The organism is Streptosporangium sp. G12 (assembly GCF_052983175.1).
The window spans coordinates 630,814-687,293 of record NZ_JBRIQO010000001.1 but is presented as its reverse complement, the minus strand read 5'-3'; the positions used below and the strand labels follow the sequence as shown (position 1 = coordinate 687,293).

50 protein-coding genes (2 of these 50 only partly in view) are annotated in these 56,480 nt (G+C 72.5%); 30 read left to right on the top strand and 20 right to left on the bottom strand.

The genetic code is table 11. The features are described 5' to 3' along the window. From ACVCAG_RS02895 to ACVCAG_RS02880, 4 genes are all read left to right on the top strand, one after another. A protein-coding gene (locus ACVCAG_RS02895; protein ID WP_440081834.1) for a hypothetical protein crosses the window boundary here: on the top strand, window positions 1-873 show its 3' portion. 234 nt of this gene lie to the left of the window's left edge; the window shows 873 of its 1,107 coding nt (coding positions 235-1,107); its start codon lies off the left edge, out of view; the stop codon is at window positions 871-873. Between the two features lie 26 nt (window positions 874-899). Further along, window positions 900-1,844 carry an ROK family glucokinase gene (locus ACVCAG_RS02890; protein WP_440081836.1) on the top strand — a complete coding sequence of 315 codons (945 nt, stop codon included), beginning with the start codon at window positions 900-902 and terminating at the stop codon, window positions 1,842-1,844. A 191-nt stretch (window positions 1,845-2,035) separates the two neighbouring features. Further along, the gene (locus ACVCAG_RS02885) at window positions 2,036-2,908 is read left to right on the top strand and encodes an endonuclease/exonuclease/phosphatase family protein (RefSeq protein ID WP_440081838.1); all 873 of its coding nucleotides are present in this window, start codon (window positions 2,036-2,038) and stop codon (window positions 2,906-2,908) included. A gap of 99 nt (window positions 2,909-3,007) precedes the next feature. After that, window positions 3,008-4,135 carry a hypothetical protein gene (locus tag ACVCAG_RS02880; protein ID WP_440081839.1) on the top strand — a complete coding sequence of 376 codons (1,128 nt, stop codon included), beginning with the start codon at window positions 3,008-3,010 and terminating at the stop codon, window positions 4,133-4,135. Window positions 4,136-4,261: 126 nt separating this feature from the next. Here the strand turns inward: ACVCAG_RS02880 and ACVCAG_RS02875 are convergent, their stop codons facing one another. Both ACVCAG_RS02875 and ACVCAG_RS02870 read right to left on the bottom strand, forming a co-directional pair. After that, a complete protein-coding gene (locus tag ACVCAG_RS02875; protein WP_447189420.1) occupies window positions 4,262-4,738 on the bottom strand; it encodes a hypothetical protein in 477 nt (158 codons plus the stop codon). 66 nt (window positions 4,739-4,804) lie between these two features. Further along, the gene (locus tag ACVCAG_RS02870) at window positions 4,805-5,569 is read right to left on the bottom strand and encodes an alpha/beta fold hydrolase (protein WP_440081843.1); all 765 of its coding nucleotides are present in this window, start codon (window positions 5,567-5,569) and stop codon (window positions 4,805-4,807) included. Between the two features lie 149 nt (window positions 5,570-5,718). Here ACVCAG_RS02870 and ACVCAG_RS02865 point away from each other — a divergent pair, with 149 nt between their 5' ends. Beyond that, window positions 5,719-6,486: a 1-acyl-sn-glycerol-3-phosphate acyltransferase gene (locus ACVCAG_RS02865; RefSeq protein WP_440081844.1), complete on the top strand. Its 768-nt coding sequence runs from the start codon at window positions 5,719-5,721 to the stop codon at window positions 6,484-6,486. 7 nt (window positions 6,487-6,493) lie between these two features. Here the strand turns inward: ACVCAG_RS02865 and ACVCAG_RS02860 are convergent, their stop codons facing one another. Next, window positions 6,494-7,501 carry a substrate-binding domain-containing protein gene (locus tag ACVCAG_RS02860; protein ID WP_440081846.1) on the bottom strand — a complete coding sequence of 336 codons (1,008 nt, stop codon included), beginning with the start codon at window positions 7,499-7,501 and terminating at the stop codon, window positions 6,494-6,496. Window positions 7,502-7,748: 247 nt separating this feature from the next. Between ACVCAG_RS02860 and ACVCAG_RS02855 the strand changes: the two genes are divergently transcribed. Next, entirely contained in the window at window positions 7,749-9,791 is a 2,043-nt protein-coding gene (locus tag ACVCAG_RS02855) for a bifunctional aldolase/short-chain dehydrogenase (RefSeq protein ID WP_440081848.1), read from the top strand. A 108-nt stretch (window positions 9,792-9,899) separates the two neighbouring features. Then, the gene (locus ACVCAG_RS02850; protein WP_440081850.1) at window positions 9,900-11,567 is read left to right on the top strand and encodes an FGGY-family carbohydrate kinase; all 1,668 of its coding nucleotides are present in this window, start codon (window positions 9,900-9,902) and stop codon (window positions 11,565-11,567) included. Window positions 11,568-11,648: 81 nt separating this feature from the next. Here ACVCAG_RS02850 and mmuM read toward each other — a convergent pair whose 3' ends face one another. From mmuM to ACVCAG_RS02835, 3 genes are all read right to left on the bottom strand, one after another. Further along, the gene (gene mmuM / locus ACVCAG_RS02845) at window positions 11,649-12,521 is read right to left on the bottom strand and encodes a homocysteine S-methyltransferase (protein ID WP_440081852.1); all 873 of its coding nucleotides are present in this window, start codon (window positions 12,519-12,521) and stop codon (window positions 11,649-11,651) included. 475 nt (window positions 12,522-12,996) lie between these two features. Continuing rightward, a complete protein-coding gene (locus tag ACVCAG_RS02840) occupies window positions 12,997-15,342 on the bottom strand; it encodes a VIT domain-containing protein (protein WP_440081854.1) in 2,346 nt (781 codons plus the stop codon). After that, on the bottom strand, window positions 15,339-16,178 hold the full coding sequence (locus tag ACVCAG_RS02835) for a MerR family transcriptional regulator (protein WP_440081856.1): 840 nt from the start codon (window positions 16,176-16,178) through the stop codon (window positions 15,339-15,341). The genes ACVCAG_RS02840 and ACVCAG_RS02835 overlap by 4 nt, the downstream gene beginning before the upstream one ends. Window positions 16,179-16,302: 124 nt before the next feature. On the opposite strand from ACVCAG_RS02835, the gene ACVCAG_RS02830 reads away from it, so the two are divergent. Continuing rightward, on the top strand, window positions 16,303-16,770 hold the full coding sequence (locus ACVCAG_RS02830; RefSeq protein ID WP_440081858.1) for a ferritin-like domain-containing protein: 468 nt from the start codon (window positions 16,303-16,305) through the stop codon (window positions 16,768-16,770). Window positions 16,771-16,888: 118 nt separating this feature from the next. On the opposite strand, the gene ACVCAG_RS02825 is transcribed toward ACVCAG_RS02830, so the two are convergent. After that, the gene (locus ACVCAG_RS02825; protein WP_440081861.1) at window positions 16,889-17,761 is read right to left on the bottom strand and encodes a methyltransferase domain-containing protein; all 873 of its coding nucleotides are present in this window, start codon (window positions 17,759-17,761) and stop codon (window positions 16,889-16,891) included. Between the two features lie 522 nt (window positions 17,762-18,283). On the opposite strand from ACVCAG_RS02825, the gene ACVCAG_RS02820 reads away from it, so the two are divergent. Both ACVCAG_RS02820 and ACVCAG_RS02815 read left to right on the top strand, forming a co-directional pair. Continuing rightward, window positions 18,284-18,706: a nuclear transport factor 2 family protein gene (locus ACVCAG_RS02820; protein ID WP_440081863.1), complete on the top strand. Its 423-nt coding sequence runs from the start codon at window positions 18,284-18,286 to the stop codon at window positions 18,704-18,706. 346 nt (window positions 18,707-19,052) lie between these two features. Then, complete coding sequence (locus ACVCAG_RS02815; RefSeq protein WP_440081865.1) at window positions 19,053-20,411, top strand: hypothetical protein; 1,359 nt, start codon at window positions 19,053-19,055, stop codon at window positions 20,409-20,411. A gap of 2 nt (window positions 20,412-20,413) precedes the next feature. On the opposite strand, the gene ACVCAG_RS02810 is transcribed toward ACVCAG_RS02815, so the two are convergent. The 6 genes from ACVCAG_RS02810 to ACVCAG_RS02785 all read right to left on the bottom strand — a co-directional run bounded on the left by ACVCAG_RS02810 (window position 20,414) and on the right by ACVCAG_RS02785 (window position 28,978). After that, entirely contained in the window at window positions 20,414-23,812 is a 3,399-nt protein-coding gene (locus ACVCAG_RS02810; RefSeq protein WP_440081866.1) for a P-loop NTPase fold protein, read from the bottom strand. A 221-nt stretch (window positions 23,813-24,033) separates the two neighbouring features. Continuing rightward, window positions 24,034-24,843 carry an ATP-binding cassette domain-containing protein gene (locus ACVCAG_RS02805; protein ID WP_440081868.1) on the bottom strand — a complete coding sequence of 270 codons (810 nt, stop codon included), beginning with the start codon at window positions 24,841-24,843 and terminating at the stop codon, window positions 24,034-24,036. 40 nt (window positions 24,844-24,883) lie between these two features. Continuing rightward, window positions 24,884-25,918: an ABC transporter substrate-binding protein gene (locus tag ACVCAG_RS02800; protein ID WP_440081870.1), complete on the bottom strand. Its 1,035-nt coding sequence runs from the start codon at window positions 25,916-25,918 to the stop codon at window positions 24,884-24,886. An 11-nt stretch (window positions 25,919-25,929) separates the two neighbouring features. Next, complete coding sequence (locus tag ACVCAG_RS02795; RefSeq protein WP_440081872.1) at window positions 25,930-26,769, bottom strand: ABC transporter permease subunit; 840 nt, start codon at window positions 26,767-26,769, stop codon at window positions 25,930-25,932. Then, entirely contained in the window at window positions 26,766-27,848 is a 1,083-nt protein-coding gene (locus tag ACVCAG_RS02790; protein ID WP_447189419.1) for an LLM class flavin-dependent oxidoreductase, read from the bottom strand. The genes ACVCAG_RS02795 and ACVCAG_RS02790 overlap by 4 nt, the downstream gene beginning before the upstream one ends. Before the next feature lie 221 nt (window positions 27,849-28,069). Continuing rightward, entirely contained in the window at window positions 28,070-28,978 is a 909-nt protein-coding gene (locus tag ACVCAG_RS02785) for a bifunctional helix-turn-helix transcriptional regulator/GNAT family N-acetyltransferase (RefSeq protein ID WP_447189418.1), read from the bottom strand. A 162-nt stretch (window positions 28,979-29,140) separates the two neighbouring features. On the opposite strand from ACVCAG_RS02785, the gene ACVCAG_RS02780 reads away from it, so the two are divergent. Then, the gene (locus ACVCAG_RS02780) at window positions 29,141-30,160 is read left to right on the top strand and encodes a beta-propeller fold lactonase family protein (protein ID WP_440081877.1); all 1,020 of its coding nucleotides are present in this window, start codon (window positions 29,141-29,143) and stop codon (window positions 30,158-30,160) included. A 288-nt stretch (window positions 30,161-30,448) separates the two neighbouring features. Continuing rightward, on the top strand, window positions 30,449-31,474 hold the full coding sequence (locus ACVCAG_RS02775; protein ID WP_440081879.1) for a 6-phosphofructokinase: 1,026 nt from the start codon (window positions 30,449-30,451) through the stop codon (window positions 31,472-31,474). A gap of 163 nt (window positions 31,475-31,637) precedes the next feature. Here the strand turns inward: ACVCAG_RS02775 and ACVCAG_RS02770 are convergent, their stop codons facing one another. Further along, window positions 31,638-32,495, bottom strand: a complete 858-nt coding sequence (locus ACVCAG_RS02770; protein ID WP_440081881.1) for an MHYT domain-containing protein — start codon at window positions 32,493-32,495, stop codon at window positions 31,638-31,640. A 77-nt stretch (window positions 32,496-32,572) separates the two neighbouring features. On the opposite strand from ACVCAG_RS02770, the gene macS reads away from it, so the two are divergent. The 3 genes from macS (at window position 32,573) to thiI (ending at window position 35,714) form a co-directional block, all read left to right on the top strand. Beyond that, entirely contained in the window at window positions 32,573-33,682 is a 1,110-nt protein-coding gene (macS, locus tag ACVCAG_RS02765) for a MacS family sensor histidine kinase (protein ID WP_440081883.1), read from the top strand. Window positions 33,683-33,734: 52 nt separating this feature from the next. Continuing rightward, on the top strand, window positions 33,735-34,364 hold the full coding sequence (locus tag ACVCAG_RS02760; protein WP_440065467.1) for a response regulator: 630 nt from the start codon (window positions 33,735-33,737) through the stop codon (window positions 34,362-34,364). A gap of 147 nt (window positions 34,365-34,511) precedes the next feature. After that, a complete protein-coding gene (gene thiI, locus ACVCAG_RS02755; protein ID WP_440081885.1) occupies window positions 34,512-35,714 on the top strand; it encodes a tRNA uracil 4-sulfurtransferase ThiI in 1,203 nt (400 codons plus the stop codon). 33 nt (window positions 35,715-35,747) lie between these two features. Here the strand turns inward: thiI and aroF are convergent, their stop codons facing one another. Then, complete coding sequence (gene aroF / locus ACVCAG_RS02750; RefSeq protein ID WP_440081887.1) at window positions 35,748-36,785, bottom strand: 3-deoxy-7-phosphoheptulonate synthase; 1,038 nt, start codon at window positions 36,783-36,785, stop codon at window positions 35,748-35,750. 328 nt (window positions 36,786-37,113) lie between these two features. Between aroF and ACVCAG_RS02745 the strand changes: the two genes are divergently transcribed. From ACVCAG_RS02745 to ACVCAG_RS02725, 5 genes are all read left to right on the top strand, one after another. Further along, window positions 37,114-37,779 carry a molybdopterin-dependent oxidoreductase gene (locus ACVCAG_RS02745; protein ID WP_440081889.1) on the top strand — a complete coding sequence of 222 codons (666 nt, stop codon included), beginning with the start codon at window positions 37,114-37,116 and terminating at the stop codon, window positions 37,777-37,779. 51 nt (window positions 37,780-37,830) lie between these two features. Continuing rightward, on the top strand, window positions 37,831-38,094 hold the full coding sequence (locus ACVCAG_RS02740) for a hypothetical protein (protein ID WP_440081891.1): 264 nt from the start codon (window positions 37,831-37,833) through the stop codon (window positions 38,092-38,094). Continuing rightward, window positions 38,057-38,251: a hypothetical protein gene (locus ACVCAG_RS02735; RefSeq protein WP_440081892.1), complete on the top strand. Its 195-nt coding sequence runs from the start codon at window positions 38,057-38,059 to the stop codon at window positions 38,249-38,251. The genes ACVCAG_RS02740 and ACVCAG_RS02735 overlap by 38 nt, the downstream gene beginning before the upstream one ends. Before the next feature lie 277 nt (window positions 38,252-38,528). After that, window positions 38,529-39,722, top strand: a complete 1,194-nt coding sequence (locus tag ACVCAG_RS02730; protein ID WP_440081894.1) for a histidine kinase — start codon at window positions 38,529-38,531, stop codon at window positions 39,720-39,722. A gap of 76 nt (window positions 39,723-39,798) precedes the next feature. Next, window positions 39,799-40,596, top strand: coding sequence for a LytR/AlgR family response regulator transcription factor (locus ACVCAG_RS02725; protein WP_362676553.1), 798 nt, complete (start codon window positions 39,799-39,801; stop codon window positions 40,594-40,596). Window positions 40,597-41,401: 805 nt separating this feature from the next. On the opposite strand, the gene ACVCAG_RS02720 is transcribed toward ACVCAG_RS02725, so the two are convergent. Further along, entirely contained in the window at window positions 41,402-42,241 is an 840-nt protein-coding gene (locus ACVCAG_RS02720) for a deoxyribonuclease IV (protein ID WP_440081896.1), read from the bottom strand. A gap of 205 nt (window positions 42,242-42,446) precedes the next feature. On the opposite strand from ACVCAG_RS02720, the gene uraD reads away from it, so the two are divergent. From uraD to alc, 9 genes are all read left to right on the top strand, one after another. Continuing rightward, a complete protein-coding gene (uraD, locus tag ACVCAG_RS02715; RefSeq protein WP_440081897.1) occupies window positions 42,447-43,052 on the top strand; it encodes a 2-oxo-4-hydroxy-4-carboxy-5-ureidoimidazoline decarboxylase in 606 nt (201 codons plus the stop codon). A 70-nt stretch (window positions 43,053-43,122) separates the two neighbouring features. Next, the gene (uraH, locus tag ACVCAG_RS02710; protein ID WP_440081898.1) at window positions 43,123-43,434 is read left to right on the top strand and encodes a hydroxyisourate hydrolase; all 312 of its coding nucleotides are present in this window, start codon (window positions 43,123-43,125) and stop codon (window positions 43,432-43,434) included. A gap of 1 nt (window position 43,435) precedes the next feature. Further along, entirely contained in the window at window positions 43,436-44,338 is a 903-nt protein-coding gene (gene pucL / locus ACVCAG_RS02705; RefSeq protein ID WP_440081899.1) for a factor-independent urate hydroxylase, read from the top strand. 5 nt (window positions 44,339-44,343) lie between these two features. Further along, the gene (locus ACVCAG_RS02700) at window positions 44,344-45,219 is read left to right on the top strand and encodes an FAD binding domain-containing protein (RefSeq protein ID WP_440065181.1); all 876 of its coding nucleotides are present in this window, start codon (window positions 44,344-44,346) and stop codon (window positions 45,217-45,219) included. Further along, a complete protein-coding gene (locus ACVCAG_RS02695) occupies window positions 45,219-45,692 on the top strand; it encodes a 2Fe-2S iron-sulfur cluster-binding protein (protein WP_440065180.1) in 474 nt (157 codons plus the stop codon). Before ACVCAG_RS02700 ends, ACVCAG_RS02695 begins: the two co-directional genes overlap by 1 nt. Before the next feature lie 40 nt (window positions 45,693-45,732). Continuing rightward, complete coding sequence (locus tag ACVCAG_RS02690) at window positions 45,733-47,103, top strand: 8-oxoguanine deaminase (RefSeq protein ID WP_440081901.1); 1,371 nt, start codon at window positions 45,733-45,735, stop codon at window positions 47,101-47,103. A 207-nt stretch (window positions 47,104-47,310) separates the two neighbouring features. Next, window positions 47,311-48,552, top strand: a complete 1,242-nt coding sequence (locus ACVCAG_RS02685) for a glycerate kinase (protein WP_440081902.1) — start codon at window positions 47,311-47,313, stop codon at window positions 48,550-48,552. Between the two features lie 23 nt (window positions 48,553-48,575). Beyond that, window positions 48,576-49,889, top strand: coding sequence for an allantoinase AllB (gene allB, locus ACVCAG_RS02680; protein ID WP_447189417.1), 1,314 nt, complete (start codon window positions 48,576-48,578; stop codon window positions 49,887-49,889). Window positions 49,890-49,961: 72 nt separating this feature from the next. Beyond that, the gene (alc, locus tag ACVCAG_RS02675) at window positions 49,962-50,927 is read left to right on the top strand and encodes an allantoicase (protein WP_447189416.1); all 966 of its coding nucleotides are present in this window, start codon (window positions 49,962-49,964) and stop codon (window positions 50,925-50,927) included. Window positions 50,928-50,944: 17 nt separating this feature from the next. Here alc and pknB read toward each other — a convergent pair whose 3' ends face one another. From pknB to thiO, 4 genes are all read right to left on the bottom strand, one after another. Beyond that, on the bottom strand, window positions 50,945-52,882 hold the full coding sequence (gene pknB, locus ACVCAG_RS02670) for a Stk1 family PASTA domain-containing Ser/Thr kinase (protein WP_447189415.1): 1,938 nt from the start codon (window positions 52,880-52,882) through the stop codon (window positions 50,945-50,947). Window positions 52,883-52,957: 75 nt separating this feature from the next. Then, window positions 52,958-53,773, bottom strand: coding sequence for a thiazole synthase (locus ACVCAG_RS02665; RefSeq protein ID WP_447189414.1), 816 nt, complete (start codon window positions 53,771-53,773; stop codon window positions 52,958-52,960). 24 nt (window positions 53,774-53,797) lie between these two features. After that, window positions 53,798-53,998 (bottom strand): sulfur carrier protein ThiS, encoded by a 201-nt coding sequence (thiS, locus tag ACVCAG_RS02660; protein WP_440065172.1) that lies wholly within the window; start codon window positions 53,996-53,998, stop codon window positions 53,798-53,800. Continuing rightward, the gene (thiO, locus tag ACVCAG_RS02655; protein WP_447189413.1) at window positions 53,995-55,263 is read right to left on the bottom strand and encodes a glycine oxidase ThiO; all 1,269 of its coding nucleotides are present in this window, start codon (window positions 55,261-55,263) and stop codon (window positions 53,995-53,997) included. Before thiO ends, thiS begins: the two co-directional genes overlap by 4 nt. 325 nt (window positions 55,264-55,588) lie before the next feature. On the opposite strand from thiO, the gene ACVCAG_RS02650 reads away from it, so the two are divergent. Further along, window positions 55,589-56,480, top strand: partial view of an FAD-dependent oxidoreductase gene (locus ACVCAG_RS02650; RefSeq protein WP_440081908.1) — the 5' portion only. It continues 287 nt past the right edge of the window; only the first 892 of its 1,179 coding nucleotides appear in the window; the start codon lies at window positions 55,589-55,591; the stop codon falls past the right edge of the window.

The following is a 56,480-nucleotide window of genomic DNA, read 5'->3' as shown; positions in this document are numbered from 1 at the left end:
TCCCCGAAGGGCGGGCGCACCGGATCGTCCGAGTCCGTCGAGTCCGTCGAGTCCGTCGAGTCCGTCGTGCGGGTCGAGGCCGTCGAGCGGCCGGAGAACGCCGGGACGCCCGCGCGGGGCGAGCGCGTCGAGAAGGTCGCGCGCCTGGAGGTGGTCGAGGTGGAGGCCGTGGCCGAGGCCGCGCCTTCCGAGCCGGCTCCGAGCTCCGAGCCGGACCCGGGCCCTGAGCAGGCCGAGGGTTCCGAGCAGACCTCGGGTCCGGCGCAGGCCGATCGCGACGCGCGCGCCGAGTGGTTCGAGGAACGCGCCAGGCGGGCCAGGCAGGAGGAGCGGGCCGGATGGACCCCGTGGGCCCGGCCCGGCGACCGCGCCGGGTCCGTGGAGCGCCAGAAGGACAGCGCGGCCGGAGAACGGGAACAGGAACGGGCACGGGACGAACGAGCGCGTGACGAGCGGTCCCAGGGCGGCAAGGACCCGCTGGGCGCCGCCGCCGAGGAGGCGTTCAAGCTCTTCGACACGCTGCAGCAGAAAGCGACCAGGGAACTGCGCAAGAACCTGATCAAGGGCACGATGAGCGGGGTCGGCGGCGCGTTCTCCGGTGGTGGCCGCAGAAGAGAGCGGGACGTGTGGGAGGAGGCGGTCTCGGAGCATGAGGAGTACATCTGCCGGGCCTGCCCCGTCTGCCGCGCGATGGCCGCGCAGCGCGAGTCGGGCGGTGGCGGTGCCGTCACCGACCATCTCATGCAGGCGGGCACCGAGCTGTTCGCCGCCTTCAAGTCGGCCGTCGACGGACTCGGCAAGCCCGCTCCCGCGCAGCGGGAACGGGAGCGCGAGCGAGGAGACACCCCCGTGGAGCACATCGACCTGGGGTGAGCCCAGGGGGAGAGGATGAATGGACAATGGCGCTGACCATCGGTGTGGACATTGGCGGTACGAAGGTCGCGGCGGGAGTCGTGGACGAGGACGGCCAGATCGTCGAGCATCTCTTGCGGCCCACCCCGGCGGAGAATCCGGACCAGGTCGCCCACACGATCGGTGACGCGATCCTGGAGCTCTCCAAGGGCCGGGAGATCGAGGCCGTCGGTCTCGGCGCGGCCGGGTTCGTCGACGAGACCAGGTCCATTGTCCGGTTCGCCCCCAACCTCGCCTGGCGCGAGGAGCCCCTGCAGAAGAAGGTCTCCGACATGGTCGGCCTTCCCGTCGTGGTGGAGAACGACGCCAACGCGATGGCGTGGGGCGAGGCCAGGTTCGGTGCCGGTCGCGGCGAGACCCACCTGGTGTGCGTGACCGTCGGTACCGGCATCGGCGGCGGCATCGTGTTCGACGGCTCCCTCTACCGGGGGCGCTGGGGCATGGGCGCCGAGCTCGGCCACATGCAGGCGGTCCCCGGCGGACGTCTGTGCGGGTGCGGCAACCTCGGCTGCTGGGAGCAGTACGCCAGCGGGAACGCCCTGGTCAGCGAGGCCAAGAGGATCGCCGAGGCCGAGCCGGACCAGGCCGTCAAACTCCTGGAGATCGCCGGAGGAACGCCCGACCAGATCGAGGGCCAGGAGGTCACCGAGGCCGCCCGGCAGGGCGACCCGGCCGCGCTGGCCGCGTTCTCCTCGATGGCCCGCTGGATCGGCCAGGGCCTGGCCGACCTCGCCGCCGTCCTCGACCCGGGCTGCTTCGTCCTCGGCGGCGGCGTCTCGCGTGCCGCCGACCTGTGGATCGACGAGACCCGCGAGTTCTACAACACCCATCTGAGCGGCCGGGGGCACCGCCCGCTGGCCGACATCCGCTGCGCCGAACTCGGCGCGGCGGCGGGTCTGGTGGGTGCCGCGGATCTCGCCCGCAGGCGCTGACCGCTTCCGGCGCGTACGGCCGCCCGCATGCCGATGGGGGCGGGCGGCCGGCACGCCCGGAGATGAGCGTGCCGGTCGGGGTGAACGGCCGGCACGCCCGGCGGTGAGCATGCCGATCGGAGCGGGTGGCTGGTACGCCCGGCGGCGCGCGGCTATCCTCGCGGCACGCGTCGCGAAGTGAGGTGGCCGTGGTGCTCAGGATCGCCAGCTACAACGTGCGCTCCATGAAGGATGACGTCCCGGCGCTGGGGCGGGTGGTCGCCGCGCTCCGCGCCGACGTGCTCTGCGTGCAGGAGGCGCCCCGGTTCCTGTGCTGGCGCCGCAGGCGAGGGCGGCTGGCCGCCTTCGGCGGGCTGGCCGTGGCCGCGGGCCGCCGCAGGGGCGGGGTCGCCGTACTGACCGGTCCCGGGGTGCGGTTGCTGCACGGGGAGGGTCATCTCCTGGAGTCCTTCTTCCCCCTGGAGCGGCGCGCCATCGCGATCGCCGTGGTGGAGGCGGACGGACGGCGGGTCGCCGTCGGCTCCATCCACCTGGACCTCGACGAGACCGCCCGCCGCCGCCACGCGGACGAGGCGGTGAGGCTCCTGCGGGAGGTGGCCGACCGGTTCGGCGCGCTGCCGGTGCTGGCGGGAGACATCAACGAGCAGTCCGGCCAGCCGAGCTGGCAACACCTCGCCGAACGGCTGACCGACTGCTATCCGGTCTCGCCGCGCGGCGACGGCTTCACCTTCCCCGCCAGGGGCCCGCACAAGCGGATCGACGCGATCTTCGCGGTCGAGGGTTTCTCCGTGGTCTCCTGCGGCGGGGTCGACGCCGACCCGGCCGATCTGGTGGCCGCCACCGACCACCTGCCGGTGGTCGCCGAGCTGGACCACCCGCGTCCCGAAGGCGAGGCGCCTCCGGACCTTGTCGCGGAACCCGTCGCGGACGCCGGTCCCGGTACGGCCCCGGTGAGATCCCCCGGCGCCGGCGACCACACGGGCCCCGCGCGAGGGGAGCCCGATCCGGGCCTCCCCGGGGAGGCGGGAGAGCCGGGGGAGACGGGAGGACCGGCGTCCCGGTGACCGTTCCGATGACCAAGGACAGGCCGTCTTTCCAGATCGCGCCGGTCAAGTGGGGAGACCGGCACACGGGGAGCGCGCGAGCCCCGTACCATTTGAAACATGACCCGTCGCCTTCCGCGGCGTGCGCTGGTTCTCTGCGCGGGAGGCCTGCTCCTGCTGTCTCCGCAAACGTTCCCAGCCCACGCCGATCCCGTCAGCCCGCCCGCGGCCGAGGCATGGCAGGCTCCGGTGAGCGCGGGCCTGAGCAGCGACGGATCGCTGTCCGACGTGGCGGGGGTCTCGGCCACGAGCGTGTGGGCGGTCGGCCAGCAGAGCGTCTGGGACGTCTGGCAGAGCCGCGGCGCGATCACCCACTGGGACGGTTCCTCCTGGAACGAGGTCGGCATCCGCAACGACCCGACCGGCGCCGGGCCCCTGCGTTCCGTCGCGGCGGCCTCGGCGACCGAGCTGTGGGCCGTCGGCGAGGGGCACGACGGCCTCCCCTATCTGGCGAGGGGGGACGGGGCGTCCTTCGACAGGGTCATCGTCGACAAGCTGCACTCGGGCGACTGGCTGGGCGGGGTGGCGGCCGTTCCCGGCCGGGTGGTCGCGGTCGGCCGCCGCGACAAGCTGCCCATGGTCGTCACCGGCACCGGCTCGAAGTGGAAGCTCACCCACCTTCCCGACCGGGGCACGCTGTACGGGGTGGCGCTGTCGGGCAAGAACGACGGGTGGGCGGTGGGCGACACCGGTGGCAAGCCGTTGATCATGAAGCAGTCCGGCGGGCGCTGGAAGACCTTCAAGGCCCCCGATATCGCCGGCGGCTATCTGCGTGACGTCCACCTCGACGGGCCCAAGCGGGCCCTCGCCGTCGGCGGCGTCTACCGGGAGGCCGGTGGGATCGTCCCGCTGGTCCTGTCGTGGAACGGCAAGAAGTGGTCTCGGGTGTCCCTCCCCGCCGGCGACGTCCGCCTGTACGGGGTGACGGGTGACCGCAAGGGTCACTTCTGGATCTCCGGGGTCGACCTGGAACGGCCCGGCGAGGCGTTCCTGCTCCGCTACGACGGACGCACGGTCAAGGCGCTGCGCGGTCCGGAGACCGCCGCCCCCCGGACGGTGCGGCTCCAGTCGGTGGCCTACCTGCCGGGCACCGGCACCGTGTGGACCGTCGGCCACGTGGTCGACGCCTCCGGCAAGTACACCGACGTGATCGAGCGCTTCGGCACCTCGGAGCGCGCCAAGCCGTAGCCGGGCGGCGACGGTCGTGCCCGGCGATCGTGGACGACCCGCTCGGGCGAGCGTGGCAGATGGCCCGCTCGGACGACCGCGGCCGAGGACCCGTTCGGGTGGGGTGGCCGTGGCCGGGCGCCCCGCTCAGATGACGGCGCCGTCGTCCCAGCCGGAGTCGTTGGGCGGGCCGTCGCCCATGCGGACCACCAGCGCCACGAAACCGCCGATGAACGCGGCGACCGCGGTGAAGAGCATCCACCCCTGCAGGTTCCAGTTGAGCGCGGCGCTCAGCAGCAGGTAGGCGGGACCGCCGAACAGTGCCAGCCATGCGATCTTGGTGGTGGCGTCGGTCTTGGGCAGTGGGGGCGGGGGCGGGGGCACGTAGTGCCCCTCTTCGTCCTCGCCGTCGGGCTGTTCCGTACTGGATTCGGTGTCGTCCGCGGGGTCGTCCTCCCGCAGGAGGTCCTCCTCGTCCGACTGTTTGATCACCCGTCGCGGAGGCTCGGCCGGAAGGTTCTCACTGTCCGGCCACGGCTGATTCGCCGAGTCACGCTCGGCGGTGTCGTTGAAGGACGCGACGATCTGACGCCAGACCTCGTCCTCATCGCTTTGAGGTGTCACCTAGCTGGGCCCGTTGTTCATCAGCCGATCACTTTCTCCCGGAGACCGCGCATCCCCCGCTCGCGATCAGTCTCTCTGCAAGGGTACAGACGCGTTCGCGGTGATGAACTCCAGGCTCCCCGCAAAGATCCGATCAGCGTCGTTGTCAAGCGTCGCGACGTGATAGCTGTCGGCGAGCTCCACCACATTCAGATTCCCCCCGGTCAGCCTCTCACGCAGAATACGCACACTCCCCGGTTTCACAACATGATCCTGCGGACTATGGAAAACCAGGACGGGCTGGGTGATCTTACCCAGCTCCGATCGGGTCAACGACCACAGCCGCAGGAGGGTGGCCGCGGCCTTGACCGGCGTACGCGTGTAGCCGAGTTCGGCCGCCCCCTCCTTCTTGATGTCCCCGGCGACGCCGGGCACCGACGCGACCACGAACCTGAGCAGGGGAGCCAGCCTGAGCAGTGGCACGTCGTTGACGATCGACGGGTTGACGACCACCAGTCCCTTGATCCCGTCACCGTGCACCTCGGCCAGCCGCAGCGCCATGCACCCGCCGAGCGACAGGCCCATGACGAAGACCTCGGCGCAGCTGCCGCGCAGGTCCGCCAGGGCCTTGTCCAGCTCGGCGTACCAGTCCTCCCAGCGGGTGCGCGCCATCTCCCGCCAGGTGGTGCCGTGGCCGGGCAGCCTCGGGAGCGCCACCGTCATGCCCGCCGCCGCCAGGTATTCACCCCAGGGGCGCAACGACTGTGGCGATCCGGTGAATCCGTGGCAGAGCAGGACGCCGATCTGTCCCCCCGCATGGTGGTACGCCTCCGCACCGGGCATGACTGGCATCGCGGCTCCTAGTAAGTTTCGCCCGATCGTCGCACGACTGGGACGTGTTTTGCGAGAGGTCGATTTGGGTGGTTCGGTGGGGTAGGTGACCGGGATCGGAAGTGGGAGGATAACTCCAGGTCCACGCCTGTCAACCGAAGGAGCATCGAGTGTTCTACTGGGTGGTGAAGGCCATCCTCTCGCCCTTCCTCCATCTGATTTTCCGTCCCTGGGTGGAGGGCGTGGGGAACGTGCCGAAGGAAGGGCCGGTGATCCTGGCCGGAAACCACCTGTCGTTCGCCGACCACTTCTTCGGGGCGCTGTTCCTGCGGCGCAAGGTGATCTCCCTCGGCAAGTCCGACTACTTCACCGGCCGCGGTCTCAAGGGAATGATGAGCAAGGCCTTCTTCAGCGGTGTCGGCACCGTCCCCATCGACCGCTCCGGAGGCAAGGCCAGCGAGGCGGCCCTGCGCACCGGCAGACGCATCCTCGACGAGGGGCACGTGCTCGCCATCTACCCGGAGGGGACCCGCTCCCACGACGGCCGCCTCTACAAGGGCAAGACCGGTGTGGCCCGCCTGGCGCTGGAGTCGCGCGTGCCGGTCATTCCGTGGGCGATGGTCAACACCTTCGAGATGATGCCCCCGGGCAGCGTCCTTCCCAAGCTGGGCATCCGCCCGGGGGTGAAGTTCGGCAAGCCGCTCGACTTCGCCCGCTACTACGGGATGGAGGAGGACCGCCTCGTCCTGCGCGCCGTCACCGACGAGATCATGTACGCGCTGATGGAGCTCTCGGGTCAGGAGTACGTCGACAAATACGCCGCGAGCGCCAAGGTCGAGGCCGCCCGCGCCGCCAAGGAGGCGAAGGAGGCGGCCAGGCAGGCCGCCAAGGAGGCGCGCCGGCGTCCTTCCCCGGGTGGAGACGGGACCACCGGCTGAGGCGGGCTCAGAGAGTCGACTCGCGGATGACCAGCTCGGGCTGGAACATGATCTGCTGATGGGCGTGCGACTCGGGGTTGTCGCACTCGTCCAGCAGCAGCTCGGTGGCGACCCGGCCGAGCCGGTGGGTCGGCTGCCGGACGGAGCTGAGCGAGACCGTCGACGCCGAGGCGAAGTCGATGTCGTCGTAGCCGATGAGGGAGATGTCCCGGGGGACCCGCACGCCCGCCTGGAGCAGCCCGCGCAGCATGCCCAGGGCGAGCAGGTCGTTCGCGCAGAACACGGCGTCGGGCAGACGCCCCCCGGCGATCATCTTCTCCGCCGCCTGCTGCCCCGACCTGGCGTTCATCGCGCCCATCGCGATCTCCTCCAGCGCCTCCCCGGGGTCGCGGCCCGCCGCGGCCAGCGCCCGCTCCGCGCCGATCAGGCGGTCGGCGCACTGGCGGATGGTGAGGGGGCCGGTGACGTAGGCGATCCGCTCGGCGCCGGTGGACAGCAGGTGGGAGACCGCCAGCGAGCCACCGGTGATGTCGTTGACCGCGACCGAGCACTGGTCGGCGCGTTCGGCGGGGTGGTCCACCAGCACCACGCTGATGCCGCGTTCCTTGAGCTGGTCGAGCTTGGCCAGGTTCTCCCCGGCGGGCGTGATGAGCACCCCGCGGACCCGCTGCTCGGCGAAGACGAGCAGGTTGCGCTCCTCCTTGAGCCGGTCGCCCGAGGAGTTGCCCAGGATCACCGCGTATCCGCGCTCGCTGGCCACCTCCTCGACCCCCGCCGCCACGTCGGTGAAGAAGGGGTTGCCGATGTCGATCACCGACAGGCCGACGGTGCGGCTGTGCCCGGCCCGGAGGCTGGAGGCGGAGCCGTGCCGGACGAACCCGAGGTCGCGGATGGCCTCCTCGACCCGGGTGCGGGTGGCCTCGGCGACCTTCTCCGGGCGGTTGAGCACGTTGGAGACCGTGCCGGGGGACACCCCGGCCCGTGTCGCGACTTCCTTTATGCTCACCGAACTCATGTGCATTGATTAAAACGTAACAACCGATGGTCCGCCAGTCGGCACCGGTACTTTCGGCCCACCTGACGGTTTCCGGCCCGCGATCCGACACGGGGGCGTTGACAGTGTCATGCGTGTCACATAGCTTTTTCACCGTCGTTAAAACGTTTTTAAAAAGATCTCACCTCGCCGCGCCCCGGGTCTCCCACGAAGGCCCCGCCGGGTGTCCGCGGGAGGTGACGGGTGAACGAGCGAGCGGAGAGGTGTCATGACGTCGCCGGTTGAGGAACTGCTGCAGCGGTCGCACGCGCTGGGGGCCGATCCGCGGAACACGAACTTCGCGGGGGGCAACACCTCGGCCAAGGGGACGGCGGCCGATCCCGTGACCGGGACCCCGGCCGAGGTGATGTGGGTCAAGGGTTCCGGGGGAGACCTGGGCACCCTGGCCGAGCGCGGCCTGGCGGTGCTGCGGCTGGACCGGCTGCGGGCGCTGGCGGGGGTGTACCCCGGGGTCGAGCGCGAGGACGAGATGGTCGCGGCGTTCGACTTCTGCGCCTTCGGCACGGGCGGCGCCGCGCCCTCGATCGACACCGCGATGCACGGCCTGGTGGACGCGGCACACGTGGACCACCTGCACCCCGACGCGGGGATCGCGATCGCCACCGCCGCCGACGGGGAGGCGCTGACGGCGCGGATCTTCGGGGACCGGGTGGTGTGGGTGCCCTGGCGGCGGCCCGGTTTCCAGCTGGGACTGGACATCGCGGCGATCAAGAAGGACAACCCCCGGGCGATCGGGTGCGTCCTGGGCGGGCACGGCATCACCGCCTGGGGCGACACCTCGGCCACCTGCGAGGCCAACTCGCTGGAGATCATCCGCACCGCGGAGGCGTACATCGCCGAGCACGGCAGGGCGGAGCCGTTCGGGCCGGTGCTCGCCGGGTACGAGCCGTTGGACGAGGAGGCGCGGGCCGCGCGGGCGGCGGCGCTGTTCCCCGTGGTGCGCGGGCTGGCCTCCACCGACGCCCCGCAGGTCGGCCACTACACCGCCACCGGCGAGGTGCTGGACTTCCTGTCGCGCGAGCGCCACCCCGAACTGGCCGCGCTGGGCACCTCGTGCCCCGACCACTTCCTGCGGACCAAGGTGGCCCCGCTGGTGGTGGACCTGCCCGCCGGCGCGCCGATCGAGGACGTGGTCGCCCGGCTGCGGGAACTGCACGCCGCCTACCGCGAGGAGTACGCGGCCTACTACCGGCGGCACGCAGTGGAGGGCTCGCCCGCGATGCGCGGTGCCGACCCGGCGATCGTGCTGGTGCCGGGGGTGGGCATGTTCTCCTTCGGCAAGGACAAGCAGACCGCGCGGGTGGCCGGGGAGTTCTACGTCAACGCCGTCAACGTGATGCGCGGCGCCGAGGCGCTCTCCTCGTACGCGCCGATCGAGGAGAGCGAGAAGTTCCGGATCGAGTACTGGGAACTGGAGGAGGCCAAGCTGCGCCGGATGCCGCCCGCCCGCCCGCTGGCGACGCGGGTGGCCGTGGTGACCGGCGGCGGCTCGGGCATCGGGGCGGCGACCGCGCGCCGGCTCGCCGCCGAGGGGGCGTGCGTGGTGGTGGCCGACCGCGACCTCGGCGCCGCGCGGAAGGTGGCCGCCGAGCTGGGCGCGAAGGCGTACCGGCCCGAGGACGTCGCGGTCGCGGTGGAGGTGGACGTCACCGACGAGGCACAGGTGGTCGCCGCGCTCCGGGCGGCGGTACTGGCGTTCGGCGGGGTGGACCTGATCGTCAACAACGCGGGCCTGTCGCTGTCGCGCTCGCTGCTGGAGACCACGACGGCAGACTGGGACCTGCAGCACGGCGTGATGGCCCGCGGGTCGTTCCTGGTCTCGCGGGAGAGCGCCCGGGTGATGATCGCCCAGGGGATGGGCGGGGAGATCGTGTACATCTCCTCCAAGAACGCGGTGTTCGCCGGACCGAACAACGTGGCCTACGGGGCGGCCAAGGCCGACCAGGCGCACCAGGTGCGGTTGCTGGCGGCCGAGCTCGGCGGGCACGGGATCCGCGTCAACGGCGTCAACCCCGACGGGGTGGTACGCGGGTCCGGCATCTTCGCCTCGGGGTGGGGGGCCAACCGGGCCGCGGTGTACGGGGTGGAGGAGGAGAAACTGGGCGAGTACTACGCGCAGCGCACCCTGCTCAAGCGCGAGGTGCTGCCCGAGCACGTCGCGGGGGCGGTCTTCCAGCTGACCCAGCTCACCCAGACCACCGGGCTGCACATCCCGGTCGACGCGGGCGTCGCGGCGGCCTTCCTGCGCTGACCGCCGGTCCTCGGTTCTCCTCGTCCGGCTCCCGTACCGCGAGGCGGACGGGGACGTTCCCGCTTCCTGATTTCTCATCCTGTTTCCCGCTTTCTGAGAGGGGCTCGCATGCAGTCGGCACCGGGGACCGGAGGGTTCGCGCGATCCGAACAGTCCGCGCCGTCGGCGCGGTCCGGGCAGCACGCGCAGACCGTGCCGGCCGGGCGGACCGGGCGGACCGGGCGGTACGCCGCGGTCGACCTCGGCGCGTCGAGCGGCCGGGTGGTCGTCGCCGAGATCGGGCCGGACACCCTGGAACTGCGCGAGGTGCACCGTTTCGCGAACGTGCCCGTCCGGGCCGGAGGCACGCTGTACTGGGACATCCTGCGGATCCACCGGGGAGTGCTGGACGGCCTGCGCGCGGCGGGCCCCGTCGACGGCATCGGGATCGACTCCTGGGCCGTCGACTACGGGCTCCTGGACGAGGACGGCGCGCTGCTCGGCAATCCTGTCCACTACCGTGACGCCCGCACCGAGAAGACGGCCAGCCGGGTCCCCTTCGAGGAGCTCTACGCCCGCACCGGCATCGCCCGCCAGCCGTTCAACACCATCCACCAGCTCGCCGCCGAGACCCGGCTGGCCTCGGCCTCGACGTTGCTGCTCATTCCCGACCTGATCGCGTACTGGCTGACCGGGGAGGTCGGCGCGGAACTGACCAACGCCTCCACCACCCAGCTGCTCGACGCCAGGACCCGCCGGTGGGACACCGTTCTGACGGGCGGCCTCGGCCCCGCGGCCAGGATCCTGCCGCCGATCCGGCGCCCCGGCGAGGTGATCGGCCCGCTGGCGCCGGAGGTCGCGGGCGAGCTCGGGCTCTCCCCGGACACCCGGGTCATCGCGGTCGGTTCCCACGACACCGCCTCCGCGGTGGCGGCGGTCCCCGCGGAGAGCGAGCGGTTCGCCTACATCTCCTGCGGCACCTGGTCGCTGGTCGGCGTCGAGCTGGACCAGCCCATGATCAGCGAGGAGGGGCGGCGGGCCAACTTCACCAACGAGGCGGGCATCGACGGCACCGTGCGCTACCTGCGTAACGTCACCGGGTTGTGGCTGCTGCAGGAGTGCATCCGCACCTGGGAGGCGGAGGCCGCCCCGGCGGAGACCCCGCCCGGCGCGGAGCCGTCCACCGGGTCGTTCACCGGGTCGCCCGAAGAGCCGGCCGGCGGGGCTTCGGCCGACGCCGGGGACTCGCCTGCCGGGGCGCCGGGAGGGCGGGTCGACCTGGAGGAACTGCTCGGGCAGGCCGCCGGGGAGGTGCCGTTCCGGTCGGTCGTGGACGCCGACGACCCGATCTTCCACGCGCCCGGCGACATGCCCGGACGCATCGCCGACTTCTGCCGCCGTACCGGCAGGCCCGTGCCGGAGACCCGCGCCCAGACCGTCCGATGCGTGATCGACTCCCTGGCGCTGGCCCACCGGGCGGCGATCGAGGACGCCCGGCGGCTCACCGGGCAGGCGGTGGACACGATCCACATCGTCGGGGGAGGCTCGCGCAACGCGCTGCTCTGCCGGCTCACCGCCGACGCCTGTGGCCTCCCCGTGGTCGCGGGGCCGGTCGAGGCCACCTCGACCGGCAACGTCCTGGTCCAGGCCAGAGCCGACGGGGTCGTCTCCGGCACCCTCGCCGACCTGCGCGCCCTGGTCCGGCGCACCCAGCACCTGGAGCGCTACGAGCCCCGCCCCGATGCCGGGATCCCGCCCGCGGACGCGCTCGGCGGGGCGGTTCCCGCCGGAGGGTGAGTGGATGTCCGCCGCAGGATCCCCGGAGGTGCGCGGCCGGGGGTCCTGGGCTCGCGGGACGCGCGGTGGCCGGTCAGGGCCTCACGGGGTGCCCGACCCCATGAGGTGGGTGCGGATCTGGCGGATGTGCTCCGGAGTGGTACGGCAGCAGCCGCCGACGAAGGCGGAGCCCGCGGCGGTCCACCCGGCCGCGGCCTCTCCGAACTCCACCGGGTCGGCCAGCCCGAGCCAGCGCCGGTTCGCGGAGTCCCAGACCTCGCCGGAGTTGGGATACACCATGGTGGGCTTGCCCTTGATCTGCGAGATCAGGCTGAGCACGTGGCGCGGTGCCGTGCAGTTGACGCCGATCGCGATCACCTGGGGGTTCCCGGTGAACAACCCGGCGGCCATCTTGAGCGGGGTGCCGTCGTTGATGTGCTCGCCGTCGCGGCAGGAGAAACTCACCCACGCCCGCATCTCCGGCGTCTCGGCGAGCAGCCGCCTCAGCGCCCTGGCCTCGGTGTAGGACGGGATGGTCTCGCAGGCCATCAGGTCGGCCTCGCTGTCGGCCAGGATGTGCCAGCGGTCGCGGTGCCAGTCGGTCAGGCCGTCCTCGTCGAGGTCGTAGTCGCCGGTGTACTCGGCGCCGTTGGACAGGTAGGCGCCGTACGGGCCGACGCTGGCGGCCACGGTGCCCGAACCGTGGGCGTCCCTGGCCTGGGCGGCCAGGTGCACGGAGAGCAGGATGAGGTCCTCGGCCTCGGCGGCGCTCAGACCGCGCCGTACGAACGCGGGGATGCTCGCCTGGTAACTCGCCGTTATCGCCACCTCGGCGCCCGCGGCGAAGTAGTCGAGATGCGCCTGCCGGATCACGGAGGGGTTCTCCAGCAGGATCTTCGCCGACCAGAGATCGTCTCGCAGGTCCGCGCCCAGCTCCTCCAAATGGGTGGCCAGGCCGCCGTCCAGAATCACCATCCCGCTACTTTATGTGGCGCGGCCCGAGTTGGAACCCCGCTCTTCCCGCCCTTGGTCCTGCTCTGTCCCATATCGGTCTCGTGGCATCTTCACCGCGCACGGTGATCCGCCGGTGATCCGCGCCCGCGTGAGGGCCGGATCCAGGGAGGGGCCTGCCGATGACCACTGCCGTGCCGTGCCGATGACCGCCGCCGCGCCGGGGACTCCATCTCGCCCCCGTGAAACGACGGGATACGGCTACGCGTCACCCCTCGCTGTCGTCCGAACCGGCTCGCCGCCCGGTAGATGTCTGTGAGGCTTCAGGACGGAGATCGTGAATGGACGACGGGTTCGACGGCGGGTCCGGGAAACCGGCCCGAAGCACGCTCTTCGCGGGTGTTCGTGCCCGGAGGTGGTCTCGTGACCGTTCGAACGGTCACGAGACCACCTCCGGGCCCTCAGGTCGCCACGGATTCCCGGCGCGGGATCGGGGAGGTCACCGCTTCCAGAACGGGCGTCGCCTTGCGGGGCCCGCCAGAGACTCCAGGACCTCCTCGGCCCGCCGCCACAGGGTGTCCACGTCCCCGCCGGCCTGCAGCTCCTCGGCCAGGGCCGCCAGCTCCGCGTGGCCGCCGAGGTAGACGGCGAGGGCCGCGAGGCGGCTGCCCAGGTCCTCCAGCAGGCGCAGCCGCTCGGCGGCGGGCAGGGAGGCCGCGGCGCGCAGCCGCCTCAGCTCCTCGGCGAGCTGCTCCCTCGGCGGCTCCTGCGGCGTGCCCTGCCTCGGGGGAGCCCCGGCCGGCGCGGGACGCAGCATCCGGGCGCGGTCGTCGAAGCCTCCGGCCGCCGCGTCCTGCGGCAGGCCGCCGACGGCCGGGCTCGCCGCGAACCTCGGCATGGAGCCGGGACGGGCCATCCCCGGAGGCGCCCCGGGGGACGGCGGCGGGCTCGGGGCCGCGCTCTCGAAGGCCATCGAGGTCATCATCATCGGCGCGGCGGCGACCGGGCTCTCCCAGCCGCTGGGCGGCTCCACCGGCTGGATCACCCGATGCGCCGGGCCGCCCTCGGCGACCACCTGCGTGTCGACCGCGACGAAGGCGGTGAACCGGCAGAGCACCCCGTATCTGAGCGAGGTCTCGACGATCTCGGCCTCCAGGGACCGGTCACCGGCCGCGTAGCGGTCCTCCAGGGCCCGCAGCCGCGCCCGCGCCCAGATCGCCCGTACGGCCGGATTGTCCACCGTCGACGCGGTGACCCTCCGCTCCCACGGCGAGCCGTCGGGGCCCAGGCCCCGTACGGTCAGCGCTCCGGCGGCCGTGCCGCGGTAGCGGCCGAGCACGGTGAGCGGGACGCCCGAGTAGATCGAACCGACGTGGCTGACCGTCTCGGTGACCAGGTCGAGCCCGTCGGCCTTGAGGGACAGGTCGGTGACCAGGGGGGCGCCGATCCGGCGGTGGATGTGCTCCATCGCCTCGTCCAGCCGGTCCTCGGACTCGACCAGCTCGCACCTGCCCCCGCCCAGCCCGGCCAGCCTGCCCAGGAAACCGGCGTTGACCGCCCTGTCGATGCCGACCGTGTGCACCCGCACCCCGGCCAGCCCGGCGCCGAGCCGCTCCAGGATCTGGTCCTCGTTGCCGACCTGCCCGTCGGTGACGAGCACCAGCACCCGGTCCCCGGCGGAGTCGGCGAGCAGCGCGGCGGCCCGCTCCAGCGGTGACAACATCTCGGTGCCGCCGCGCGCCTCCAGCCTGGCCAGGTGCTCCACGGCCCGGTAGCGGTTGCGGTCGGACGCCTCGGACAGTCCCTCGCCGAGCCCGTCCGGATACTCCACGACGGTATCGAAGGAGAGCACCGCGAACCGGTCGCCCGAGGTGAGCGTGTCGACGATGCGCGCGGCGGCGCGCCGGGCGGCCACCATCTTCCAGCCGGTCATGCTGCCCGAGCGGTCGAGCACCAGCACCACGTCCTTGGCCCCGGTCCCGGCGGGCGCCGGTTCGGGGACGACGGTCAGCGTGAACGTGCCCTCGCTCTCGTCGTCTCCGTCCGGGGCGAGCGCGAGGGAGGTGGAGGCGTCGAAGGCCAGGCGCAGGATGAAGTCGCGGTCCAGCCGCTCACCCGGCTGGAGGCGGATCACGGTGCCCTCCTCCCGCACCACGTGCAGGCTGGAACGGACCTCGCGCAGCTCCAGACCGGCGGGGTCGACGGAGACGGCGAGCGACAGCCGGACCGGGTTGGGGAAGCCGGGCAGCAGCACCGGCGGGGTGATGCGAGAGGCGTCGGGGACCGCGTCGGTGTCCGGGGCCCAGCCGTCGCCCGCGCGCTCGCCGTCCAGCGGGGTGCCCGGGACGTAGCGGGGGGCGACGACCAGCGGGAAGCGGAAGGTGGCCGCGCCGTCCTCGTACGGGAGCGGCTGGTTCAGCGTGAGGTGCACGGTGACCCGCTCGCCCGGCACGATGTTGCCGACCCTCATGGTGAAGACGTCCGGCCGGTCCTCCTCGGCGATCGCGGCCCGCTTTCCCTGGGAGATCGCCTGGTCGTAGTCGGCCCTGGCCTGGCCGCGCTCCTTGAGCACGCCCTCGACGACCCGGCCGTCGGCCTCCATCCTGAAGGCGGTCACGGCGGCCCGGTCGGGCAGCGGGAAGACGTACGTCGCCTCAAGGGCCACGTCGTGCGGGTTGCGGAAGCCCTGGACCACCTCGACCCCGGCGCTCAGGCCGGACACGGCGGCGGTCACGTCCACGCTCTCCAGCGGCAGGTTGCCGCGTTCGGTGGCGAGCGCCCCCATCCCGGCGTCGGGGACGGGCAGGCACTCCTCCGGCGGCAGTGTGGTGATCGAAGTGGTCATGCGTGCATTCCTTCCGGAGGTGTGAGGCCGCGTTCGCGAAGGAGCGACAGGAGTCCCTCCGAAGCGACGGCGATCTCGGCGAGGTCATCGGGTGAGGGGGCGTGTCCGCCCGTGTCGAGCACCAGCGTCACGCCGTTCGCGAGCCGTACGCCGTGGACGAGCACGGCTTCCGGGGTCGGCGGTGCCGGGGGAGTCCTGCCGGGCGGGTTCTGGGCCTGCGGGACCGCGGCGGGGAAGGTCTTGCCGGAGGGGGCTTTACCGGAGGGGGCTTTACCGGACAGGGCCGGAGCGGGCGGGACATGGCCGGAGGAAGCAGGAGGGGCCGGAGCGGGCGGGACTTCGCCGACCGGGGCCGGGGGCGGCTTCGGCGGAGCGGGGTCGGTGGTCGCCGGGGCGGTGGCTGCCAGGGCGGCGGACGGCCCGGCCCAGAAACGCGGGCGTGCCGCCCGGGGAGAACCGGTCCCTGCCGGAGGCGCGGGCGGGTGCCCGGGTGCGTGCTCCGGCCGGTGCTCCGGTGCGTTTTCCAGCGCGGGCTCGGGGAGCCGGGCGATCGACTCCAAAGTCTGGTCGGTGGCCCCCGCCAGCTCGGCCTGGATCTCGGCGATGGTCCGGCCGTCGGACTGGCGCCGCTTGACGGCGACGATCTGGAGCAGGTGACGCCTGCCGTACATGGCCACGCGGCCCCGGCGGGCCAGCGGGGGGTCGAGGAGGCCGATCGTCGAATACCAGCGGATGAGGCGCTCGTTGGGCATGTCCCTGACCCGCCCGTTGAGCTGGGCGGTGGGGGCCAGCGCCGCGGACGCCCGCTCGGCCAGTTCACCGATGGTCCATTCCATGTCTCTATGGTGACACTGTAATCATGACAGTGTCAACATGATGGCCGGAATAGGGAGGCAGATAGATGGGTACGGATATTTCGTAGCAAAGGGGAAACTAAGCTCGAAACAGGGGGGACACTTCATGTCCGCGATCACCAGCCCACTCACGCCAGAAGACAAGAAGACCATTGCCGTCGTGCTCCAGGGGGCTCTCGTCGACCTGCTCGACCTTTCGCTCTTGACCAAGCAGGCCCACTGGAACGTGATCGGCCACAACTTCCGGTCACTGCACCTGCAGCTCGACAAGATCGTCTCGTCGGCCAGGAAGCACGCGGACACCGTCGCCGAGCGCGCGGTGGCCCTCGGGTGCAACCCCGACGGCCGGGCCTCCACGCTCACGAGCACCAGCGAGGTGCCGCAACTGGAGTCGGGCTACATCAACGACGGCAAGGTCGTGGCCGCCATGACGGACATCCTCGGATCCATCATCCGCCGGATGCGTGAGCGCATCGAGGCCGCCGAGCAGCCCGACCTGGTCACCCAGGACCTCCTCATCGAGATCACGCAGGACCTCGAGAAGCACCACTGGATGATCGAGGCCCAGCGCTAGATCGTCTTTCGGGGCGCCCCGGCCCGTGAGGGCCGGGGCGCCTTCCGCATGAGTTCCGGCCAGATGGATGGACCCGGCCGCGCCGCAGGATCACTTCGGAGGGATCGAACACGTCCTTCTAACGCTGAAAGTGCCACAACAGCATCGACGGCGTTCCGGCGATGGCCGCGTGCGCCGCCTCGGGCGCCAGGTCGCACAGGGCCCACGGCCACACCTCCCACGGCTCCAGGACGTCGGTCCGCTCGCCGGGCTTCTCCGGCGGGTGCCGTGGCTCCTCGCAACGCCGTACCCGGAGCCCGGCCGCCAGCGCGGCTCGCAGGTAGTCACCGACCAGGTGGCGGTAGGTGGCCACCCTTCCCGGCCGGCCGTCGGGCAGCCGTACGGGCGGGACCACTCCCCGGGCCACGCCCTCGGGATGGATGTCGGTGATCACCAGGTGCCCACCGGGCCGCAACACCCGCGCGAACTCGGCCAGCACCGGGTCCAGGGCGGGCACATGTGTCAACGCCAGCGAGCAGACCACCAGGTCGACGGACTCGCCGGGCACCGGCAGCGATGACAGGTCACCCGGTTGGAACTCCGCCTGCGGCACCCGCCGGCGCGCCCGCTCCAGCATGTCGGGTGAGCTGTCCACGCCGCGCACCCGATGGCCGCGCCCTGCCAGATAGGCCGCGATCCTGCCGGTGCCGCACGCCGCGTCCAGCGCGTCGCCGGACGGCAGCGCGTCGACCAGTTCCCTGATGAAGGGCTCGTCGGCGTCGAACGCGGCGTTGGGGGTGTCATAGGTCTGCGACCAGATCCGGTAACCGTCCACGGTGTCCACGCGGGCCACCTCGACAGCGGCGCAGGCAAGGGAGTCGTCGTCGAGGAACTCGCGGATCTCGGTCAGGCGCGCCTCGACGAACGCGCGGTCGTGCTCGCCGGTGTAGGCCCGCATCAGGGCGATGCCCTCAAGTCCGAGCACGTACGCCAAAGGATGCTCGTAGATCACCGCGACACGCTAACGGCGGCTGCCGCGAGGAGGCCACCGGATTTCGAACCGGACGGGCACGCCCTGGATGCGCCAGGCTTCCAGGGCCTGAACTCCTCAGGAGCCGCCGTCCCGAGCACGTTCCGGAGCGCCGGGAGAGGATGATCGCGTCCCCGTGGCGCTACGGGGCGGGGACCTTCCTGTCGCCGTCCCCGAGCCAGACCAGGTCGGAGTGAGCGGTCCGAGGCGACTCCTGCAGGCCAGAGCGATGGTCTGTTCAGAGAAGCCTGCGTTCGATGCCGTCCGGGCGCACCAGCACGCCACCGGCGCGCTCCGCACCCACGCGACACCCGGGCCGAGTGGGAGGCGTTCGTCGGCGGCGTCAGGGACGGCGAGTTTGATTTCCCCGCCCGTTGACCGTACCGGCCGCCGAGTGGCACGGCCGGGCAGTGAGGCGATCCACCTTGCCCCCCGGCCTCTGCGGGTCCCGTCATACCTCGGTGGTAATCGACGGGCGGCGCCCGGAACCTGGAGGCTTGTGACATGAGTGATGAGACCCGTGACATCGTGGAAGAACTGCTGCGCCGGATGGCCGAGGGCGATCACGACCGTACGGCGGAGCTGTTCGCCGAGCCGGTCGACTGGCGGCTCGCCTGGCCCGCCGAGGGGCATCCGGCGGTGCCGTGGATTCGCCCCCGGTCCGGCCGGGCCGATGTGGCGGACCACTTCCGGTCGCTGGAGGCCCATCACGTGCCCGAACTGAACGGCACGTCGGTGACGCGGATCCTGGTCGACGGGGCGCACGCCGTCGTGCTCGGGGACATCGCGCAGACGGTGCGGGACGGCGGGGCCTCGTACACCTCACCGTTCGCGCTGCACCTCACCGTCGAGGACGGGCTCGTCACCCGCTTCCACATCTACGAGGACAGCCTCACGGTCGCGCGGGCCCTCAGCGCTCAAATGTGATCGCGAAGGGCCCCTTCCGTCGTAGTGTCGAGGAAAGGGCTCACGCTGCCCGCCGGGCACCACCCTCTTCCGAGATCCTTGGTTTTCCGGAGATTCGCCCTCCGGGTGACGCCCGGAACCGGATCCGCGCCCGGCCGCCCGGGGCGAGACTCCCGACGGCCGGACGAGGATCCGAACAAGGGCGTCGATACCGCACCGCACGCTGTTTTGACGGAAACTCTCATGTAAAAATTTGCTCGGCATTCCGCCTATAGGCTTCCGTTTCGTGCCGAAACGATCATCGACTCTCTGGGGGGCGGCGATCCTGGTCGCCTTGATTCCCGATATCCATTTCTGGATCAGGACGATGCTGTCCGGCACAGAGGGCGGCGGGGGTGTCTGGATCGCGTCCGCTCTTTGCGAGGGACGCCGGATCGACCTGTGGCTGGACGAGCTGCTCGACCCGGTCTGGGACCTCCCGCTCCTGTGGTTCGGATCCGTGCCGCTGATCGTCCTCGCCTGGGGAAGCCGGTCTCTGAGCGGGCGGGCCGGACGTCCCTGGATCGGCCGGATCCTGGGACGCCTCGCCGCCGTGGTGATGATCGTTCGCCATCTCCCGTCCCTGCTGCTGCTCGTGATCGACATATCCGCCGATCCCGGGTGCGGGGTCATCTGGGGACCGGGGCTGACGAACTGGGGTGTCACGAGGGATCTCTGCGGCCTGGTCGCCGCGATCCTGGTGCTCCTCGCGGTCCGTGCCTCCCGTACTCCGGGAAACGGCCTCACCCGTACGGCGATCGCGGTGCCGCTGGTGATCGTGGTGCTCCTCGGCGCGGTGGGCGACGTCGCGCGGGGGAAGGTGAGCGACGCGTCGGCGCTCGACTGCGCCGGATTCGGCGACGGCACCGTCTCGGGGCTGGATGAGAGCGAGAAGGAGTTCCTGTGCCGGGTCCGGGACGACTACCAGTGGGGCATACCGGAGCTCGAGGACATGCCCGACCGTGATCTTCTCGCGTACGGCCGCGGGCTGTGCGACCTGGCGGTGCGCCTCGGAGGAGGCGACGTCGACGCGCCCGCCGCGGCGGAGGCGATCGGCGAGCTGCACAGCCACTCGCTGGCGGGGGCGCTGAGCCTGCTGTGTCCCAAGGTGGCCGAGGTGCAGCGGGAGAAGGCGCTGCGGGCGCAGGAGGAGAGTGACGCCTACTTCGCGGCGGCGGAGCGGAGCTGTGCCGCCCATCCCCGGCACCGGCCGAGGATCACACCGGTACGGCAGGTCCGCGAGACCATGTGGACGGAGTTCTGGGAAATCCACGCCTGGGACGAGGAGAACGAGGGCGCCGAGGTCGAAGGCCGGGTGGCCGACCTGGTGGCGAGCGCACCCGGCGCGCTGGGCATCTGGGCGGCGGACGAGATCGGCCACGCGTGCGTGACGGGGGAGTCCTACCGGCGCCGACCGCCGGTGGAGACCCGGGGCTGGGAGCAGGTCGTCGAGGTCGGCTACCGGAGTGGCGACGGGGTCCTGTCCATCGTGGACGGGGAGGGTGAGCGGCTCCCCGACCTCGCGGCCGGAGGGCCGGGAGGCTACCGGGTCCGGGTCCACGTCCGGGGACGCAAGGCCGTACGGGAGAACGTCGACGTTCCCGACGGCACCGTCCAACTGCTGATCATGGTGTTTCCCGGAAAGGAGAAGGAGCCCAGGATCTACCGCGATTCCCTGTCGTCCTGAGCTCAGAGGAGATAGCGGGCCAGGTCGGCGACGGGGTGCGGTCCGGAGAGCAGGTCGCGCAGGGTGTCCAGGTGGGTGCCGCCCGAGGTGTGGTGGGCGGTGAGGCCGGTGTCGTGGACGGCCCGCTCCCAGCCGTCGTCGTCGTTCGCCGCCTCCTCCAGCCGCCGCAGCACGCTCGCCCCGTCCGCCTCCCCGGCCAGCAGCGTCAGCAGGTGCGGCCACTGGACGGCGAGCGCCGCGAGCTTGGCGACCTCGCCGTCCGAGGCGGGGGCCGCCCCGGCGAGGGCGCGGCGGTAGGTCAGGAACGAGTAGAAGCGGAACACGTTCACGTACCGCTTGATCTCGCGCGGGTTGAAGAACGTCAGGGCCGGGAGCACGAACTCGATCGCCCGGTAGGCGTTCTCGTCGCTGTAGAGGTCGTCGAAGACCCGGTCCGCGGCCTCGCGGGTCGCCGCGCAGAGGCCGCCGACGGCGTCGGAGCACTCGATGCCCAGGGCGTCCTGCGCCAGCCGCGCCGCCTCGTCGAGGGTCGTCGTGGTCGGGCGCAGCGCCCAGATGGCGTCCTGCAATCGGCTCACCTGGACCGGGTCCGGCGGTTCCGCCGCCCGTGATCCGGGGTCGGGCGTCTCCGCCGGCGTTCGCGGCCCGAATCCCTGCAGCTCCATCGTCGCCCGCAGCCCGAGCCCCGGTATCGCCACCGGTGTCCGCGATCCGGGTCTCCGCGGTTCCGCCGGTGCCCGCAGTCCCGGCACGGCCGCTCCCGGTGGCGTGATGGTGCCGGGCGAGCCCGGTGTGACCGCGCCGAGGGGGGAGGGCCGTGCGGGAGGCAGGGGACCGCGCGAACGCGGCCCGGCCGGATCCGGTGGCGGGTCGAGCCGTTCCAGGGCGGCTGAGGGGCCCGCCGGACGCGGTCCGGCCGGATTCGGTGTCCGTGTGGTGTCCGGGTCCCGCGGCCACGAGGGACCCGCGCCCGCGGGAGCGGTACCCGCGCCCGCGGGAACGGCAGGAGGACCGGCGTGCACGTCGGGACCGTCCGAGGGGACGGTCGCGGGCCGCGCCGGGCCGGACACGCCCAGCAGGGCCCGTACGAAGGCGGGCAGCCGGTCGGCGTCGTCCAGCAGCGGCACGCTCAGCGGGAGCTGCACGATCTTCTCCAGGAACCGCCAGCCCAGGCCGGACCGCCCGCCGCCCGGCAGCGTCCCTGCCAGCTCCGGATAGGCCGCCTCGACGTGCGCCACGACCACCTCCGGCTCCATGGCCAGCACGAACACGCAGTTGGGGAACTCTCCGGCGAGGAAGAGGTTGATCGCCTCGATGACCTGCGCCACCGTTCCCGGCGAGCAGCGGTCCAGGTCGTCCACGAACACCACCAGCGGGCGCTCCCCGGTGGCGACGAGGTCGAGGACCTGCCGCATGTCGGTCTGCACCAGGTGCAGGAAGCCGGTCCTGGACCGGTACCCGGGGGTGGTCGCGACCTCGTTGACGAACCCGTCGGCCGCGCCGGGGCCGAGCAGGTCGGGTTGGGTGACCAGGCCGCGGAACGCGTTGTCCGCCGACTCCCCGAAGAACCGCGCCAGCCGTACGGCACCCGCCCCCACCACCAGCGCCGACCCGGCGGAGCCGACGGCCGCGGCGGCGTTTCCCAGGAAGGCGCCGAGCGTGGGCAGCAGCGCGGCGGCGGCCAGGAGCGCCCCGGTGAGGACGACGGTGGCGACCAGGCCGAGGGCCACCGGCGCCAGGCGGGTCATCGCCAGGTGGTAGGCGCGCCTGCGGACCGCCTCCCGGTCGATCCTGGACAGGTTCAGCTCCAGCCAGAACCGTTCCCGCTCGGCGCGGGGCAGCCGCCGGGTGACCTGGCTGATGATCTCGTGGGCCAGCCCGGCCCAGACCTGCTCGCCGCTCTGGTACATCCACGGGTTGAACCAGACTGTGGGCCGCCAGTCCGCCCGCCGCAGCGGGAGCGGGCCCGGCTCTGCCTGCCCGGAGCCCTCCCGGGGACGCCGTCCCGTCCTGGCGAGCACCTCGGCGTTGGTCAGCGTCCGCTCCGCGCGGGAGCCGGGCAGGTGGATCGGGGCGGGGTCGTCCCCGGCGGCCCCGGGGTCCAGCAGGTCCTGGATCATCCGCATCAGCGAGGTCTTGCCCGCGCCCCAGGGGCCCTTGACGCCGATCGTGAGCGGGGGCCGGGTCTCGGGGTGGCGGACGAACGCGGCGATGGCCTCGGCGTAGACCCGGTGCCCGAGCTGGTCCTCGGTGGTCCACCGGTCGGCGGTGAGCCTGGCCCGGGGCCGTACCGTCCGCAGCCCGGCCCGGCGGCGGCGCAGCAGCGCCGAGGTCTGCGCCCGCTCGGCCGCCGACAGCCGCGAGTGGCCGAAGGTCCGCACGTCCGGGTGGACGAACGTGGTCGTCTCGCCCAGCAGGCCCCACTGCCTCAGCTCGGCGGCGTCGCCGAGGATCTCGTCGATCGGCTCGTCCTCGTCGAGGAGGGCCGCCCTGCGCAGGATCTCCCTGGCGGGCTCGCTCAGGTGGAGTTCGTAGACCCGCCGGACGATCTCGATCCCGCAGGCGGGCGGGGCGTGGTCGCCGAGCCGCGCCAGGACGCGGGCGAAGGCGGCGTGCGGCACGGCGGCGGTGTCCCTCGCCGGGGTGAGGGCGACCCCCGCGACGGCCCCGTACGAGATCAGGATGGGCGTGCGGGCGGCCGAGGCCGCCGCGTAGCGGGCGAGCGTGTAGGCGTGCAGGTCCCCGACGCTGATCGTCCCGTCCCCGTCGAGGTCGGCGGCCCGCGTCGTGAGGCCTTCCGCGATGACGTCGGTCAGCGTGCGCACCGGGCCGGGTACCGTCTCGTCGAGCCTCAGCGTGAGGGTGAGGGCCGCCGCGGCCACCCTCGGCTCCCCGGCCACGGCGAGCTGCCTGACCGGTTCGGCGGAGCCGTCCAGGGCGCTCCAGCCGAAGTCGACGATCATCAGTACGGCGGCCGCCAGCGACTCGCCGACCTGCCGCCCGAACGCGCCGATCATCGATCCCAGCTGTCCCGAGGTCCAGCCGCCGTCGGCGGGCAGCCGGATCACCAGCAGGTCGCCCTCCCGCGCCGAGCGCAGCAGGTTCCACACGCGCTCGCCGTCCGCGCCGGCCCCCTCGCTGGTCTCGGCCTCGACGGTGAACCCCTCGGCACGCAGCGCGCTCGCCAGCCGCGCGTCCGGCGGGGCGGCGTGCGGCCCGATGGCGGAGGTGCCCGCGTCCGGCGAGGTCGAGGTCGAGGCAGAGAGCGGGGAGGAGGACGGGACGGGTGACGGTGGCGGGGCCGCGGCCGGGGGAGAGTCGAGGAAGACGAGGGCTCGGCGGGTGCCCACGTGGGGCGTGGTCTCGAAAACTGGATTCGCGAACGCGAGTCCCTCGCTCAACGGTCCTCCCGATCTGACGGCGGTCATCCCACTGTGGACGCGTCGGACGGGACAGATGGCGATCTTGGCGATAGGTCGACCTGTTTTGACGGATGTTTGCTCGCCGGTTTCCGCAAAGTTTGCGGCGGGGAGCCGGGGCGGCGCCACCTGCGGTGTCACTCACGACGGTGCCACCCGCGGTGTCGCTGACGGCGGTGTCACTCACGGCGGCGCCAGCGAGATCACCGGCCCCTTCCGCCGCCGGGCGACGCGGCCTCCCTGACGACCTCCGTCAGCTCCTCGCGCAGCCCGGCGAAGAGCGGGTCGGCGCGGGGATGGTCGCCGTACGGCAGGTCCGAGCCGCGGTCGAGGACCACCCGGCCCGGCCTGCCGCTCAGCGCGAGCACGCGGGTGCCGAGGTAGACGGCCTCGTCCACGCTGTGGGTGATGAACACCACCGTCGTGCCCGCCCGCCGCCACAGCTCGCGGACCTCCTCCTGCATGCGTTCCCTCGTGAAGGCGTCCAGGGCGGCGAACGGCTCGTCCATCAGCAACAGCGCGGGTCCCGGGGCGAGGGCGCGGGCGATCGCCGCGCGCTGCTGCATGCCCCCCGAGAGCTCGTACGGCCTGGCCCTGGCGACGTCGGCCAGCCCGGTCAGCTCCAGCAGCTCGGCCACCCGCTCGCGCCGCGCGGCCTTCGGCAGGCCGCGCAGCCCGAAACCGACGTTCCCCTCGACCGAGAGCCAGGGAAAGAGCCGGTGCTGCTGGAACACGTACCCCCTGGCCGGATCGGGCCCCGACACCGGCTTGCCGGAGGCCGTGATGGTTCCCGCCGACGGCGCGGTGAAGCCCGCCACCAGCCGCAGCAGCGTGCTCTTGCCGCACCCCGAGGGGCCCACGACCGTCACGAACTCCCCGGCGGCGATCTCCAGATCGATCGGGCCGAGGGCGTCGACCGTCCCGGCGCGCCCCCGGTAGGAGTGCGCCACCCCGGCGAGTGCGAGCGCCGTCTCCCGGGGGTCCGGGCTCCCGCCGGTCACCTCCGTGCTCACTTCGCTCGCGGTCCCGGGACCCGCGCCCGCGCGGGCGGTCTCAGCTTCCGGCGAAGGCATCCGCGAGCTCCTGCGTGGCCAGGCCCTTCTGGAAGACGCTCAGCTCCGGCACGGCGTCCACCTTCTTCTGGCCCTTGAGGAACTCGGCGGAGCTGCGCAGGTTCTCGGCGAACCTGCCGGGGGCCGAGGGGGTGCCGAGATACTCGGCGGAGCGCTGCTCGCCGGCGTCGAGGAGCACGAGCTGGCCGAGCTGGCGCGCGGCCTCCGCCGGATCGAGGTTGAGCTGGCGGCCGATGGCCGCGGCGGCGGCGTCCTTGTCGCTCCTGGCCAGCTTGACCGCGCGGTCCTGCTGCTGGAGCCACACGTGCAGCGCCTTCGGGTACTTCTTCGCGAAGTCGTCGCTCACCACCGCGAGGTCGGCGGTGAGCTTGCCCCGCCGGGCCAGCTCGCGGCTGGTGACCAGCGTCGTGCCGCCGTTCTTCTGCAGCTCGGCCAGGGTGGGCGTCCAGACGTAGGCGGCGTCGACGTCACCGCGCTGCCAGGCGGCCTGGATGTCCGGCGGCTCCATGTCGAGGATCTTCACGTCGGCCTCCGACAGCCCGGCCTCGGCGAGCGCGGCGAGCAGGCTGTAGTGGGTGGTCGAGGCGAAGGGGGCGGCGACCCGCTTGCCCGCGAGTCCCTTGACGTCGGTCACGCCGCCCCGGGCGACGAGCGCCTCGTTGTCCCCGATCACGTCGAAGATCCACGGCACCCGGTACGGGATGTTGAGCGGCGCCGACAGGCCACGGGTGACCGGGCTGCTGCCCGCCAGCCCGATGTCGAGCGATCCGGCGATCATCGCGGTGTTCACGTCACCGCCCGAGTCGAACCTGCTCCATGTGATCTTGGTGTTCGGCAGCGCCTTCTCCAGCCACTGCTGGTCCTTGACGATCAGATCCCCGTTGGGGATGAGCTGGTAGCCGATGCGCAGGGTCGCCGGGGAGCCGTCGGCGGCGGGCTTGGCCTCCTCCGTACCGGACCCGCAGGCGGTCAGGGCGAGGGCGGCGGCGGTGAGGGCGAGAATCATGCGTTTCATGGGGGTCTTTCCTAGGTACGGCCGCGCCAGGGCACCAGGCGGCGGTCCAGCGTTTGCAGGAGGAAGTCGATGAGCAGGCCGGACAGGCCGATGACGATGATCCCGAGCACCACCACGTCCGTCTGGTTGTAGCGCTGGGCGTCGCGGACCATGCCGCCGATGCCGGGCACGCCGTTCACGGTCTCGGCGGCGACCACGGTGGTGTAGGCGACGCCCACGGCCACCCGCACCCCCGTGATGATCTCGGGCAGCGCGCTCGGCAGCACCACCCGCAGCGGCAGCTCGTGCCGGCGGGCGCCCAGCGAGCGGGCCGCGTTCAGGTAGTCCTCGTGCACCCCGCGCACGGCGTCGGCGGTGGCCACCGCGACCGGTGGCAGCGCGGCCAGCAGCAGGAGCCAGATCTTGGGCTCCTCGTCGATGCCGAACCAGATCACCAGCAGGCTGAGGTACGCCAGCGGCGGCAGGGTGCGGACGAACGTGACCAGCGGTCCCAGCAGCGCGCGCAGCGTGGGGACCATGCCGATCAGCAGTCCCAGCGCGATGCCGCCCGTCACCCCGTACAGGCAGCCGAGCAGGATGCGCCGCAGGCTGGTGAGCAGGTGCTCCTGGAGGGTGTAACCACTCACCCCCTCGACGGTGGTGCGCAGGAACCGGTCCCAGACCGCGACGGGCTCCGGTACGAAGACCGGCGGCCAGATCCCGGCCATGGCCACGGCCTGCCAGATCGCGACCAGGGCGACGATCGCCCCGGCCCGCAGCGCCAGGGCCCGCCAGAGCCCCTGGCCGGGTTCGGCGCCGGGGACGTTCGCGCGGCGGGGACGGAGACGGGGAGGGGAGGTGAGAACGCTCACGGGACGAGCGCGGGAGCGGCCAGCCGGGGGAGGACGAAGTCGCCCACCCGCCAGGCCTCCTCCAGGTGCGGCCAGCCGGACAGGACGAACTCCGACAGGCCGAGCTCGGAGTATTCGCGGATGCGCTCGGCGACCTCCGCGTAATCGCCGACCAGCGCGGTACCGGCGCCCTCCCTGACCAGCCCGACCCCCGCCCAGAGGTTGGGCGAGATCTCGAGCGCGTCCGCGGAACCTCCGTGGAGGTCGGTCATGCGGCGCTGCCCCACGGAGTCCATCCGGGCGAACCGCGCCTGGGCGGCGGCGATCCTGCCCGGGTCCATGCCGTCGAGCAGGCGCCGGGCGTATGTCCAGGCCTCCTCGGCGGTGTCGCGGGCGATGACGTGCAGCCGGATGCCGAACCGCAGCTCGCGGCCCGCCTCGGCGGCGAGCCTGCGCATCCTGGCGACCCGTTCGGCGATCATCGCCGGGGGCTCGCCCCACATCAGGTAGACGTCCGCCCCGGCGGCGGCCACCCGCTCCGCGGCGGGGGAGGCCCCGCCGAAGTAGATGTCGGGGGTGTCGAGGAGCGGAGTGGCGAGCCCTCCCCCCGACACCCGGTAGTGGGCGCCCAGGTGGTCGAACGGTTCGCCCGCCCAGGTGCGCCTGAGCACCTCGATGAACTCGCCGGTGCGCTCGTAACGGGCGTCGTGGTCGAGGAAGTCGCCGTAGGCGCGCTGCTCCCCGGGGTCGCCGCCGGTGACCACGTTGAGCAGGAGCCGCCCTCCGCTGATCTCCTGGAGGGTCTGCGCCTGCTGGGCGAGCAGCGTGGGGAGGGTGAAGCCGGGCCGGAAGGCCACCAGCAGCTTGAGCCGCTCGGTCCGTGCCGCGACGGCGCTGCACGCCACCAGCGGGTCGGGGCAGCCCGCTCCGACCGGGGTCAGCGCCGCCTCGAAACCGGCCGCCTCGGCGGCGCGGGCCACCTGGGACAGGTAGTCGAGCGTCGCGGGCCTGGCCGCGGCGCCTCCCGCCGCGACGGTGGTCGTGGCGGGCCTGACGTGATGGCCGTCGCCGGTGGTCGGCAGGAACCAGTGCAAGCGCATCTTCGCCTCATAGGGCTCATACGGAACGGGTGGTGCCCCTGATATTAACCACATAATACCTATCTATAAATAGGGAATTAGGGCGAGGTCGGAGACGGTCCCTGAGCAGGGTCCTCGGGCTCGGGACCGACCGGCCGGGTTCCGCGAGGAGGCGGTCTCAGGGGTGAGAAGGCGGTCTCAGGGGTGAAGCGATCTCAGATCTCAGAGGTGAGGAGGCGATCTCAGAGGTCACGGGCCCAGATCTCCTCGACGAACTCTCCGCCGCCCGGGCCGCCCCGGCCCCGCTCCTTCTCGACCAGCTCGAAGCCCGCCGCCTGGTAGATGCGCCTGGCGCCCACCAGAACGTCCCTGGTCCACAGCACCATCCGCCGGTAGCCGGCGGCCCTGGCGAAGCGCACGCACTCGTCCACGAGCCGGGTGCCGACCCCCATGCCGCGCGCGGACGGCTCGACCAGCAGCATCCGCAGCTGCGCGGTCTCGTCGTCCTTGCGCACGCAGAAGACGCACCCGGCGCGCTCGCCGTCCACCTCGGCGATCCAGCCCGCCCCCCGCCGGGGGTCGTGGCCGTCCGCGTAGTCGGCCACGATCCTGGCCACCATCGCCTCGAAGTCCATCCCCCAGCCCTGCTCCTGGCCGTAGAGCGTGCCGTGCCGGTAGACCACCCAGCCGAGGTCGCCGGAGCGCGGCGGGCGGATGACGTACGGCCGGTCCGTCTTCGGCGCCCGGCCGAGGATCGCCTCGATCGTCGCCATGCTCGCGACCAGCCGCCCGCGGTCCTCGTCGGTCACCCCGGCCAGCAGCTCGCGTACCTCCTCCGCCGCGCGCTCGTCGAAGCCCGCGAACCTGGCCCTGCCCTCGGCGGTCAGCTCGACCACCTGCCGCCGCGCGTCGGCGGCGGACCGCTCGCGCACCACCAGGCCCTCGTCCTCGAACCTGCCGAGCATCCGGCTGAGGTACCCGGCGTCGAGCCCGAGCAGCCGCCGCAGGTCGCCCGTCTCCGTCCGGCCCGCCCGGTCCAGCTCGAACAGCACCCTCACCTCGGTCAGCGAGTAGGAGCTGTCCAGGACGCCCTGGTGGAGCAGGCCGATCAGCCTCGTGTAGAAGCGGTTGAAGGCGCGTACGTCCGCCACGTGTCTCTCCATGCTTGACAGCATCAACTAATTCATTGACGCAGTCAAAGAACTTGTCGACGTAGCCTCCTGTGAGATCGGCGGCCCGCTGCGCTAACTTCGCACTTTGGCTGAGAACGGATGATGAGCGGGGGCGGCGCGTGCCGCGCCCACGGCGGGAGCATGATGGCTGAGGTCGCGTACATCGGTGGATACACCCCGGACACCAACGGGTCCGGGCCGGGGATCACCCTGGTCGAGCTGGGGAGCCTCGCGCGGCTCGGGGAGACGGCGGCCTCCGGCCCCTCCTTCCTCGCTGTCCACCCCACCCTCCCGGTCCTCTACGCGGTGGGGGAGAGCGAGCGCGGCACGGTCTGCGTCTTCGCCCGCGCAGGGGACGGCACGCTGAGCCCGCTCGCGCAGCGGCCCAGCGAGGGATCGGCCCCCTGCCACCTGGCGGTGGACCCCACCGGCACGCGCCTCGCGGTGGCCAACTACGGCGACGGCACGGTCAGCGTGCACGGCATCGACGGCTCCGGCCTCCTGACCGACGTGTGGATCTTCCCCTACCGCGAGGGCGCCCACGCCCACCAGGCGGTCTTCGGCCCCGACGGGGTGCTGTACGTGAGCGACCTGGGCTCCGACGAGGTCCGCCGCTACCTGGTCGGGGAGGAGGTGGTCCCGCACCCCGCGGGTCCGGTGCGGCTCGCGTCCGGCATGGGCCCCCGGCACATGGCCTGGTCGGACGGCCACTGGTACGTGGCGGGGGAGCTGGACGGCACCGTGCGCGTCTACGAGGTCTCCGACGGCCTCGACGACTCCGACGACTCCGACGACTCCGACGACTCCGGCGCCTCGGGTGTCTCCGGCGAGGGGTGGCGCGAGGTCGCCGCCGTCCCGGCCAGCGGGGTCGACGGACACAACCAGCCCTCGCACCTGGAGGTCTCCGGCGGCCTCGTCTACGTCGCCAACCGGGGCCCCGACACGATCTCGGTCTTCGCGGGTCCCGGGCTGGAGCCGGTGGCGGAGGTCCCCTGCGGCGGCGTCTGGCCGCGGCACTTCGCCATCGCCGACGACCGCGTGTACGTGGCCAACCAGCGCTCGGACGGCGTCGCCGTGCTCCCGCTCAAGGGGGGCGTGCCGCAGCCCGTGGAGGAGCTCTTCGCCGTCGGCACCCCCTCCTGCGTGCTGCCCCTGCCCTAACATTTCCCTGGGGGCCTCCCGGGGCCTCCGGCCCGCTTCCGACATGCCTCCACCGGGCCCGCGCCGGGCCTCCGACGTGCGCGCCCGGCCGGACGCGGGGAGCCGGGTCCGCCGGGCGGCTCACCTGTCGATCATGGGAAAGGACATGTGAGGACTACTCCCCTTGGTCTAGACCACTGGGCGCATCTGCGGGCAGAATGCGTTGCGTCGGTGGCGAAAACCCGTCGCCGCACCGACCGTGCCACTTAGTCTGGCCATCTTGTCTCGAACTCACTACCGGAGGATGCCATGCGTATCGGAGTGCTCACCGGGGGCGGCGACTGCCCTGGCCTGAACGCCGTTATCCGCGCCGTCGTGCGCAAGGGAGCGGGCGTTCACGGGCATGAGTTCGTCGGGTTCCGCGACGGCTGGCGCGGTCCCCTCGAGGGCGACACCATGCCGCTTGACATCGAGGCCGTACGCGGGATCCTGCCGCGTGGCGGAACGATCCTTGGCTCTTCCAGGACCAACCCGATCAAGATCGAGGGCGGCGTTGAGAAGATCAAGGAAAACCTCGCGAAGGGCGGGGTCGACGCGCTGATCGCGATCGGCGGCGAGGACACCCTCGGTGTGGCCAAGCAGCTCTTCGACAAGGGCGTGAAGGTCGTCGGCGTGCCCAAGACGATCGACAACGACCTCAACGCGACCGACTACACCTTCGGCTTCGACACGGCCGTCAACATCGCCGTCGAGGCGATCGACCGCCTGCACACCACCGCCGAGTCTCACCACCGCGCGCTGATCTGCGAGGTCATGGGCCGTCACGCGGGCTGGATCGCCCTGCACGCCGGAATGGCGGGCGGCGCCAACGTCATCCTCATCCCGGAGAAGCCCTTCGACATCGACAAGGTCTGCGCCTACGTCGAGTCCCGCTTCAAGACGCGGTACGCGCCGATCATCGTCGTGGCCGAGGGGGCGCACCCGGTCGAGGGCCAGATGGCGCTGCAGGCGGGCGAGCTCGACGCCTTCGGCCACGTGCGGCTCGGCGGCATCGGCGAGAACCTCGCCAAGGAGATCGAGAAGCGCACCGGCAAGGAGGCCCGCACCACCGTGCTCGGCCACATCCAGCGCGGCGGCACCCCCACGGCCTTCGACCGGGTGCTGGCCACCCGGTTCGGCCTGCAGGCCATCGACGCGGTGCAGGAGGGCGACTTCGGCAAGATGGTCGCCCTGCAGGGCACCGACATCGTCAGGGTCGGCCTCGACGAGGCCACCAAGGAGCTGAAGACCGTGCCGGCCGGCCGCTACGAGGAGGCCGAGGTCTTCTTCGGCTGAGCCGGGACGCCCCGGAGTCCGCCCCCTGAGGCGTCTCTCCGGGGCGCCGGTAAGTGTTCTGCAAGCGGCCTCCCCTAGCCTCCCGACAGGGCGGCCGCCCGCGATTCCCCTCCATGTACGGCTTGCGCCTTGACCAGGCACCAGCGGGGGCGCAAGCCGTACATCATCGCCCTTGTGAGTCGAACAGCGACGGGCCCTTCCGCGCGGGAGCCGGCGGCGGGGCGACCGGCTCCCGGAGGTGGTCCTCGTCGCGGAGGCTCTCCAGTTTGGCCAGCAGGGCGGCGTCGTTCTCCATCTCCCGCTGCGACGGCGCCAGGATGACGGCCAGCAGCAGGCCGAGGGTGAGCAGGCTCACCAGGGCCAGCATGGGCAGCATGAAGTCGACGCCCCTGGCCCCCTCGACCGGCGTCAGCGAGATCAGGGGCCGCACCTCGAGCGCGAACATGCCGGTGTAGTGCATGCCGCAGACGGCCAGAGCCATGATCAGCGCGGCGCCGCCGGTGGCGAGCGCGCCGCTGACCCGCAGGGTGAACCAGAGCGCCACCGTCGACGCGGCGATCGCGATCAGTACCGAGAGCCCGACCAGCAGCGGGTCGTAGGAGACCTGCGCCGACATGTTCATCGCGAACATCCCGATGTAGTGCATGCCCGCCACGCCGAGGCCGGTGAGCACGCCGCCGGACAGCAGGGAGAGCGGCCTCTCGCCCTGGTAGGAGACCAGGAACAGGCCCACGCCCACGATGACGACCGCCAGGGCCGCCGAGCCGATCGTCAACGGCACGTCGTAACGGATCTGGCCACCGCCGACGGCGAAGCCCATCATGGCGACGAAGTGCATGACCCAGATGCCGGTGCCGCCGATGGACAGCGCCCCGCCCGCCAGCCAGCGGACCCGGGCCCCGCCCGTCGCCGCGCGGGCCTTGGCGGTGAGCAGAAGACCGAGCATGCATCCGACACTCGACATGACGTAGGCCAGCGCGGGGGTGAGCAGGCCATAGGAGAAGTGATCTACGTGGGACATGTTCCAGTTTCTGGTGAGAGAGAAATCAGGGGATTATTGCAGCTCGCGGCCTCTCCGGAGAAAGGCGCGGGCGGCCGATGACGGGAATCGAGGATCCGTTCTGGCGAGCGGTCGCGGTTTTCCGCGTCGCATCCCTCGGGTACGCGGCGGTCCTGCTCGTCCGCGCCGGAGGATATGCCCACCCGGTGACCGGCTGGCTGGTGATCGGCGTCATGGCACTGTGGACCGTGGCGACGATCTTCGCCTACTCCGTCAGGGAGCTGCGCGGCCGGCCCCTGCTCGCCGCCGACATGCTCGTGACGGTGGGCTGCCTGCTCGCCACTCCGGCCGTGCAGGGCGCCTACCAGCAGGGTAGCCTGCCGATCACCGGCACCTGGATGGGCGGGGCGGTGCTCGCCTGGGGAGTGTACGGCGGGCGGCGGCTGGGGGCGGTGGCCGCGCTGATCGTCTCGCTGGCCGATCTGTGGCTGCACGGCGTCCCCGGGGGCGGCTTCGAGATGCTGCCGATCAACGGAACCGTCCTGCTCTTCCTCGCCGGGGTGGTCGTCGGGCACGTGGCCCGGCTGGCCAAGAAGGCCGAGGAGCGCATGCAGCAGGCGATCGAGTTGGAGGCGGCCGGGCGGGAGCGGGAGCGGCTCGCCCGGGGAATCCACGACTCGGTGCTCCAGGTGCTCGCGCTGGTGCAGCGGCGCGGGCAGGAGATCGGCGGCGAGGCGGCGGAGCTGGGCAGGCTCGCGGGCGAGCAGGAGGCCGCGCTGCGCGAGCTGGTCAGGCTCAGGCCCGAGGCGTCCACCCTCGGCACCGCCGACCTGTGCGTCCTGCTGCACAGGTACGGCTCGGCCACGGTGACCGTCTCGGCCCCGGCGACCCCGCTGACCCTGCCCGCGGCCACCGCGGCCGAGATGGCCGCCGCGGTCGGGGCCGCCCTGGACAACGTCGCCCGCCACTGCGGGGCGCGGGCGCCCGCCTGGGTCTTCGCCGAGGGCGACGGCGGGCTGGTCACCGTGACCGTCAGGGACGAGGGGCCGGGCATCGCGCCCGGACGCCTGGAGGAGGCCGCCGCCGACGGGCGGCTGGGCGTGGCGCAGTCCATCCGGGGCCGCATCGCCGACCTCGGCGGCACGGTCACCGTGATCTCGGACCCGGGCCGGGGCACCGAGATCGAGATGTCGGTGCCGGCCGGGTGAAGAAGACCGGCCGGTCGGGACATGACAGCTCTAAGGTGGGCCAATGCGCGTGATGGTGGTGGACGACCACCCGATGTGGAGGGACGGGGTGGCCAGGGATCTGGCCGAGGCCGGGTACGAGGTCGTGGCGACGGTCGGAGAGGGGCGGCAGGCGGTCCGGGTGGCCGCGGCGGTCCGGCCCGAGCTGGTCGTGCTCGACCTGCAGCTGCCCGACCTGCCGGGGGTCGAGGTGGCCAGGAGGCTGGCCGCGTCGGAGCCGCCGCCCCGGGTGCTGATGCTGTCGGCCAGCGGCGAGCAGGAGGACGTGCTGGAGGCCGTCAAGGCGGGCGCGTCCGGATATCTTCTGAAATCCGCGAGCAAGGAGGAGTTCCTCGACGCGGTCAGGCGCACCGCCGAGGGCGACGCGGTGTTCACCCCCGGCCTGGCGGGACTCGTCCTGGGGGAGTACCGCAGGCTGGCCGCCAGGCCCGCGCCCGAGACGACCCCCCGCCTGACCGAGCGGGAGACCGAGGTGCTCCGCCTGGTCGCCAAGGGCCTGTCGTACAAGCAGATCGCCGAGCGTCTCGTGCTCTCCCACCGGACGGTGCAGAACCACGTCCAGAACACGTTGAACAAGCTCCAGCTCCACAATCGGGTGGAGCTGGTCCGCTACGCGATCGAGCAGGGCCTCGACGAGTCGTAAGCGCGACTAAAGTGACAAGGTCGAGACGTTGTCTTTGCGTGAGGACGCGAGAGACTTGACCGTGGTACCCGGACCCCCGGGTCCTCCGGGTCTCCCTGACGTCCCCCGACTCCCCGTTCCCCTCGAAGTTCCACCGGAGGTCGCACCATGACCATGTCCGCCTTGGGCGAGCCCTGCGTTCTGCTCAAACTGGGCGAGGTCGTCCTCAAGGGCAACAACCGCGAGCTCTTCGAGCGCAGGTTGCAGGCCAACATCAAGGCCGCCCTGAAGGACGTCGGCGTCAAGGTCGACGTACGGCAGCGCCACGGTGTCATCGCGCTCTTCCTGCCGGACGGCAGTGGTGCGGAGATCGCCGACGCGGTCGCCGAGCGTGTCTCGTACGTCCCCGGCCTGGTCTGGGTGCACCGCGCCTGGCGGGTGGAGAAGGACCCCTCGGCGATCACCAAGGCCGCCATCGAGTTGCTGGCCGACCGCGACGACGTCAGGCGCGGCGTCTCCTTCGCGGTCCGCTCCCGCCGCCGTGACAAGCGCTTCCCGCTCACCTCGATGCAGCTGGACCGCTCGGTCGGCGGCGAGCTCAACGACATCTACGGCCTGCCGGTCGACCTGAAGCGCCCCGAGCTGGTGGTCTCCATCGAGGTCGACCGCGACGAGGCGTTCGTCTTCACCGGCGGGCAGCCGGGCCAGGGCGGGCTGCCGGTCGGCACCAGCGGCAGGGGCCTGGTGCTGATGTCCGGCGGCATCGACTCCCCGGTGGCCGCCTACCGGATGATGCGCCGCGGCCTGCGGGTCGACTTCCTGCACTTCTCCGGCATCCCCTTCACCACCTCGGAGTCCATCTACAAGGCGTACGCGCTGGTCAGGGCGCTCGACAAGTTCCAGGGCGGGTCCCGGCTGTGGGTCGTCCCCTTCGGCAAGGCCCAGCAGTCGATCAAGGCCTCCGGGCAGGACCGCCTGGCGATCATCACCCAGCGGCGCCTGATGCTGAAGACCGGCGAGGAGGTCGCCCGCCGCCTGCGCGCCGGGGCCCTCGTCACCGGCGACTCCCTGGGGCAGGTCTCCTCGCAGACCCTGCAGAACATCACCGCCCAGGACGACGCCGTCGACATGCCGATCCTGCGTCCCCTCATCGGCCTCGACAAGACCGAGATCATGGCCGAGGCCCGCCGCATCGGCACCCTGGCGATCTCCGAGCTGCCGGACGAGGACTGCTGCACGCTCCTGGCCCCCCGCAGGGCCGAGACCGCCGCGAAGCTCGTCGACCTGAAGAAGATCGAGCGCCGCCTCGACGCCGAGGAGCTCGCCGTCCAGCTGGCCGGGTCCCTGCAGGAGTACAGGCTCGACGCCTGAACCCCCGGGCACGCCCGGGGGAGGGCCGAGAGGTCAGGCGGGGGCCAGGAGGTCACCGGCGGCGACCTTGCCCAGCAGCGGCGGGAACCGCTCCATCACCCGGGCGAGCTCGTCCAGGTCGCCGTCGACCAGTGCCTGCGGGCCGTCGCAGAGGGCCTGCTCGGGGTGCGGGTGGACATCGATGATCACGCCGTCGGCGCCGGCCGCGATGGCCGCGCGGGTGAGCGGCAGGACCAGGTCGCGGTGGCCGCCGGAGTGGGACGGGTCGACGATCACCGGCAGGTGCGACAGCCGCTGGGCGAGCGGCACCGCCGAGACGTCCAGGGTGTTGCGGGTGGCGGTCTCGAAGGTGCGGATGCCGCGCTCGCACAGCACGATGTCGAGGTTGCCGCGCTGGGCGACGTACTCGGCGGCCATCAGCCACTCCTCGATGGTGGCGCTCATCCCGCGTTTGAGCATCACCGGCTTGCCGGCGGCGCCGACGGCCTGCAGCAGCGCGAAGTTCTGCGCGTTGCGGGTGCCGACCTGGAGCATGTCGGCGTAGGAGGCCACCAGCTCCACGTCGTCGGCGTCGACGACCTCGGTGACGACGGGAAGCCCGGTCTGCTCGCGCACGTCGGCGAGGATGCGCAGGCCCGCCTCGCCGAGCCCCTGGAAGGCGTACGGGGAGGTGCGGGGCTTGTAGGCGCCGCCGCGCAGCAGGGTGGCCCCGGCCGCCTTCGCCATCAGGGCGGCCTCCAGGGTCTGCTGAGGGGTCTCCACCGCGCACGGCCCGGCGATCAGGGTGACCGTGTCCGGGCCGATCGGCACGCCGCCGACGCGCACGGTGGACCGCTCGGGGTGGTTGTCGCGGCTCACCAGCTTGTACGGCGCGCTCACCCGCATCACGTCGGCCACCCCCGGCATCCCGCGCAGGTCCAGGGTGGCGAACTGGGCGATGTCGCCGACCAGGCCGATGATCGTGCGGCTCACGCCCCGGCTGACGAACGCCTCGCCGCCCGCCGTGCTGATGATCTTCACGATCGCCTCGACGTCCTCTCGCGTGGCGTCCGGGCCCATGACGATGACCATTTCTCTCCCTCTCGATCGCGCCGCCGGTGCCGGCCGATCCCGGCGGGCCCCGATGGTTTTCGTGGTTGTGACGTTCTCGGCGAAGGCCGGGAAAAGCAGAAGGCCCCGGGTCCGAAAACCGGACCCGGGGCCTTCTGTTCGCCAGGCTGTCAGCGCAGCATCTGGAGGCGAACGGTCCGACCTGAGGGTCCGTCGCCATACCAAAACCAGAACGTGGTGCGCATAGCGGCAAATGATAGCGCACGACGAGAACGCGCTCTCCCGTGACCCGGGGTCCGGAGGGGGAAGGGTGCAATGCGGTGGCCACCGAGGAGGTGGGAAACCGACGATGGCAGGATTACCCCGTGCCAGCGGGGAAACGGCGAGGGGAGTGACGGTGGAGCAGTCCGAATCGCCGGAGGAGCCTCGACTGCCCCCCGGCCAGTACGTCCCGCGGGGCAGGCCGGTGATCCACTACGGCCGGGTGCCCACCTTCCGCCCGGCGACCTGGCAGTTGCACGTCATGGGGGCGACCGCCTCGGGCGAGCAGCACCGCTTCACCTGGCCCCAGTTCTCCGAGCTGCCGCGCACCACGATCGTGGCCGACTTCCACTGCGTCACCAAGTTCTCGATCATGGGCAACGAGTGGAGCGGGGTGTCCACGGAGACGCTGATGAAGATCGCCCCGCCCGCGCCCGACGTGAAGCACGTGATGATCTGGGGTGAGTACGGCTACAGCGCCAACCTCCGGATAGGCGACTTCGCCCGCTCCCAGACGATGTTCGCGCTGGAGTTCGACGAGAAGCCCATCTCCCCGGAGCGCGGGTTCCCGGTGCGGATGGTCGTCCCGCACCTGTATGCGTGGAAGAGCGTCAAGTGGGTCCGCGCCGTGGAGTACCTGCTGGAGGACAAGCGCGGTTTCTGGGAGGAGCGCGGTTACCACAACATCGCCGACCCCTGGCGCGAGCAGCGCTACTCCTACCAGGAGGAGGCGGGCGAAGGTCCGCCGTCGTAGGAGGGGCGAGAAAACCGGCCCGCGCCGTGGTGGCGCCCGAGGGGAAGATTCGTGGACAAAAAAGAATTGGATCTGCTGTCTGCGGAGCTGCTCGAGGGAAACGCCAGAGAAAGGGGAGTGGATGACCTGATCGTGGCACTCAAGACGTCTGGGCGCTCGATGGTGGAATCCATCTACATAGTCTCCAAAGTGTTCTCCATGTCGCCGGCGGACGCCAAGATGTCGGTGGTGACCGGACCTTCCTGGTCGAAGGAGGGGGAAGGTCACGAGGAGTTCCATGGAAGGCTCGTCGGGGAACGCGTGGACGAGGCGTGATCCGTTCTTCCCCGGCCTCGGCGACGCGTTCCTGCAGGATGACCGGGATCTCGCGGAAGATGCTGCCGGTCACTCTCCAGGGGACGACTTCGTGCTCGCCTCGCCTGACCTCTTCGAGCATCTTGTCGATCCGGCGCTGGGCGAAGTCCCGGCCTGAGCGGTCCAGGTCCTGGACGATGTCGAAGATCTCCAGATTTGTCCGTAGGGTCATCTGGTCGCGGGCGTGAGCATGGACCTCGGGGAGTGGAGATCTTTCCCTCCCTTGGCGGAAGACGCGCGTACATGAATTTCGGCGCGCCGGCGCGGCGGCGTGTGATCGTCTCCGGGGTGGTCGGTTTTGGACGCCCCGAAGTATCCGGTTAATCCTTTTGCGGATACTCCAGTGATCGGCGTTCGCCCCTGATCAGAGGGACGGGTTGACTACGGTTCTCCGCATGTCGACCACCGGCTGGGTGCTGCTGTGCGCCTTCAGCACCCTCCTCGGATTCCTCCTGCCCCGCCCGCGCCGGCAGCACCCGGACCGTCCGGGCGGCCCGACGGACGAGGCCACCTTCCTCACCCTGCACATCGCGGCGATGGCGGCGCCCTCGCTGCGGGCCGGGCTCACCCGCGACTCCGCCCGCAAGGCGGTCCGCCACCTGCGTGCCCTGCTGGGCACCAGCGCCATCGCGGTCACCGACTCCGGCGGCCTGCTCGCCTGGGACGGCGAGGCGGGCTGCCATCGCGTCCACGCGCCCGAGCACGCCCGTACGGTCCTCACCTTCGCCCGCCCGCGCACGGTGGCCGAGGACGAGCTGGCCTGCGACACGCCGGGCTGCGCCATCCGGGGCGGGGTCGTCGTGCCGCTCACCGTCGACGGGCGGGTGGTCGGGGCGCTCGCCGCGTACGACACCGTGGTGAGCGCGGCGCTGGTGCGGACCGTCACCGAGGTCGGCCGGTGGGTCTCGGGACAGCTGGAGCTGGCCGAGGTCGACTCCTCGCGGCGGCGGACGATGGCGGCCGAGATGCGGGTGCTGCGCGCCCAGATGTCCCCGCACTTCGTCTACAACGCGCTGACCACCATCGCCTCCTTCGTCCGTACCGACCCCGACCGGGCGCGGGAGCTGCTGGTGGAGTTCGCCGACTTCAACCGGTACGCGCTGCGCCGGGCCCGCGACTTCGCCACCCTTGCCGAGGAGGTGCACTGCGTGGACCGCTACCTGCTTCTGGAACGTGCCAGGTTCGGCGACCGGCTCCACGTCACCCTCCGGATCGCGCCGGAGGTGCTGTCGCTCTCCGTCCCGTTCCTCTGCCTGCAACCCCTGGTGGAGAACGCCGTCAAGCGCGGGGTGGCCGCGGCGGGACGTCGCGGCGAGGTCCGGGTGGTGGTCAGCGACGCCGGTCCCGAGGCGCACATCAGCGTGGAGGACGACGGCCCGGGCATGCCTCCCGAGCGGACCCGGCCGCTCCTCGGCGGCGGCTCCCCGCACGAGGGCCCGCACGAGGACGAGGAGGGCGGGAGCGGGCTGGCCGGCGTGGACGTGCGGTTCCGCCAGATCTACGGCGAGGACTACGGCCTGGTCGTGGAGAGCGCCCCGAACGCGGGTACCACGGTGAGGCTCCGCGTTCCCAAGCTTCCCCGCCAATAGCTACATGTAGTCAAACTATTACCTGAAGTCGCCATGCGGCTTGCGGCGGATGTGGTTCAGGGGGCAGCGTAGGGTCATGTTGCGAGTCCTGGCCGTTGACGACGAGGTCCCCGCTCTTGAGGAGATCGCCTATCTCCTCCGCCAGGACCCCCGGATCGAGCACGTCTCCACCGCCGTGGGCGGCGTCACCGCGCTCCAGGACATGGTCCAGATGATCGGTACGGGCGAGCGGCTGGACGGGGTCTTCCTCGACATCCGGATGCCCGGCCTCGACGGCCTCGACCTGGCCAGGCTCATCGCGGGCTTCCCCAACCCGCCCCGGCTGGTCTTCGTCACCGCCCACGAGGAGTGCGCGGTGCAGGCCTTCGAGCTGGAGGCGGTCGACTACCTGCTCAAGCCGATCAGGGCCGACCGGCTGGCCGAGGCGGTGCGGCGCCTGGAGGCGCTGATCCCCGCGACCCCCGCGGCGGCCGACCCCGTGGCCGAGGACGTCATCCCGGTCGAGCTCGCCGGGCGGACGAGGTTCGTGCCGCAGCAGGCCGTCTGGTTCGCCGAGGCGCAGGGCGACTACGTCAGGCTGCACACCGACGAGGGCAGCTATCTGGTCCGCATGCCGCTGGCCGCCCTGGAGCGGCGCTGGGCCGGGTCGGGGTTCATCAGGGTGCACCGCAGCACGCTCGTCTCGGTGCGGCACGTGAGCGAGCTGCGCTTCGACGGTGGCCGGGTGATGCTCAGGGTGGGCACCGAGACGCTCCCGGTCAGCCGCCGCCACACCCGCCAGGTCCGTGAGCGGCTCATCCGCCAGTTCCGCGACCGCCCGGCCGTCCCCGGGGTGGCCCGGGGCAGGTCCCTGCCCTCCGCCGCCCTGCGCTAGCCGCGTCCCTTCCCGTTTCGTCCTCGCCCCCCTCCGGGCCGTACGGTCGCCGTACGGCCGCCGTGCGACCACGTCTTCGCCCAGGGCCTGCCTCGCGCTCCCACGCCCCCGTGTGGCGATTCACGCCCGGGTGGACCCCGGCACGCCCACTCCCGGGCGGCCGGACCGCCGGCCGTGTCTCCGATCGCCGCCCCGGCCGTGGCCCGGACGGCGTCCCGCGCTCGCCGCGGGCACCCTCGCCCGGGACGCCTGCCTGCCGTCGCCGGGCTCCCGGTCCCCGACCCCGCTCGCCGGCACGCGTTCCGCGCGCCCCACCCCCGGTTCCCCGTACCGGTGGTCCCACGGGCCGCAGAAGCCCCCGATCGACCGTTCGTCGTCCGCCGGCGGCCGTTCGTCGTTCCGGTACTCTCCGTACATCGACAACTACGAACCGTTAATCGCGCTGGGGGGAAAGCGCCGCTCACTCGTCTGGACGCGCCTCTAGTGTTCCCTCATCGGAGAGCGAGACCCGCCACGTCAGGGGGGACAGAGCCGGAAGGCTCGCACAAGACCTGACGCGCGGACATCGGGTGACCGTCGAGAGCCGGCGACATCCGGTCACTCGGCCGCCGGGTCCTTGGCCGGAAGGGGAGGGGCCGCCGATCTCCGATATGACGGGACGCCCGCGCCAGCCAGCGGGCCGGACCGTGATCCGGCCACACGGGGGCGGTCGGATCACGAGGACGGGCGTCCCGTCCGACCTCGCGGACTCCGGGGAGGCGGGCCCTTCCCGCCGGTGGTCACCGGCGGGCGGCCGGTCGCCGGATCAGGTGTCGCGCAGCTTCTTGAGCACGTCGATGTCCTCGCGGTGCTTCTCGGCACCGCCCGGCGTCTCGATGCAGAACGGCACCCCCGCCACCGCGGGGTGGCGCATCATCTCGGCGAAGGGGGCGGCGCCGATGCGGCCGGCGCCGATGTTCTCGTGCCGGTCCCTTCTGGAGGCGCACGGGTCCTTGGAGTCGTTGGCGTGGACCAGCTTGAGCCGCCCCGGGGCGATCGCGTGCAGGGCGTCCAGGGTCTCCTTGACGCCCTCGGAGGTCGACAGGTCGTGCCCGGCGGAGAAGACGTGGCAGGTGTCGAAGCAGATGCCCGCCTTCGGGTGCCAGTCGAGGGCCTCCAGGTAGGGCTCCAGGTCCTGGACGGTCGCGCAGAGCACCCCGCCCTGCCCGGCCATCGACTCCAGCAGCAGGTCGGGCCCGTCGTCGGGGATCTCCTCCAGGAGCGGCAGGAGGTGCTCGTGCAGCTGGCGCAGGGCGGCGTCACGGGTCTGGCTCACCGCCGACCCCGTGTGGATGACCACTCCCTTCGCGCCGATCGCGTGGCCGCGCAGCAGGTTGTGCCGCACGGTGGCCACCGACTTCTCCAGCGTCTCGGGGCTGGGAGACCCCACGTTGACGAGGTAGGAGGCGTGCACGAAGGACAGCATGCCCGACTCGCGCAGCTTGGCGTCCTGGGCGGGGTCGCCCGCGGCGAGCGCCCAGCCCCGGGGGTTGCTGACGAACACCTGGATCATCTCGGCGCCGATGTCCGCGGCGTACCGCAGCCCGCCCTTGGCGAGACCGCCGGTGACGGAGACGTGCCCGCCGATAGGGGAGAGTGAAGTCATAGTGAACCCATTTTAGGCGCCACCCGGGCGGTCGGCCTGTCCCGGCGATCGGTGTTCCTTATCGCCCGGCCTCACCCGCTGTCGCCTGCCGGCACCCGTCCTTCAGCGAGTTTGGAGCATGTTACGAAAATCTGGGGCAAATCATGGCTCACTTTGCGGTTCTTGGCGCTGGACCGCGCACACCGGCGGTGTGTGTACTGCTCACATGCGTAACGTGGACTCCGCGCCGAACTCCGCGCCGCCGGTCCCGGGGCTGGCCGCGTTCAACGCGCTGGGCGCCGAGGAGGCCGAGGCCGGGCTGCTGGCCTGCTGCGCCTGCCGGGCCTTCGCCCGGGAGGTGGCCGCGCTGCGCCCCTACCGCGACCTCGACCGGCTGGCCGAGGCGGCGGAGGCCGCCGTGCGGGGGCTGGACTGGTCCGGCGTCCGCGAGGCGCTGGCCGCCCACCCCCGGATCGGCGAGCCGCCCCGGGAGGGTGGTCCGGCGGCCGGTTCCGAGCCGCCCGGCCAATCGGGAGAACGCGTGGAAAGGCGCTCGGAAACGGAGGCGTCCTGGTCGCGGGGGGAGCAGGCGGGGGTCGACACGGCCGGGCGGGAGGTCCTCGACCGGCTGGCGGAGGGAAACCGCGCCTACGAGCGGCGGTTCGGCCACGTCTACCTGATCTGCGCCACCGGCCTGTCGGCCGGGGAGATGCTGGCCCGTCTCACGGAGCGGCTCGGCAACGACGAGGACACCGAGCGGGAGGTCGTCAGGGCCGAACTCGCGAAGATCACCCGGCTGCGGCTGGCGAAGCTCCTGGGAGCCGCCACATGAGCCCCGCGCCTCCGGGAGCCGTCACGGCCTCCGTACCCCTCGAAGACCGCGCGCCAGGGAAGGGTCCCGCATGAGCCTGTCCACCCACGTGCTGGACGCCGCCCTGGGCAGGCCCGCGGCGGGGGTCGCCGTACGCCTGGAAAGGGCCGGCGAGGTGCTCGCCGAGGGCGTCACCGACGCCGACGGGCGGATCGCGGGATGGACCTGCGGGGAAGGCGACCACCGCCTGGTCTTCGAGACCGGCGGCTACTTCGCCGCCCGCGCGGTGGAGGCCTTCTACCCCCGGGTCTCGATCGACTTCACGGTGGCGGACCCGCGGGAGCACCACCACGTGCCCCTGCTGCTCAGCCCGTTCGCCTACTCGACGTATCGAGGGAGCTAGCATGCCCGTCGTTCTCGGCCCCAACCGCTACGGCAAGGCGGAGACCCGCCTGGTCCGCGTCGTCAGGGACGGCGGCGTCCACCACGTCAAGGACGTCACCGTCGGCTCGGCGCTGTCCGGGGACATGGAGGCGGTCCACCTCACCGGCGACAACGCCGCGGTCCTGCCGACCGACACGCAGAAGAACACCGTGTACGCCTTCGCCAGGAAGTACGGCGTGGCGGAGATCGAGGACTTCGCGGTCCTGCTGGCCCGCCACTACGTGGAGTCGCAGCCCACCGTCCACCACGCCCGCGTGGAGATCGAGGAACACTTCTGGGACCGCATCCCGGTGTCCGAGGACGCCGCCGGGGAGCGCGGGCGGCACTCCTTCGTCCGCTCCGGCCGGGAGACGCGCACCTGCGCCGTCCACCACGACCGGGACGGCACCACCACCGTGGTCTCCGGGCTGAGGGACCTGGTGGTGCTCAACTCGACCGACTCGGAGTTCTCCGGCTTCATCGAGGACGAGTACACCACCCTCCCGCCCACCAAGGACCGCGTCCTGGCCACCGCCGTCTCGGCCCGCTGGCGGCACCTGCCCGGCCCGGCACCCTCGCCGGCGGCGTACGGGGAGTCGTACGACGAGGTGCGCCGCCACCTGCTCGGGGCGTTCGCCGAGACCTACAGCCTGTCGCTGCAGCAGACGCTCTACGCGATGGGCGAGCGGGTCCTGAACGCCCGCGAGGAGGTCTGCGAGGTGCGCCTGGCGATGCCGAACAAGCACCACTTCCTGGTCGACCTCACCCCGTTCGGGCTGGACAACCCCAACGAGGTGTTCTACGCGGCCGACCGTCCCTACGGGCTGATCGAGGGCAGTGTGCTCCGCGACGACGCCCCCGACGCCCGCTTCAGCTGGGAATGACGACGATGGACTTCCTGCGACCCGCCACGTGGGCGGAGGCACTCGCCGCCAGGGCCGACCGGCCCGACGCGGTGCCCATCCAGGGCGGTACCGACATGATGGTCGAGCTCAACTTCGACGTGCGGCGGCCCGGCGCGCTGCTCGACCTGAACCGGGTCGCCGAGCTCGCGGAGTGGAGCGAGGAGCCGGACGGCAGGCTCAGGGTCGGCGCGGGCGTGACGTACGCCCGGCTGATCGCCGAGCTGGGCGACCGGCTGCCCGGCCTGGCCCAGGCCTCCCGCACGGTCGGCTCGCCGCAGATCCGCAACCGGGGCACCGTGGGAGGCAACCTCGGCGCGGCCTCGCCCGCCGGGGACGGCCACCCGCCGCTGCTGGCCGGGGACGCGGTCGTCGAGGTCGAGTCCGCGGCCAGGGGCGTGCGGATGATCCCGGCCGACGGCTTCTACCTCGGGGTCAAGCGCAGCGCGCTGGAGGCCGACGAGCTGATCCGGGCGTTCTGGATGAGCCCCGCGAGCGGCCCCCAGTACTTCTCCAAGGTCGGCACCCGCAACGCCATGGTGATCGCGGTCTGCTCGTTCGCGATCGCGCTGCGCCCCGGCGAGCGCCGGGTCGGCACCGGCATCGGCTCGGCCGCCCCGACCCCCCGCCGCGCCGTCGCCGCCGAGGAGTTCCTCGCCGCCGAACTCGACTGGGAGGCGCGGCTCGACCCCGCGGTGCTCGGCCGTTTCGGGGAGCTGGCCGCCGAGGCCGCCTCGCCGATCGACGACGTGCGCGGCACCGCCGACTACCGGCGCCACGCCATCGCGGTGATGGCGCGGCGCACCCTCACCTGGGCGTGGAACGAGTTCCGCTCCGGACACTTCGAGAGGAGGGCCGGCTGATGCGCGTCACCTTCACCGTCAACGGCCGCACGGAGACCGCCGACGACGTCTGGGAGGGCGAGAGCCTCCTGTACGTCCTGCGCGAGCGGGTCGGCCTGCCGGGTTCCAAGAACGCGTGCGAGCAGGGCGAGTGCGGCTCCTGCACGGTCTACCTCGACGGGATCCCCGTCTGCGCGTGCCTGGTCGCGGCCGGGCAGGCCGAGGGGCGTCAGGTCCGCACCGTCGAGGGGCTCGCCGACGGCGACCGGCTCGACCCGATCCAGGAGGCCTTCGTCGAGTGCGGCGCCGTCCAGTGCGGCTTCTGCACCCCCGGCCTCCTCGTCCAGGCCCACGACCTGATCGAACGGGTCGGGCAGCCGTCCGACGCGGAGATCCGCGAGGCCCTGGCGGGCAACCTGTGCCGGTGCACCGGCTACGAGAAGATCCTCGACGCCGTACGCCTCGCCGCGGCGCGGAAGGCGGAGGCCTCGTGAGTCCCATCCTGATCGAGAACGTCCACGGGAAGGCGACCCGGTGAGCTCCATCCTGATCGAGAACGTCCACATCGCCCCGGTCGCGGGCCCGGAGATCCCCTCGGGGCACATCCACGTCGAGGGCGACAGGATCGCGGCCGTGGGCGCCGGCCCGGCGCCGGACGTCCCGGGAGCGGCCAGGATCGACGGCACCGGCTGCCTGGCCACCCCCGGCCTGGTCAACACCCACCACCACCTCTACCAGTGGGCCTCCCAGGGGCTCGCCCAGGACGCCACCCTGTTCGAGTGGCTGACGGCGCTCTACCAGGTGTGGGCCGCGATGGACGCCGAGGTCGTCAGGGGCGCGGCGGGCGCGGGGCTGGGCCATCTGGCGCTGTCCGGCTGCACCACCTCCAGCGACCACCACTACATCTTCCCCTCCGGGCGCGGGGACCTGTTCGCCGCGGAGATCGAGGCGGCGAGGGAGGTCGGCCTGCGCTTCCACCCCGCCCGGGGCTCGATGGACCGGGGGAGGTCGCAGGGCGGCCTGCCGCCGGACGTCGTGGTCGAGCGGCTCGACGAGATCCTCGACGCCACGGCCGAGGCCGTCGACACCTACCACGACCCGTCCTTCTCCTCCATGCTCCGCGTCGCGGTCGCCCCCTGCTCGCCGTTCTCCGTCAGCGCCGACCTGATGACCGAGGCCGCCGCGCTGGCCAGGTCCAAGGGCGTGCGCCTGCACACCCACCTCGCCGAGACCCTCGACGAGGAGGAGCACTGCCTGCGGCAGGTCGGGCAGCGCCCGGTCGACTACATGGAGAAACTCGGCTGGCTCGGCCCGGACGTGTGGTTCGCCCACGCCGTCCACCTGAGTGACGGCGACATCGACGTCTTCGCCCAGACCGGTACCGGTTCGGCGCACTGCCCCAGTTCCAACGGCCGTCTCGGCGCCGGGATCGCCCGCGTCTCCGAGATGCTCCACCGGGGCGCGAACGTCGGCCTGGGGGTGGACGGCAGCGCCTCCGCCGAGCTGACCTCCCTCTCCGGCGAGATGCGGCAGGCCCTGCTGTTCCAGCGGGCCAGGTACGGGCCCACCGCGCTCACCGCCCGCCAGGCCCTGGAGATCGCCACCCTCGGCGGGGCGAGGAACCTGGGCCGGCAGGAGGAGCTCGGCTCCCTGGAGCCCGGGAAGCTCGCGGACATCGCCCTCTGGCGCACCGGGGCCTTCGCCTCCGCGGTCGCCGACCCGGTCTGCGCCCTGGTCTTCGGCACCCGGCAGCCCCCGCTGGCCCGGCTGCTGGTCGGCGGACGGACCGTCGTCGAGGACGACGAGCTGCGTACCGTCGCCCAGGACGAGCTCGGCCGCGCGGGAGGCGAGGCGCACCGCCGCCTCATGCGCCTGGCGGCGGAGCAGGGCTTCGGGATCCCGTGACCTTCCCCGCGGGTGGCCCGGAGGCGTCGCCGGGCAGGACCGGGCGTCCGGAGCGTCCGGGGCGTCCGGGGGGAGGGGCCGGGCGTCCGGGGTGTCCGGGGGCGGATGTCAAGATGGTGCTCCGTCTCACCGGGGTCCGGCATCCGCCTCCCGTCCGCTCGTACCGGCCGGGGACGCGTGCCCCCCATCCGTCACCAGGGAGCAGGGTTGTCTGAGTCGTCGGGACACGTCGTGATCGCCCCGGACAAGTTCAAGGGTTCGCTGACCGGTGCCGAGGTCGCCGCGCGGGTCGCGGCGGGTCTCGGGCCCGGCGTCGCCACGGTCGCGCTGCCGGTGGCCGACGGCGGTGACGGCACCGTGGACGCCGTCGTGGCCTGCGGTTTCACCCGCGTCGAGACCGAGGTCACCGGTCCCGTCGGCGTACCGGTCCTCGCCTCCTACGCCTGGCGCGACGCCTCCTCACCGGGGGACGCCTCTTCGGGAGGGGACGTGCCGACGGCGGTCGTCGAGCTGGCCGAGGCGTCCGGCCTGCGGCGGCTGCCGGTCGCCTCCGGGCCCGCCGCCCCGGCGGGATCCCCCGCGCACGAGGGCGTCGAGCTGGCCCCGCTCACCGCGACCAGCCACGGCACCGGCGAGCTGATCGCCCACGCCGTACGGCGCGGGGCCCGGCGGGTCGTGCTCGGCCTCGGCGGCAGTGCCTGCACCGACGGCGGCACGGGCATGATGCGGGCGCTCGGCGTCCGCTTCCTGGACGCCGAGGGGCGGGAACTCCCCTTCGGGGGAGCGGCCCTCCGCGACCTGGCGAGAATCGACACCTCCGGACTCATCGCCGTTGACGGGGTCGAGTTCGTGGTCGCGGGCGACGTGGACAACCCGCTGCTCGGCCCGCACGGCGCCGCCGCCGTGTACGGGCCGCAGAAGGGCGCGAGCCCCGACGACGTGCGGCTGCTCGACCGGGCTCTCGCCCGGCTCGCCGCCGTCGCCGCGCACACCCACGGCCTGGTCGGGGCCATCGAGCACGACGGCGTCGTCCGCTCGATGGGCGTGGCCGGGCAGCCGGGCGCGGGCGCCGCGGGAGGAGTGGGCTTCGCCGCGCTGGCCTTCCTGGCCGCCGACTTCCGCCCGGGCATCGACTATCTCCTGGAACTGCTCGGCTTCCGCGACCGGCTCGAGGGCGCGCGCCTCGTCGTCACCGGTGAGGGCTCGCTCGACGAGCAGACGCTGCGCGGCAAGGCACCCGCCGGGGTGGCGAGCGCCGCGGCCAAGGCGGGGGTCCCGGTCGTCGCGGTCTGCGGGCGCCGCAGCCTCGGCGACGAGGAGCTGAACGCGGCGGGCATCACGGCCGCCTACGCGCTCACCGACATCGAGCCCGACCCGGCCGTGTGCATGTCCCAGGCGGGCCCGTTGCTGGAGCGGCTCGCCCGCAGGGTCGCGGAAAGGCACCTTTGACAGGCGGCGAGGACGGAGAGCGGATGAGCGCAGGGGCTGAGGACGTACCGGATCTGGTCATCCGGTCCCGCAGGGTCGTGCTGCCCGGGGGAGAGGGGCCGGCGGCGGTCGCCGTACGGGACGGGAGGATCGTCGGGGTGCACGCCCACGACGCCGGGCCGGACGCCGTCGAGCGGGTCGACCTCGGCGACGTCGCGCTGCTGCCCGGCCTGGTCGACACCCACGTGCACGTCAACGAGCCCGGCCGCACCCACTGGGAGGGTTTCGCCTCCGCCACCCGGGCGGCCGCGGCGGGCGGGGTGACCACGATCGTGGACATGCCGCTCAACTCGCTGCCGCCGACCGTGAACGCGGACGCCCTGGCCGTGAAGCGGAGGGCCGCGGACGGGCAGTGCGCGGTGGACGTCGCCTTCTGGGGCGGGGCGGTCCCCGGCAACGTCGGGGACCTGCGGGCGCTGCACGAGGCGGGTGTGCGCGGGTTCAAGTGCTTCCTGTCCCCGTCGGGCGTGGACGAGTTCCCGCCGCTGGACGCGGACGGCCTGCGGGCCGCCATGGTGGAGATCGCCTCCTTCGACGGCCTGCTGGTCGTCCATGCCGAGGACCCCGCGCTGCTCGCCGACCCCGAGGGGCCGGGATACCCGGAGTTCCTCGACTCCCGGCCGGGAGAGGCCGAGCGCCGCGCCGTCGAACGGGTCGCCGCGCTGGCGGGGGAGACCGGGGTGCGGGCGCACATCCTGCACGTGTCGTCCGCATTGTGCCTGGAACCGCTGGCGAAGGCCCGGCGGGAGGGGGTGCGGCTCACCGCGGAGACCTGCCCGCACTACCTCACGCTGATGGCCGAGGAGGTGCCCGAGGGCGCCACCCAGTTCAAGTGCTGCCCGCCGATCCGCTCCTCGGCCAACCGCGACGAGCTCTGGCGCGGGCTCGCCGACGGGGTGCTCGGCTGCGTCGTCTCCGACCACTCGCCGTCCACCCCCGACCTGAAGGTGCCCGACTTCGCCGCCGCCTGGGGCGGGATCTCCTCCCTCCAGCTCGGCCTGACCGCCGTCTGGACCGAGGCGGTACGGCGCGGGCACGACCTGGGCGACGTCGTGCGCTGGATGGCGGGAAACCCGGCCGAGCTGGCCGGGCTGCGCGGCAAGGGCGCGATCGCGGTGGGCGCGGACGCCGACCTGGTCGCGTTCGACCCCGACGCCGTCCACACCGTGGACGTCTCCGCCCTGCACCACAGGAACCCGGTCACGCCCTACCACGGCAGGACGCTGGTGGGGGAGGTGCGCACGACGTGGCTGCGCGGCCGGGCCGTGGGTAGGGAACCCCGGGGCGCCCTCCTGTAGGGCCGTCGGACCTGAAGGGCCGTGGAACGACCCCGGTGGCCGGGCCGGCTCCCCGCGAGAAAGGTTCTCTCCTTGACCGAGTTCACGACCGGATTCACCGCACTGCCCGATCTCGCCCTGCGCACCCTCGGCGGCTCGGTCATCGCGGCCAACGACGAGTCCTTCGCCGAGAAGGAGAGCCTCATCAGGCCGGGCCGCCCCGGCTTCATGCCGCACACCTTCGGGGCCAAGGGCCAGGTCTACGACGGCTGGGAGACCCGCAGGCGCCGCGAGCCCGGCCACGACTGGGCCCTGGTCAGGCTCGGCATGCCCGGGGTGATCAGGGGCGTCGTGATCGACACCGCCTGGTTCAAGGGCAACTACCCGCCGTACGCCTCCGTCGAGGCCGCCGAGGTCGAGGGCTACCCCACGGTCGCCGAGCTGGAGACGGCCGGCTGGACGGAGATCGTTCCCAGGAGCGACCTGAAGGGGGACGCCGAGCACCTCTTCGCGGTGCCCGGTGAGCGCCGCTACACGCACGTGCGGCTGAACATGTTCCCCGACGGGGGCATCGCCCGCCTGCGGGTGCACGGCGAGGTCAGACCCGACCTGTCCCTGTACGAGGGACTCGGCCTGGACCTGGCCGCCCTGGAGAACGGCGCGCTCGTCACCGCGTGCTCCGACGAGTTCTACTCCTCGCCCAACAACGCCATCTCACCCGGCCTCGCCCGCCACCAGGCCGAGGGCTGGGAGACCGCCCGCCGCCGCGACGACGGCAACGACTGGCTGGTGATCCGCCTGGCGGGCCCCGGCGTCGTCGGCCTCGCCGAGATCGACACCACCAACCTGGTGTTCAACGCCCCCGCCGAGGTCTCCGTCACGGGCAGCGCGGACGGCACCACCTGGTTCCCGCTGCTGCCCAGGACCCGCCTGCTGCCCGACACCCGGCACCGCTTCCGCATCCGGGACGCGCCCGCGGCCACGTACGCCAGGGTCGACATCCATCCCGACGGCGGCCTGGCCCGGATCCGCCTGCACGGCTTCCTCACCGAGGGCTGACCCGCGCCGGTGCGGGGTCAGTACCAGATGGTGACCTCGGTGCCGGGCGGGACCGCCTGGCCGCCCGCCGGAACCTGGGCCAGCACCCTGCCCTTGCCCAGGGTGCGCCTCAGCTTCACCGTGACCCCCGCGGCGCGCAGCTCGTCTCTCGCCGCCCGGTAGTCCTTGAACACGATGTTCGGGATCACCACGATCTTCTGGTCGTCGCCGGGCGGGGGCTCGCCCTCGCGCTCCCAGGGCCAGCGCCAGTCGCCGCCGCACTGCGACAGGGTCAGCCGGACCACGGCGCCCCTGTCGACCTCGGCCCTGGGCAGCGGGTCTTGGGCGATGACGGTGCACGGCTGGGCGGAGTCGGTCTGCTCGACGAACTCGGGAACGAACCCGGCCCCGCGCAGCACCGCGTCGGCCTGGTCGCGGGGCATGCCCCTGATGTCCGGCATGACCAGGCCCGCGCTCACGACCAGGTCGAGCTTGCTGTTCTCCTTGACCGGGTTTCCCACCGCGGGGATGGTCCGCATCACCTGGCCGCGCGGCACGGTCTCGCTGGCCTGCTTCCTGACGTCGTCGACGAGGAGGGAGGACTCCGCCAGCTTGCTCCTGGCCTGCGGTTCGGTCATCCCCACCACGTTGGGCACCGCCACCCGCTTGGGGCCGGCCGAGGCGATGAGGATCAGCTTGCTGTTCGGCTCGACCTCGGTGCCCGCCGCGGGCTCGGTGCGCAGCACGATCCCCTTGGGAACCTTCTCGTCGTGCTCGGCCTTGCCCGTCTCGACCGTGAAGCCGCTCCGCTTGGCCTCGCCGGTGGCGGCCGTGACGTTCTTGCCCACCAGGGTGGCGGGCACCACGATGGAGGTGTTCTGCGAGAACAGCCAGCCGGTCACCCCCACCGCGACCACCATGACCACGGCCAGCCCGATCAGGAACCAGCGGGCCCCCGACCCCCTGCGCGCCCTGGGGGCGGCCTCGGGGCGGTCGCCGGCCGGGCCGGTGAGCAGGTCGGCGCGGGGCTGGATCAGCGTGTGGTTGGCCGGGGCAGGAGGCGCGGGCGCCACCATCTCGTGGCCGTGCGGCGGGCCGACGGGGACCGACGGCACCGGGCCGCTCTCCCTGGGCAGCATCCGGTGCGCCTCGACGGCGGCGACCAGCAGCGCGGTGGCGTCCGCCGGGCGGTTGGCGGGGTCGCGGGCCGTCGCCCTGGCCACCAGCGTGTCGAGCAGCGGGGAGGAGCCTGGCAGCAGCGCCGAGGGCACGGGCACCGTGTCGTGCACGTGCCGGTAGGCCACCGACATCGGGGTCTCGCCCTCGTACGGCTGGCGGCCGGTCAGGAGCTCGAACAGCATGATGCCGGCCGCGTAGACGTCGCTGCGGGCGTCGGCGCCCCCGGAGGTCACCTGCTCGGGCGACATGTAGCCGATGGTGCCGATCATGACACCCGTGCGCGTCTGGTTGCTCGCCTCGATCGCGCGGGCCAGGCCGAAGTCGACGACCTTGACCCGGCCGTCGTCGGCGAGCAGCACGTTCTCCGGCTTGACGTCCCGGTGGATCAGGCCGGACTGGTGGGCGGCGCCCAGCGCGGCGAGGACGGGGATCATGACTTCCAGCGCCTCGCGGGCGGGCAGCCTGCCCCGGGCGCGGAGCACGTCGCGCAGGGTCCGCCCCGGCACGTACTCCATGGAGAGGTAGACGTTGTCGCCGTCCGTGCCCTGGTCGAACACGTGCACCACGTTGGGGTGCGACAGGCTGGCCACCGACTTGGCCTCGCCGATGAAGCGCCGCACGAAGGCGGGGTCCTCGGCGAGCGAGCGGTGCATCACCTTGACGGCGACCGTGCGGTCGAGCCGGACGTCCAGGGCCAGATAGACGGTCGCCATTCCGCCCCGGGCGATCCGGGACTCAACGCGGTAACGCCCGTCGAGGAGTTTCCCGACCAGGGGGTCCGTAAGCGTCGTGTCCACGTGGCCGAGTTTACGGGCGATTTGGCGCCGACAGGATCCCCGAATCCCAAACCGATGCCGAGACGTGGTGGTTTTCTATCGATGAACCACCGGCGTGCTGTCGATCGAGGGAGAGGAGGCTTCCGCGTAGCGACGCCGGGGTATCCGCCCGGCCATACGGGCCGCCCGGCCCGCGGAGACGGCCGAGCGCATCGCCCGGGCCATCAGGTCCGGTCGCTGTGCCCGGGTGACCGCCGTGGCCAGCAGGACCGCGTCGCAGCCCAGCTCCATGGCGAGCGCCGCGTCGCTGGCCGTGCCGATCCCGGCGTCCAGAATCACCGGCACGCTCGCGAACTCCACGATCAGCTCGATGTTGTGCGGGTTGCGGATGCCCAGCCCCGAGCCGATCGGCGCGCCCAGCGGCATCACCGCCGCGCAGCCCGCCTGCTCCAGCCTGCGCGCCAGCACGGGGTCGTCGCCGATGTAGGGCAGCACCGTGAACCCGTCGGCGACCAGCCGCTCCGCCGCGTCGAAGGTCTCGATGGGGTCGGGCAGCAGGGTGCGCTCGTCGGCGATGACCTCCAGCTTGACCCAGTTCGTCTCCAGCGCCTCCCTGGCCAGCCTGGCGGTCAGCACGGCCTCACCGGCGGTGAAGCAACCCGCGGTGTTCGGCAGCACCTTGATGTCGCGCCGGCGCAGCACATCGAGCACCGAGCCCCGCGCGGCCGGGTCGAGCCGCCGCATCGCGACCGTGGTCAGCTCGGTCCCCGAGGCGGCGAGCGCCTGGTCGAGGATCTCCAGGGAGGGGGCGCCCCCGGTGCCCATGATCAGGCGAGAGGAGAACTTCTCGCCGCCGATGATCAGCTCGTCGGCCATACCCGTCATATCCGTCATGTCAGCTGTGTCAGCCATGTCAGCCGTGTTCGTCATCGCCCGTCACCCTCCCTGGACCGCGGTGAGCACCTCGACGCGGTCGGCCTCCGCGAGCGCCGTGGACTCCCAGGCGCCGCGCGAGACGACCTCGTCGTTCACCGCGACGGCCACCCCGCTCCGCACGTCGGTCAGCCGCCGCACGGCCTGCGCGACGGTCGCCCCGGAGGGCAACTCGTGCGCGGCGCCGTTGATGGTCACGTTCATCGGTACTCCTGAGGTGTGTGCTCCCGGAGGCGGTGTTCCCGCGGCGGGTGTTCCCGGAGGGTGCGCTCCTGTGGGGTGTGCTCCTGGGAGCCGCGCTTCCGGGGGGTGCGCTCCCGGGAAGCCGGCTCCTGGAAGCGGAGGGGGGAGCAGACCGCGGCGAGCCCCGGGTCCGGCTCACCCGCCCCGCCCACCTCACCCGTCTCGCTCACGCAGAGGTCGGCGGTGAGCGGCGCGAGCAGGACCCCGCCCCGGTGGTGGCCGGTGGCCAGGTGGAGACCGGGCACGATCGTGGGACCGATCAGCGGCAGGTTGTCCGGGGTGCCGGGGCGCAGTCCCGCGGCCACCTCCGACACCTCCAGCTCGGTCACCCCGGGGACGAGCTCCCGCGCGTCGCGCAGCAGCTCCCACAGCCCCCCGGCGGTGACACGGGTGTCGAAGCCCATCTCCTCCTGGGTGGCGCCGAGGACCGTCTCGCCGTCGCCGCGCGGCACCAGGTAGACGTGCGAGCCGTGGACGACCCCGCGCACGCACCGCCGCAGGATCGGCGCGGGGGAGCGCAGCCGCATGATCTGGCCCTTGACGGGCCGCACCGGGGGCAGCGCCTCCGGGGGCACTCCCTCCAGGGAGCCCGACCAGGCTCCCGTGGCGAGGACCACCAGGCCGGCACCGACGGTCTCGCCACCCGCCAGGCGTACTCCGGTGACCGTTCCCGAGGACGTGAGCAGCTCGGTCACGCGGGCGCGCACCAGGGCGCCGCCCGTACGCTCCAGGGCCGCCAGGAGCGCCGCGGTGACCCTCCTGGGGTCCACCCAGGCGTCGCCGCCCGCCAGTAGGCCGCCCCGGACGGCGGGGGCCAGCATGGGCTCCAGGCGGCGGCACTCGCGGCCGGTGAGCCGCTCGGCGGGCAGTCCCAGCCTGGCGGTGAAGGCGGCGAGGTCGTCCAGCGCGGCCAGGTCGTCGGAGCCGAAGGCGACGTCGAGCGTGCCGTCGGTGCGGTAGTCGAGATCGTGCCCGCTCGCGTCCGCCAGCTCGGCGGCGAAGGCGGGCCAGCGCTCCAGGGAGGCCAGGCCCAGCCGCAGCAGCGGCTCCTCGGTGTAGGTGACCTCGCTGACCGGGGCGAGCATGCCCGCCGCCGCGTGCGAGGCGCCGGAGGCCGGTGCGGGGTCGGCCACCGCCACCCTCAGGCCCCCGCGGGCGGCGCGCCACGCCACCGACAGGCCGATCACGCCCCCGCCGGCGACGAGAAGATCGAAATGGTCCGCCATACGTGCTCCGCTCCCTTCGCCGGCATGACCCGGATCAGGTTCGTGGCGGTCGAGGGCTCGCTCGCGGCCGCTGTCCAGACCTCGCTCGCGGTGCCGTGCCCGATCGCGCCCCAGGGCGCGTCTCCTCGCACATCACCGGCTCGCAGGGTCCTTCTCCGCCCGCAGCCCTCCTCTCAGCCCGGTGCGTACCGGGCTCCCGCGCGTCTTCACCCCCACCCTAAGGGTTCGGGCAACACGCTTAGCGCGTCAGATGTGAGGTAAATCCCGTTTTCGTTATCAACGACCGTTGGTAGGAGTACGGGGTTCCCGCTTATGGTCGGGAAGTGTGAATCATGTCGTGGTGGTTGGCGCCGGCCTGGCCGGTGTACGCAGCGTCGAGGCGTTACGGGCCCGTGGGTTCGGCGGCAGGATCACCCTGATCGGGGAGGAACGGCACCGGCCCTACGACCGCCCGCCCCTGTCCAAGGGGGTGCTGCTCGGCGAGACCGACTCCACGGTCGTCGACTCCGACCTTGACGCGCTCGAGGTCGACTTCCGCGCGGGCGTGTCCGCCAAGGGGCTGCACCCCGGCGTGGTCGAGACCACCGAGGGCGAGCTGGCCTACGACGGCCTGGTCGTCGCCACCGGGGCCCGCCCGATCAGGCTGCGCGGGGACGGCCCCCAGCACGTGGTGCGCACCATCGACGACGCGCTCCGGCTGCGTTCACTGCTCGGCGAGGGAACCAGGGTCGCCGTCATCGGCGCGGGCTGGATCGGCGCCGAGGTGGCCACCGCCGCCCGCAGGGCCGGCTGCGCCGTGACCGTCGTCGAGGCCGCCGGCACCCCGCTGGCCACCGCGCTCGGCCAGGCCGGCGCGTACACCGCCCCCTGGTACGCCGAGGCGGGCGTCGACCTGCGCCTGGGCACGATGGTCGCCTCCGTCGACCACGGAGGGCTCACCCTGGCCGACGGCTCGGCGATCGAGGCCGACGTGGTCGTCACCGGCGTGGGCGTGCGGCCCGCGACCGAGTGGCTGGCCGGGTCCGGCATCAGGCTCGACAACGGCGTGGTCACCGACGAGCACCTGCGCACCTCGCTGCCCGACGTGGTCGCGGTGGGCGACTGCGCGGCCTGGTGGTCGCGCCGCTACGGCATCCGCCTCCGCGTCGAGCACTGGGACACCGCCCTGGGCGCCCCGGACGTCGCGGCGGCCACCCTCGTCGGCGACGCCGCGGTCT

What these genes read in the sequence shown, in the direction of transcription:
- ACVCAG_RS02890 (WP_440081836.1), top strand. Translation starts at nt 900, where the DNA reads ATGGCGCTGACCATCGGTGTGGACATTGGCGGTACGAAGGTCGCGGCG.
- ACVCAG_RS02835 (WP_440081856.1), bottom strand. Translation starts at nt 16,178, where the DNA reads ATGGAATGGACCATCGGTGAACTGGCCGAGCGGGCGTCCGCGGCGCTG.
- ACVCAG_RS02695 (WP_440065180.1), top strand. Translation starts at nt 45,219, where the DNA reads ATGCGCGTCACCTTCACCGTCAACGGCCGCACGGAGACCGCCGACGAC.
- ACVCAG_RS02735 (WP_440081892.1), top strand. Translation starts at nt 38,057, where the DNA reads ATGGAAGGCTCGTCGGGGAACGCGTGGACGAGGCGTGATCCGTTCTTC.
- ACVCAG_RS02855 (WP_440081848.1), top strand. Translation starts at nt 7,749, where the DNA reads ATGACGTCGCCGGTTGAGGAACTGCTGCAGCGGTCGCACGCGCTGGGG.
- ACVCAG_RS02665 (WP_447189414.1), bottom strand. Translation starts at nt 53,773, where the DNA reads ATGGCTGACACAGCTGACATGACGGATATGACGGGTATGGCCGACGAG.
- ACVCAG_RS02790 (WP_447189419.1), bottom strand. Translation starts at nt 27,848, where the DNA reads ATGCGCTTGCACTGGTTCCTGCCGACCACCGGCGACGGCCATCACGTC.
- ACVCAG_RS02730 (WP_440081894.1), top strand. Translation starts at nt 38,529, where the DNA reads ATGTCGACCACCGGCTGGGTGCTGCTGTGCGCCTTCAGCACCCTCCTC.
- thiO (WP_447189413.1), bottom strand. Translation starts at nt 55,263, where the DNA reads ATGGCGGACCATTTCGATCTTCTCGTCGCCGGCGGGGGCGTGATCGGC.
- ACVCAG_RS02840 (WP_440081854.1), bottom strand. Translation starts at nt 15,342, where the DNA reads ATGACCACTTCGATCACCACACTGCCGCCGGAGGAGTGCCTGCCCGTC.
- ACVCAG_RS02820 (WP_440081863.1), top strand. Translation starts at nt 18,284, where the DNA reads ATGAGTGATGAGACCCGTGACATCGTGGAAGAACTGCTGCGCCGGATG.
- ACVCAG_RS02770 (WP_440081881.1), bottom strand. Translation starts at nt 32,495, where the DNA reads ATGTCCCACGTAGATCACTTCTCCTATGGCCTGCTCACCCCCGCGCTG.
- ACVCAG_RS02850 (WP_440081850.1), top strand. Translation starts at nt 9,900, where the DNA reads ATGCAGTCGGCACCGGGGACCGGAGGGTTCGCGCGATCCGAACAGTCC.
- aroF (WP_440081887.1), bottom strand. Translation starts at nt 36,785, where the DNA reads ATGGTCATCGTCATGGGCCCGGACGCCACGCGAGAGGACGTCGAGGCG.
- ACVCAG_RS02860 (WP_440081846.1), bottom strand. Translation starts at nt 7,501, where the DNA reads ATGAGTTCGGTGAGCATAAAGGAAGTCGCGACACGGGCCGGGGTGTCC.
- thiS (WP_440065172.1), bottom strand. Translation starts at nt 53,998, where the DNA reads ATGAACGTGACCATCAACGGCGCCGCGCACGAGTTGCCCTCCGGGGCG.
- ACVCAG_RS02815 (WP_440081865.1), top strand. Translation starts at nt 19,053, where the DNA reads ATGCTGTCCGGCACAGAGGGCGGCGGGGGTGTCTGGATCGCGTCCGCT.
- ACVCAG_RS02760 (WP_440065467.1), top strand. Translation starts at nt 33,735, where the DNA reads ATGGTGGTGGACGACCACCCGATGTGGAGGGACGGGGTGGCCAGGGAT.
- uraD (WP_440081897.1), top strand. Translation starts at nt 42,447, where the DNA reads ATGCGTAACGTGGACTCCGCGCCGAACTCCGCGCCGCCGGTCCCGGGG.
- macS (WP_440081883.1), top strand. Translation starts at nt 32,573, where the DNA reads ATGACGGGAATCGAGGATCCGTTCTGGCGAGCGGTCGCGGTTTTCCGC.
- ACVCAG_RS02830 (WP_440081858.1), top strand. Translation starts at nt 16,303, where the DNA reads ATGTCCGCGATCACCAGCCCACTCACGCCAGAAGACAAGAAGACCATT.
- ACVCAG_RS02725 (WP_362676553.1), top strand. Translation starts at nt 39,799, where the DNA reads ATGTTGCGAGTCCTGGCCGTTGACGACGAGGTCCCCGCTCTTGAGGAG.
- thiI (WP_440081885.1), top strand. Translation starts at nt 34,512, where the DNA reads ATGACCATGTCCGCCTTGGGCGAGCCCTGCGTTCTGCTCAAACTGGGC.
- ACVCAG_RS02775 (WP_440081879.1), top strand. Translation starts at nt 30,449, where the DNA reads ATGCGTATCGGAGTGCTCACCGGGGGCGGCGACTGCCCTGGCCTGAAC.
- ACVCAG_RS02720 (WP_440081896.1), bottom strand. Translation starts at nt 42,241, where the DNA reads ATGACTTCACTCTCCCCTATCGGCGGGCACGTCTCCGTCACCGGCGGT.
- ACVCAG_RS02880 (WP_440081839.1), top strand. Translation starts at nt 3,008, where the DNA reads ATGACCCGTCGCCTTCCGCGGCGTGCGCTGGTTCTCTGCGCGGGAGGC.
- ACVCAG_RS02745 (WP_440081889.1), top strand. Translation starts at nt 37,114, where the DNA reads ATGGCAGGATTACCCCGTGCCAGCGGGGAAACGGCGAGGGGAGTGACG.
- allB (WP_447189417.1), top strand. Translation starts at nt 48,576, where the DNA reads ATGAGCGCAGGGGCTGAGGACGTACCGGATCTGGTCATCCGGTCCCGC.
- ACVCAG_RS02870 (WP_440081843.1), bottom strand. Translation starts at nt 5,569, where the DNA reads ATGCCAGTCATGCCCGGTGCGGAGGCGTACCACCATGCGGGGGGACAG.
- ACVCAG_RS02800 (WP_440081870.1), bottom strand. Translation starts at nt 25,918, where the DNA reads ATGAAACGCATGATTCTCGCCCTCACCGCCGCCGCCCTCGCCCTGACC.
- mmuM (WP_440081852.1), bottom strand. Translation starts at nt 12,521, where the DNA reads ATGGTGATTCTGGACGGCGGCCTGGCCACCCATTTGGAGGAGCTGGGC.
- pucL (WP_440081899.1), top strand. Translation starts at nt 43,436, where the DNA reads ATGCCCGTCGTTCTCGGCCCCAACCGCTACGGCAAGGCGGAGACCCGC.
- ACVCAG_RS02780 (WP_440081877.1), top strand. Translation starts at nt 29,141, where the DNA reads ATGATGGCTGAGGTCGCGTACATCGGTGGATACACCCCGGACACCAAC.
- ACVCAG_RS02700 (WP_440065181.1), top strand. Translation starts at nt 44,344, where the DNA reads ATGGACTTCCTGCGACCCGCCACGTGGGCGGAGGCACTCGCCGCCAGG.
- uraH (WP_440081898.1), top strand. Translation starts at nt 43,123, where the DNA reads ATGAGCCTGTCCACCCACGTGCTGGACGCCGCCCTGGGCAGGCCCGCG.